Source organism: Actinomyces oris, assembly GCF_006546825.1.
Taxonomy (GTDB): domain Bacteria; phylum Actinomycetota; class Actinomycetes; order Actinomycetales; family Actinomycetaceae; genus Actinomyces; species Actinomyces oris.
On the sequence record NZ_VICC01000004.1, the window covers coordinates 170,264 to 227,934 of the forward strand.

The following is a 57,671-nucleotide window of genomic DNA, read 5'->3' on the forward strand; positions in this document are numbered from 1 at the left end:
CAATGACGAGGTCACCCACGTCGATGCGGTCGTCGTCGGTCTCGTCCACGACCGGGACGTGGGCGCGCAGCAGCCGCAGCCGGGCCGACAGCTCGGCGGGCTTGGCGCCGGCCATGACGAAGTCGGCGGCGCCCCAGTCGATCTGCACCGCGGCGGCGCCGCCCTCCTCCACGATGAGGATGATGGGCGGGCAGTCCATGGGGCCGGTGAAGAGCTGGCACAGGGCACGGGCACGGGTCAGGTCCCCGCGGGCGTCGATCATGACGACATCGGCGCTGTCCACCTCCGCGTAGGAGGAAGGCATCGGGGGGAGGCACTCCACCGGGGAGTCGAGGAAGGCAGTCGCCGGCAGGACATCAGTGGCGTCACTCTCACGAGTGAACATGATGATCCGCATGGCTGCTCCTTCCGTGGCTTGCGACCAGGAACCGCCGGCGCAGTCGAGCTGAGCAGCGGCGATACTGTTGGGACAAGTCAACCACACCTGGTCGCAGGCGGAATCTCCTGGGGCAACGACTGTCCGGATAGTGACCGTCCGCGAGGAGTGCGGGGCGGGGCCGCAGTGAGGTCGCAGTGGGCCCTGCGGCCGCCCGGGTGTGGGACGATGCGTGCTGTGACTACCCACCACCGACGAGCCCAACCGGCCGCGCGCACCCGCAGAGCCTCCCGCGGCTCGCGCCATGACTCCCATGCCGCAGCCGTTCCGACGGCCGCCGGTGGCGCGTCGGACTGGGCCAGCGTCATCGGCGCGGGCGACTCCCACGCCTCGGCCGGGCCCACCGGGTCGGAGGCAGCCGCGGCCTTGGCCGGCTCGGGTGCCGTTGATGAGCCGGCCGGCTCCTCCGCCGCTCCAGAGGCGGCCCGCTCGGCGGACTCAGGTGACACTGCCGACCTCGCCGAGGACCTGGGCTACGCCACCCGTCGCGCCTCCAACCGCCCCAAGGAGCCGGGCCTGGTGGACCCGGCCTGGACCCGGCTCGCCTTCGCGGGCGTGGTGCCGCTGCTGCTGGCGGTCGGCTCAGTGCTGCCCGGCTGGGTGAGGCTGGCCCTCGTGGCCGTCCTGGTGCCGGCCGCCGCACAGGGGTGGCCCGCGCTCGTGCGCGCCCGGCACGACCTGGGCGGCACGATCGTCATGACGATCAGCGGACTGTCGGCCGCCGTCAGCGTCTACCTCCTCGACGACATGGGGGTGGCCGGCCTGGTCATGGCCTTCTCGATCCTGCTGGCCTTCGTCGGCCAGATGCTGCGCCGCGACGGCCGGCACAACCTGGTCGAGGACCTGTCCTCAACGGTGGCCGGCTGCCTCGTGGCGGTCTCCGGCTCGGCCTGGTGCGCCCTGGAACCGGGACTGGCCGACCCGGCCATCGTCGTGCCCACCTGCCTGGCGCTGTTCGTCGGCGCCGTCCTGACCGTCCTCAACGTGCGCGCCCGGATGTTGGAGGCCCTCACCGTCACGGTGCCGGCCCTGTTCGCCGGGGCTGCCGGCTACGTGCTGGCCTCGGCCGGCTTCTTCGGGTTGTCCCACATCAGTGCGACCGCGGCCCTGCAGAGCGCCGTGGCCTGCGTGGCCGTCGGCTTCGTGGCGGGGGTTCTCATGGCCTCGGGCAACCGCGTCCTGTGGACCCACCGGTGGGTGCCCGGTGGGCGGGCGGCGGTGGCCTCGGCGCTCGTGCCGATCCTGTCGGTCGGCGTACCGGTCTACGCCATCGCCCGCCTCCTGGGCGGCTTCATCGCCGGCTGAGGGCGGCCGACCGGCCCCGCGAGGCCCCGAGAACGCCGTGTCACGGCGGCCGGATGTCCAAATCGGATACAAAGAGACTCCGAGGCCCAGCGGTCACGCGAAGGAGGCGCAGAATCATGCGGTTTCGTCTGGCGCACTCAGTGCTCCTCACCGCCTTTGTGTCCGATTTGGACACGACAGTGCCGATCCTGCCCGGATCTGCGGCTCCAGATCGCCCCGGAGGCTCAGGGGCCGGCGGATCCGCGCGGTCGGGACGGGCCGGCGCGCGTGATGCGGCCCGGGGGACGTCGTAGGCTGCGGGCATGGCATTCACGCTTCCTGACGACCTGGCACCCGAGCTCTACCCGCTGGCCTGGCTGGCCGGCACCTGGCGCGGCTACGGCATCCTCACCTACGGCGAGACCGTGCCCGAGCAGGCCGTCTACCAGGAGATGACCTTCGACCACGACGGCGGCCCCTACCTGCGCCAGACCACCACCATCTGGACGGTCGACGCCACCCGCTCCAAGAACCTCGATTTCGAGATGCCGGGCCTCCAGGGCGCCTCCCTCCTGGCCCCCGCCCAGATCTGGTCCACCGAGACCACCTACTGGCGGCCCGTCGGCCAGGAGCAGCCCGACGGCGCCGAGACCACTGAGCCCGCCGAGGACGACGCCGACACCAAGGGCTCCGGCGGGCCGCTCGTCCCCGTCACTCAGCTCGAGCTCGTCTCGGCCGACCCCGCCGGCCACGTCGCCGTCTGGGAGGGCTGGATCCAGGGGCCGCGCGCCCAGGTCGGCACCCAGGCCGTGGGCCGGGCCCGGACCGCTGTCCCCGTGGAGGAGATGACCCGCATGTTCGGGCTCGTGGGCGGCGACCTCATGTGGACCCAGGACATGGCCGCCTTCGGCCAGAGCGAGGTGACCACTTACGCCTCCGGCCGCCTCGGCCGCGTCGACGACTTAGATGACCCCGCCGCCCAGCCTGGCTCCGCCCTCGACCCGGCTGAGCCGGAGGGCGAGTCCTCCACCTCCTCCTCTCCCGCCTCCGACGACGCCGAGCCGACCGCCTGATGCGCACCTCCCCACTGCTGAACCGCCCCGGCGCCGTCGCCTCCGCACCTGACGACCCCGACCAGGCCGTCCCGGCCCACCTCGGCGACCCCGGCCGCGAGCAGGCCGCCCTGGCCGAGGGGCGCGCGGTCTGCGCCCTGGCGCGCGACGTCGTCACCGTCGCCGGGCCGGACCGCCTGAGCTGGCTGACCACGCTGTCCAGCCAGGTGCTCACCGGCCTGGAACCCGGTGACGGCGGCGCGGAGACGCTGCTCCTCGACGCCCAGGGCCACATCACCCACGCGCTCGCGGCCCTCGACGACGGTCACACGCTCTGGCTCGTCACGGAAGCCGGCAGTGGCGAGGCGCTGGCGACCTTCCTGGACTCCATGCGCTTCATGCTGCGCGTCGAGGTGACTGAGCGCCCCGACGTCATGGTGCTGGGCGCCCTGGGGGAGGGCCTCGAGGCCCTGGCCGAGGCGGCGCGCGACACCGTGCCGGACGCCCTCGATTCACCTGAGGTGCAGGCCGACGCCGCCCCGACCGCCGTCGAGCCTCAGGGCTCACTCATCGGACTGTGGCGCGACCCGTGGCCGGGCGTCGTCGAAGGCGGCACGAGCTACGACGTCGGAGCGGACCGGCCCCATCCCGGCGAGACCTACCGGGGCGGTTTTGTCCTCGTGCCCGCACAGAGCGTGAATGCTGTGGTGAGTACCTTCCTCGCCGCCGGGGAGGGGCGACGCCTGGCCGGAGCCCTGGCCTGGGAGGCGCTGCGCATTGAGGCGGGCCGCCCCCGCTGGGCCCGCGAGGCTGACGCCCGCGCGATCCCGCACGAGCTGGACTGGCTGCGCACGGCCGTGCACCTGACGAAGGGCTGCTACCCGGGCCAGGAGACGATCGCGCGCACCCTCAACCTGGGCCGGCCTCCGCGCCGCCTCACCGTGCTCCAGCTCGACGGCCTCGTCGGCGACCTGCCCCAGCCGGGGGCGAGCGTGCGCATGGGGGAGCGGGCCGTGGGCGCCGTGACCTCCGTGGCGCGCCACCACGAGCTTGGCCCCATCGCCCTGGCCCTGCTGCGCCGCGCCGTGCCCGCGGGCGAGCAGCTGACCGTGGAGATCACCGAGGTCGATGAGGCCACCGGTGAAACCGTCCCCGTCGGGAGGGTCGACGCCGCCCAGGAGGTGCTGGTCTCCCCCGAGGGGCGCGCCCAGGCCAGTCCGGCCGAGCGTCCCGGCGCCGAGCTGCGCAAGGGCCTGCGACTCTGAGCCGTCCGCGCCCGACTGGTTCCTGATGCCCCGAGCCTGGCTGCTCTGGGACCTGAGCCCGACGTCTACTCGGTGACGGTCCGGGCTGCTGTCACCCGCTGTGGCCAGTCTCTGGCGGCCCGTGGCTGATGGAACGACTGCCGGCCGCCGTGTGAGGCCACCACTTTTCTCGCTGGGCGTGGCCGCCTCTCTGGGATCGGTGACCGGCGACCGGTAACCTGGGGCGCGTGAGCGTCCTTTATGCGGTGTCATTCTTTCTCTCCGAGGCGGTCAGGTGGAGCTGGATCGCCGCCCAGGCCGTCTCCTTCGTCATGGGGGTCTGGGCGCTGATCGACTCCCTGATGCGGCCCGCGGAGCACTACGCGGCGGCCGGCAAGAACACCAAGCGATTCTGGAACGTGGTCAACGCGGTCGGCACGGCGGTGGTCGGCCTGCTCGGGGCAGCCTCGATGTTCGGTCTGCTGGGCGTCGTGGCCAGCGCCGTCTACCTGGTGGACGTGCGTCCCGCCTTGCAGGCACTGGCGCCGGTGCGGGTGCGCTCCTCGATCCGCATCCCGGGGCGGGCCTCGCAGCGTCGGCCGGGGCGCGATGGGCGCGGCTGGAGCGCTGGTCGCTGATGCGCGCCGTCATTCAGCGGGTCAACCGCGCGGCGGTCCGGGTCGACGGCGAGGTGGTCGGCGAGATCACCCGCCCTGGCCTCATGGTCCTCGTGGGGGCCACGCACGATGACGGCCCCACCCAGGTGGCCACGGTGGCCCGCAAGATCGCGGACCTGCGGCTCCTGGAGGGCGAGCTCTCGGTGACCGACGCCGGAGCGCCGGTGCTCGTCGTCTCCCAGTTCACGCTGTACGCCGACACCCGCAAGGGCCGGCGCCCCACCTGGAACAAGGCGGCCCCCGGCGAGGTGGCCGAGCCCCTGGTGGAGGCTGTGGCCGAGGACCTGCGCGGGCGCGGCCTGGAGGTGTCCACAGGCCGCTTCGGCGCCGACATGAAGATCGACATGGAGGCCGACGGCCCGGTGACGATCCTGATCGAGGCCGAGTAGGCCGAGTAAGCCGAGGACGCCGCAGAAGGAGCCGCTGAGATGACGGGGCGCTCGCGGGCGGTGGTGGTCACCATGATGCTGTGGTGGGCCGTCTTCGGCTGTATCAGCGTGTCCTGGGCGCTGGGTTCCCCGTGGTTGGTCGACACGGTTCTTCAGGGTGAGGGGCTGCGGCTCGCCCAGGAGCGGCCCACCTGGTTCGTCGTGGTCGTCCTCGTCTCCGGGCTGGTGAAGCTGGGGTTCGTCGTCTTCGGCTTCGCGCTCCTGCGCCCGGATGTCATCAGGGTGCCGCGCTGGACGCGCCTGGCCTTCGGCTGGGTCTCGGGAGTCCTGCTCATGGCCTACGGGGTGGCTGGCTCGGTGCCGGCGATCCCGACGATCATGTCCGGAGAGCCACTCTCTCGATACGGTTGGTGGCGCCTGGTTCTGTGGATGCCTCACTTCTGGGTGGGCGGGATCCTGGTGCTGGCCGCGACGGTCGCCTACCTGCGCTGGAGCCGGCCCGCGGCGGCTGCCTCCGCCGTGCATGCAGGACCCGCTGGGCGCTGACTCCCGCGACGGCGCGCCCCGGTCGGGCGGTCGGCGCCGCCGGGGCAGAGGAGAGGGCCGGGTATGCGCCCCCGACTGCGCTCCCCGGCCCTCGACCGAGTGTCGCCCGATTCTCCGCATCGGCTCAACGGGGAGTGGTCCCCAACCGGCCGTCAGGTATGGATTGGCCGGCTTCAGCAGTTAAGGGTCGCGTCGGTGCCGACGGCGGCTCTTGCGGAGATGCCGGCGGAGATGCCGGCGAGCTCGTGGTCGTCGGTGTTGCCGCCGGTGCAGACGATCGCGCAGTGGCCCTGGCGGGTGGGGTCGGCCATGAGCCCGGCCAGGCTCGCAGCCCCGGCGCCCTCGGCCAGGGTGTGGGCGTGGGTCGCCAGGAGGCCGACGGCGCCCTGGACCGCGTCGTCGTCGACTAGGATGAAGTCGTTGAGGCTGCGGCCCAGCACCGACTGGGTGAGGGCGAAGCTCGCCCCGATGGCCAGCCCCGCCACGCGCGTGCGGCTGTGGACGGTGGCCGGCTCCCTGGAGGTCCAGGCGCGGTGCGCGGCCGGCGCGGCGCTGGACTGGACGCCGATGACCCGGCAGCCGGGGGCCAGGGCGTCGCGCACGAGGCAGGCGCCGGCGGCACCGGAGCCCGAGCCGACCGGTGCGTAGACGGACTCCAGGCCCGGGTGACGGCGGAAGAGCTCGAGGTAGACGGTGGCGTGCCCGAGCACGATGGCGGGCTCGTCCCCGGGGGAGACCATGCGCATCCCCTCGCTCAGGGCGAGGGCCTCGGCGTGGGCCAGCGACTCGCACATCGTCTCCCCCTCGACGACGACCCGAGCCCCCAGCGCGCGCACCGCGGCCACCTTGCGGGCCGGTGCGCCCGCCGGGACGATGACGGTCACGGGGACCTCGCTGCGGGCGCCGGCCCAGGCCAAGGACTGTGCGTGGTTGCCGGTGGAGGCGGTCACGACACCGCGGCGCCGCTCCTCGGGGCTGAGCGCCGCCATGAGCGCCACCCCGCCGCGGACCTTGAAGGCGCCGGTGGGCTGGACGTTCTCGTGCTTGACCGTGACCTCCACCCCGGCCTCGGCGTTGAGCAGCGGGTAGGACCAGGCGGGAGTCTCGGGCAGAACCCGTGAGACGGCCTCGTAGGTGCGCAGGACGGCGTCGAAGTCGAGGCCGGACTGGGTGGTGGCGGGAGCCTGGGGCAGGGTGTCGGTGGCGGTCATGGCTTCATGATGCGGGCGGCCGGAGTATCGGTTTAATGAATCTTTTGACGGATACCCATCGATACAAGACATACTTGGTGGCGTGATCGATGTGCAGCAGCTGCGGGCCCTCGTGGAGCTCTCCCGCCTCGGCACCGTCTCGGCCGCCGCCGAGTCCCTGGGCTTCAGCCAGTCCACCGTCTCCCACCAGCTCGCCGCCCTGTCGCGCGCGACCGGCGCGGTCCTGCTGACGCGGGCCGGACGCGGCGTGCGGCTCACCGAGGAGGGCTGGGCGCTGGCGGTGCGGGGCCAGGAGGTCCTCGACCTGCTGGAGCGCACCGAGCGCGAGGTCGTCTCCATGGCCCGCGCCGAGGCGGGGCGCGTGCGCCTGGCCGCCTTCCCCTCCGCAGTGGCCTCCCTGGTGCCGGGGGTGCTCGACGTCGTCGGCCGGCAGTACCCGGGCCTGGAGGTCGAGCTCGTCGACGCCGAGCCGCCCGAAGCCCTCGACGCGCTGCGGCGCGGGCGGGTGGACGCGGCCCTGTCCTTCTCCTACGTCGACGACGACGCCGGCGAGGGCCTTCAGGCCGAGCACCTGCTCGACGACGTCCTCTACCTCGTCACCCACCCCGGCGGCATCAGGCGCATCGCCGACGGCGCCCAGTGCCGGTGGGTGACCGGCTGTGCGCGCTGCCGTGAGGAGCTCCTCGCCGTGGGGCGGGCCAATGGGTTCACGCCCGAGACCGCCTACGCCTCCGACGACTACGTGGCCGTGCAGGCGCTCGTCGCCGCCGGGGTGGGGGCGGCCCTGCTGCCCGGGATGGCGCTGAGCGCCTACCGGCACGAGGGGGTTCAGGTGCGGCCGCTTGCCCGCGAGCAGCGGCGCGTCGAGGTGGTCACTCGCGCCGAGCAGCCCCGCCCGCTGGCCATCGACGTCCTGGTGGAGGCCTGCCAGGCGGCGGCCCGCCGCACGAGCCTGCGCCGCCCTGCGGTCAGGACCGGTAGGAGTGCTGCCTCACGGTGAGGTGTGGTGTGATGGGACATGCGTCCGCGCTGCATCACAGAGAGGAACGGACATGGGAGCTGGTGTGCGAGCTGTTTTGGGTGACGTATCCGGCGAGGTCGCCGTCTTCGGGTCCCTCAATGCCGACCTGACGGTCCGAACGGAGCGCTTTCCCAAGCCCGGTGAGACGATCAGCGGGGAGGACCTGGTGATCCTGCCGGGAGGCAAGTCCGCGAACCAGGCGGTTCAGGCCGGTCTTCTCGGCGCTCACGTGAGGATGATCGGGGCAGTCGGTGCGGACGGTCACGGCGACCTGCTCATCGAGTCCCTCCAGCACGCCGGCGTGGACACCTCCGCGGTTCAGCGCGAGGACGTGGCCACCGGCACCGCCATCATCACCGTGGACTCCGCGGGGGACAACACCATCGTGGTGTCTCCCGGTGCGAACGGGACAGTGGATGTCTCGACGGCGCAGCGGCACCAGGCTGTCATTGGCGGGGCCCGTGTGCTGGGGCTGTGCATGGAGGTCAGCCCCGACGCGGTGGAGGCCGCGGCCCGTATCGCGCACGACGCTGGCACCCGTGTGGTCTTCAACAACTCTCCGTTCCACCCGGTGCTGTCTGCCGGGCTCCTGGAGGCCATTGACGTCCTGGTCGTCAACGAGCATGAGCTCGCCGACATGCTGAAGCCGGGTACGAGCGATGCTGCGGCCGAGCCGGAGTGCGGGCGGGCCGACGACGCCACGGACTGGGGCGATTGCGCGAGGCGGTTGGCCGCCATGGGCATCCCGTCGGCGGTGGTGACCCTGGGGGGCCGCGGGTCGATAGTGATCGAGGGGGAGGAGATCACCCCGGTCGATCCCTTCCCGGCTGACGTCGTGGACACCACCGGTGCCGGCGACTCCTTCCTGGGCACGCTCCTGGCGGCGCTCGCCGCAGGCGCCGGGCTCAAGGAGGCGGCAGGTGCGGCCTCGGCCGTCTCCGCCTTCGCGACGACCTCCGTGGGGGCGCAGGCATCCTACGGGGACATTGCCGCAGTCGAGCAGCACTTCGGATAAGCACGGTGTGATGAGCGGGCGAGAGCCGAGGCGACTCGCGGCGGCCGAGGAGACCTGTGAGCCTTGGGGAAGCGGCGGCAGGAGACTGCCCCGCCGGCCCGCCGGGCCGCGCTTCATTCGTCCTTGAACTGCTCGAGGTTCTCGGTGTGCGGGTGGCCGTCATCGGTTGAGCTGAGCCAAAACGCGGGCTTGGACTCCGTCGAGCCGTTCCCGGTGGGGACCTCCTGCTTGACGAGCAGTCCGGGGCCAGTTGGTACGCCGCGTTCGAAGGTGTTCTTCCCCGTGATGTCGATTGTCTTCGTAATGCTCGGATTGACGAGTTGCTGCTCAAGTGTCTCCCAGGAGGAACTGATGGCCTTCCTCTCCTCCTCTGACGCTGCCTTTGAGTGTAGGTGAAGGGCGCTGGCTGCCTTGGGATCGGCGAACCTATGGATCCACCCGCCGGGGTGAACGGCAGTCACTCCGGAGACGCTTTTGGTTATAGTCCCGTCGGTACTGACGAGGGAAACAGTCGTAAGTGAGCATCCGTAGACACAATCGTCCGGGAGACGATTGGGTGCGAGTACGAGGTTCTCCCGAGTGGCGCCCACCAGCCACTTGTCGGTAGGGAAGGAGGAGGGCCGAGCGCTTGTCTCTGTCAGGGAGAAGGTGGTGACGGTTCCCTTCCCGGAGCCGGCCGGGAAGTAGTTCAGAGCGGTCTCGACGGTGAGGGCACTGTTGGTGACTGCCTGCCCCAGGATGACCCCGGAGACTGTGGCGTCCCTGACCGTCTTGCCGGTTGTGGTGTCAAGGACGACGATATGTGTGCGCAGATCAGCTGCCGTCTCTCCCGACTGCTGCTCGGCTGGAAGGAGAATCAGCGACAGGTACCGTCCGTCAGGACTGATGACGGCGCTTCCTGTCGACGAACGCCCCACGTTTTCCCTCATCGCACTTTGGGCGTTGTCTGCGTACGTGATCCTCTCTTGGTCGGTGACTGCGGGCTTGATGGAGAGTGCCCACTGGAACTTGTCAGTGGAACGCTCCCGACTCACGACGGTGGTCGCCATTTCTTTGGTAGTGGAGCCAGTGCCTCCAACTACGTATGATGTGCTCATGGTGACGACGCCACTGACAGTCGACAACGGTTGGTTGTCCATGTCGCTGATTGAATCCTGCGGCTTGGCCGCATCTGCTTCCTGTGCGGTGAGGGAGGTGATGGTGAGGCTTTGAGTGCCCTCCCTGAGGCTGCATGAGCTGATGGTGAGCGCAAGTGTCACAACTGTGAGCGCCGACAGTCTCCGAAGCGTGCAGGACATGGGGAGGTGCAGGGGATGTGTGGTTCTCATTTCTGTCCTCCTGTGACGCCGAAGATCTGATAGGCTTCTCGGCATCTCTGGCTGTCATTCTGTGGTCCGACACTGCAATGAACGTAACCTAATTCAGTTACGTTGAGTGTGGCAATGACGGCGCCAGGAGTCCTCATAACTGTTGCTGGTCTCTCGAGCTCGCTGTTCCGAGAGAAGAGTGGTTGGGCGGGTGTGCCGTTGTCGTCTGCCAACTCTTGGGGCGATCGAAATGTGGAACCGGGTGTGATGGGGATGGTGGTGCCGGGCGAGCCGTCACCGGGGCGAATGACCAGTGCCGCGGCGGTGGAGCCGTCGTCGGCCGGTATCTCAACGATACCGGTGCGAGCAGCGGCGAGGCTCCGATCCTGTGACGCGGGGGTGACTGTGTTAGTGGAGGGGTCGAAGACTGTCGCAGCGCGCCCATTCGCGAGGGGGTGCTTGGAAGCTGCGTCCGCAGTGATAACGGGATAAGTGACGATGCTATCCGAGAGATAGGATGCCTCCGTATTGATTCCCGAGGTCGCCCCTAAGGGAAAGGTTGCGGCATCGGCGCCGTTGACCTTGGCCAGTGCGTCCAGACTGATCGCTTCAGCCATGGGGTTACCCGAGGAATCAACCTCGCCGGTGTAGCGGGCGACCCGTCCTTCGATGAAGGAACTGAAATCATTGACGGTCCCGTCCTCAAAAGTAAATTCTGACAGGATCTGCTGAACCTCGACCTCGGCGGCGGGATTGTTCTGAGGGAATACCGTGATGGATACTGCGGCCTTCTCCACTCCGGACGGGGTAATGTTGGTGGTGTGGTCCTCGCTGTAGCACTGGATGAATGAGGAGTGTCCGGCCGGACCGGAGTAGTACACGTAGGAGCCCTCCGGGAGAGACCACATCTGGGACCCGTCGGTCAGGGAGAATGCGGTGTCGTCGTCGAGGATCGCGGAGTCGGTCAGCTGAAGCGTGCCGCCGTTACCTTGACGTTCGAAGACGATCCTGCCGGTCAGGGCGTCGAAGACCAGGGTGATGGCGGCGTCGCTCGCTGGAGGAGATGCGACGAATTTGTGTTGCCGGATTCGGGTGGCCACGTACTTGCCGTCAGGGCTGGTGATGAGCCTACGGTTGTTGGGGGTGGAACTGGAGGCGGGAACGAATGTGGCGTGCTTGCGCTCATAGCTCCACAGGACGCTGCCGTCCTTGGGGTTGAGCGCCATGATGCCCTCGTCGGTCAGGAGGATGGGGCCGCCGGTGCCTGCGACGGTGGTCAGCTCGGTGGAGGAGATCTCCTTGGTCCACGTGGCCGCTGGTGCCAGCGACGTGGGAGGAGCCAGTGAGTTGTCAGCGGGGCTTGTGGCCGTGACATGGTGGACCGGGTTGACCAGTGCCCACGTTCCCAGGATGGCGGAACCAAGCGTCAGTGCAGGGGCAATGACCAAGGCCGCGAGGTACCTGCGCGTACGCCTGGGCACCCGAACGCGCTCGTAACGGGGGAGTCCCTTGTCGGTCTTCTCTGCGGTCTTGCGCCGGAGGCGGCCCCAGCGGCTCGGGCTATCGGGATCACTGGCGCTCGCCATAGTGCTGCGCAGGTGGTGCAGCAGTGGGGTGACGCTCAGCGGGATGGTGATCGCGAGGTTCGTCGCGGCCAAGATCAGGAGGGACAGGACGGAGAACCCGGTGGTCTGGTAGGTGTTCCACCACTCCAGAGTCACCAATGCCGATGCCGTCATCCCCAAGGCCGCCATGATGGTGGTCAGGATCGTCACCAGGACGGGGCGCTTCTTATCCATCATCCTGAGGAACAGCCAGACCAGAGTCCCTCCGACAAGGAGGGGACCGGTCGTGAGGATGACCATTATGGGTGCGGGACTGCCGACGTCAGGGAGTCCGAGAGGCAGCACTAGTGTGGTCACTGCGAACATGACGGTGCCGATGAGTCCGCCCCAGCGCAGGGCGCGCAGGGTGAGGGCGCCGCGTGGTGGGAAGGGTTCGCCCTCGGCCTCAGCTGTATCGCGGCCGGGCCCTCCCTCGGCTTCCCTTGTGTCCGGCGCCGTCGAGGCATCGTCGCCGGAGTCGGCAGTGCCTGGCTGGGTGCCGGGATCGGTGTCAGGCTGATCGGTGCTGTTTTCGGTGGCGTCGGGCGTGGGAGGCATGAGCCTATTGTGGTGACCCATCCGTGACTATGTCAGGCGTTTGTAAGGCCATCACTCGGTTGAATGGGCAAGGGAAAGCGCCCCAAGAAGCGGTCTAACGCTGCTTCGGGCGCTCCCAATGCTTCAGGTCGGGTGCGGTGACGCCCTCAATGATGCCGAGCTTTCGTCCCCGGGTATCGACGCGGGTGAGCGTCACCGACATGTCGTCGTGCCGTCCGGTGGCCAGCGACTGAGGGGACAGGAGCAGGGCGCCGTCGTCGATCCCGGTGAGCCACTGGTCGGTGGCGAAGGATGCTGGAGCGGCGGACGTGTCGGTCAGGGAGTAGACGGTGACCGTCCCCTTCCCGTCCCCGGCCGGGTAGTAGGTCCGGGCTGTCTCCACGGCCAGGGCGTCGTTGGTCAGCACCTGTCCCAGGACGAGCCCCGAGACCTCCACGGTGCGGACCGTCTCCCCGGTGGCGGTGTCGAGGACGAGGACGTGGGTGCGCTGAGCGGCGACGTCGAGCGGGTTGCGGTCCTCATCCGAGTCATGAAGCACGGGCCTCGTCTGCGGTGGACGCAGGACGAGCGAGACATAGCGGCCATCGGGGCTGACGACGGCGTAGCCGGCCGGCCGCCACGCGAGGAGATCGTGGGCAACGTCCTGGGCAGAGCTGCCGTCGTCGTCGAGCCAGTTGAGGACGGCCGGCTTGATCTCACGCGCCCACAGCACCGAGCCGTCTGCGCCGCGGTACCTGGCGACGATGGAGCTGTTCGCCCCTGACCGGTCCTGTCTGCCGCGTTGCGCCTTCTCCTTCTCCGTCAGCTCCGGGGCGGAGACGTGGAGGAAGTCCTCGCCGATGGGTGTGGAGTGGTAGTCGGTGCTGGTGGGAGTCTCCGAGACGCGCTCCTTGACCTGCGAGGCGCTCAGGGCGGTGGACTCCACCTGCGGCAGCTGCGAGGGGCTCGGGCTGCAGGCGCTCATGGCCCCCGCGAACAGGACTGCCGCAGCCAGGGCTGAGCCGATGATGCGCCGGCGACGGAGGTGAGGGCGTGTGCTGGTCATGACGAGGCTCCTGAGATGCCGAAGATGCGGAAGGAGTGGGAGCCCTTGTCCGGGCCGGTGGCCATGATGACGAGGGTCGTGCCCGGCGTGCTCAGGGTGGTGAGCAGCGGATTCGACGACGGCGACGGATCATCGATGGTCCACACGTGCCGAGTCCCGGGCGGGTAGTAGGTGGAGCCTGCGGGCACGTCCACCGTCGTCGGGGTGCGCTCCCCACTGCTGACGCTCAGGACGCCGCCACCACCGGACTCGGCGCGGGCGAGACCGGCGTAGGACAGGATCCCCGCCTCCTGCGCCGAGTGGGAGACGGTCCGGGTCTGCGGGTCGAAGATCGCGGCGACGGCTGTACCGCCCTCGAAGTACTTGGGGGACTGCGGCGCATCGCGTACCGAGTCGCCCTTTGCCCGCCGAGGCAGCGTCGTCAGCGTTCCTGTGGCGCGGGAGGCTGCGCTGTTGGTTCCGGAGGTCAGGCCCAGGTCGTAGGTGGTGGTGTCGGCGCCGGCGACGCCGGCCATGGCGTCCAGGTTGACGGCCTGCGCCGCCCAGCCTGTCGGGGAGGTCTGGAAGTCGATCGGCGTGGGAGTCTGCGTGAAGGCGGCCACCCACCCGTCGTTGATGTCTGGCTTGCCCCAACCGTTGGTGACCAGTGGGGCGCTCTCACGGCGCGTGGCGGGGGAGGTGTCCGACATGAGTGTGTAGGTCGCATACGGTCCGCGCCAGTCTGGTTCTCCCTCGGGACTGCGCGGTACGCCCCCGAGGAGGAAGGTGGAATGACCCGCCGTGCCCCAGTAGGGCCGGATGCCAGGTCCGGTGGAGACCTCCTCCTCGTCGATGGACCACAGTCGGGAGCCATCGGTGAGCGAGTAGCCGGTGGCGCCGTTGAGCAGGACGGAGTCGGTGAGCTGGAGAACGCCTTCCTGCATGAAGCCCTCATAGGTGACGCGCCCGGTCACCGAATCGAGGACCACCACCAGGGGGTCGACGCTCATGCCCTCCGGCTGCTCGCCGTCGGTGGCATCGAGGGTCACCGCGAGGTGACGGCGGTCCGGGCTCGGGTGGCAGCGGATGAAGCGCGCATGCTTGCGCGGATAGGTCCACCGGGTCGAGCCGTCGGCCGGATTGAGGCCGACGACGCCGTCGCTGCTCAGGACGACCGGCCCGGCAGCACCGGCCACCACGTCCATCATGCCGTGGATGTCCTGCGACCAGGCCGCCGTCGAAGCGAAGGACCGGGGCAGTGCCGGAAGCGCAGAGGTGTCGATGCTCGCAGCGGTTGACGGCGTGACCCGGCTCGCGATCAGGTGCGGGACCGTGGCCGCTGTCCCGAGGGCGAGCGGCGGAACGACGATGAGAATGACCGCGCCGAGGACGGAGCGCCACGAGGGCCGGGGCAGCCGAATCCTCCGCAGGCCTCCCAGCCGTCCCCTCAGGTGCTGCTTCTGCGGCGGCGGGAAATAGGTGGCCCGGGTGGCACGAACCAGGAGATCGGTCGCCGCCAGCAGGCCCAGGCCCAGCGCCCCCACCGCCAGCGTCAGCAGCTGGTCGATACTGACCGAGGTACTGCGCAGCTGGGCGTGCCACAGGCGCAGAAGGACGACGGTGAAGCCACCCGAGAACACCAGCAAGCACAGCGGTTGGAAGAGGACCGTCTTCCTGACGAGCGCTCGCGGTGAGGCGGGATAGCTCTTCAAGGCAAAACGCGCGGTCTCTTTCCACTTGAAGTAGCCGGCGATCCATATGAGCACGGCCAGGCCGCCAATAAAGCCTCCGACCGACTTCATCGCGTCACCGGGATCCCCCATCCCGCTCTGGTAGACGAGGAACAGCACGACCATCGCCCCGACGGCTAGGAGCCAGCCGAGGCGCAGGGCCCGCAGAGCCCGCAGCATCGTGAGGACGCGTCGCGGAGGATCGGGCGCCGGCCTGTCTGAGGCGCCAACGGAGTCAGTGGCCTCCGCGGTCTCGGCGGCCTCCGCGGACTCGGCCGAGCCGGCGGGTGCAGGGGACTCGTTGTCCTGGGACTGGTCACTGTGCTGATCGGTCATCGTGCTGTCTTCCGTGCCGCTACTTGCTGGTGAACTGCTCGAGGTTCTCGGTGTGGGGGTGCCCGTCGTCGTCGGCGCTGAGCCAGAAGACCGGGGTGGAGGTCGTCTCCCCGCTCGCGTCAGTGCTCGTCCGGCTGACCACCAGCCCGGGTCCGGTCGGGACTCCCAGGTCTTCGACGATCGTTCCGGTGACATCCACGCTGCTTCCCGTGGAGACATTGACGACCTGCCGCGTCAGGCCCTGCAGGGCGGCGTTGAGAGAGGCCGGTTTCTCCTTCTTGCCCGTCGCCGCGTGGTTGACCGAAGCATTGACGGCCGCCGGGTCACTGACCTGCGTGACCCAGCCGCCCGGGTGCACGGCCTCAACACCCTTGATGGTTGAGCGGACCTTCCCGGAGGTATCCACCTGGGTGACGGTCGATGCGCCGGAGTTGCTTTCCGGCCCGTACGGGGAAGGCGGCTGCGGTGACAGCAGCAGCGAGTCGGTCCCGGCCCCCGCCAGCCACTGATCGGTGGCGAATGACGAGGGTGGGGAGGACGGGTCATCCAGCCCGAAGACATGGACCTGGCCTTCCCCCGTACCGCCGGGGAAGTAGTCGTTGGCGGTCTCCACGGCCAGAGAGCCGTTCGTCAGACCCTGCCCCAGGATCACTCCGTTGAGCTCCTCAGTGCGCACCACGGCGCCGCTGGTGGCGTCCAGGACGACGACGTAGGACTCCTGCTCGGCGAGCCTCTCCTCGAGTTGCTCGTGATGCGGGGTGAGGATGAGGGAGACACGGCGCCCGTCGGGGCTGACGACGATCTCTCCGCTGGTATGGGACGTCATCAGATCTGAGACGTTGTGCTGCGGGGCGTCTGCATTCTCCAGCGCATTGAGCGAGGCACCCGGCGGCGTGATCGTCACCGCCCACTTCAGGGCGCCGTCTGATCGGTTCCGGCTGACGAGGGTGGTTCCCACGGGCTTGCGATGGTTCTTCTCCCAGTTGATGAGCACCGTGATCGTGCTGTTGTGAGCGGGAAGCGTTGGGAACTCGATGTCCGGGCCCGTGGTGGCGTCGGCCTCCATGCTCGTGACCTGCTCGGCGCTGAGTGCAGTGGCCTTGACGGTGACCTCGTGTGTGGCCTGGTTCGGGGCTGAGGTCAGCTGACCGGCGCAGGCGCTCAACGGGAGGGACAGCAGTGCTGCGGCAAGGAGCAGCCGGGGGGATCGACGTCGACGGTGCCCAGGCGCCGCGGACGTGCGATGGGGGTGCCGGGCGGCTTGCTGGCTCATGACGAGGCTCCTACCAGTGGCTCTGTCAACTTCGATTGGCCCCATGGTGACGGTCTGTTCTGGCCCCATGTCTACCCGGAGACCGGCTTGACCGAATCTTCACATTCCCTTGCCCCGACCTTGGTGTGGGGCTTCGAGGCTTGTGGCCATGACCTCGAACGAGAACTCTTCCCGTACCGTGCCGCTGGTTGCCCTGGGTGTCGGCACCATCGCAGCTGCCGCCCTGGCCCTGGCCGCCCCTGACCTGACCTCCGGGTCGGGGATGGAGGGCATGCCGATGACCCACTACATGGGGCTGTTGGCCGTGCGTCAGCCGTGGAACCTGCTGTTGTTCATGGCGCTTCCGGTCGTGCTGGCCGAGACGCTCGCGATCACCGAGTTGGTGATGCTGTTGGCTCGTCGGGGTGAGCGTCCGGCGCCGGGATGGGTTACGAAGGTGGGCCACTGGGCCGGGTTGCTGGCCGGGCCGGTGTGGGTGTTCATCGGCCTGCACCTGCTTATCACTGCCGTGGTTCCGCTGACGGTCAATGGTGGCTGGCGTGGCCCCGCGGACGTGATCGCTGTCCTGTCGTACCTGGCCGGTGGCGTGCCGATGATGGTGATCAGCCTGCTGGAGGCCGAGCTCTTGGGCCGCGACGAGACCGGGCGCCTGCGCCTGCACGTGGCGATGGTGGCGGTGTTCCTGGTGGTGGCCCACGTCGCGATGATCTTCGGCATGCTCGATCCTGCCGTCATGGGCTATTCGCCGAAGGCGCCGGCCTCGGTGCAGCACGACATGGGCAGCATGTCCGGCATGAACCACGACATGGGTGGCATGACGGACATGGACCACTCGACGATGATGCCCAGCTCCGCCCCGTCGAATTGATCCCCGGCCGGGTCCGTGGTGAGGTGGTGTCATGAACAGCGCTTCTGTTGCGGTTGTACCGAGTGTTCTGGTCGTCGACGACGAGCCGGTGCTGTCGGGCACGGTGAAGAACTACCTTGAGCGGGCCGGCATGTCGGCCCAGACCTGCGGGGACGGGCTGGCCGCGCTTGACCTTGTCCGGGCCACGGCCCCCGACGTGGTGGTGCTGGACCTGGGCCTGCCGGGCATGGACGGGGTGGAGGTGTGCCGCCAGCTGCGCACCTTCAGCGATTGCTACGTGTTGATGCTCACGGCCCGCGCCGACGAGGTCGACAAGCTGATCGGGTTGTCGGTTGGCGCGGACGACTACATGACCAAACCGTTCAGCCCGCGTGAGCTGGTGGCTCGCATCCAGGTGCTGCTGAGACGCCCCCGCGCCGGAAGTACGGGCGCCACGGCCGCGGTGGTGCACCGCATCGGCGCCCTCACCCTGGACCCGTCGTCGCGTCGGGTGGAGCTCGACGCGTCACCGGTGGAGCTGACCCGTACCGAGTTCGACCTGTTGCAGGCCCTGGCGGAACACCCCGGTTGGGTGCTGAACCGCCGCCAGCTCACCGACGCCGTGTGGGGCGAGGACTGGGTCGGCGACGACCACCTGGTCGACGTGCACATCGCGCACCTGCGCAAGAAGCTCGGTGACGACCCCTCCCAGCCCCGGTTCGTGCAGACGGTGCGCGGCGTCGGCTACCGGATGGGCCAAGGGCAGTGATGCCGCGCAACCCGCGCGGCAGTTGGGGACGCCGACTGCTGTGGACCCAGATGGCCGTGGTGGCGGCGATGGCCGCCACTACGGTGCTGACGGCACTGCTGGTCGGCCCGGCATGGTTCCGGATGCACATGCTCGAAGCCGGCCATGCCCAGCCCGATGTCGTCGAGCACGCTCAGCAGGCCTTCCACGACGCGGGCCTGGTGTCACTGGCCGTGGGTCTGGGCAGCGCGATGCTCGCCGCCCTCGGGGTCGCCACCGTCCTCAACCGGAACCTGTCGCGCGGGGTCGAAGCCCTCGTGGACGGCGCCCAACATGTCGCCGCCGGACACTACGACCAACCCGTCATGATGACCTCGGCCAGCCCCGAGCTGGCCCAGGTCGCTGACGCCTTTAACCACATGGCCAGCCAGATCGCCTCCACGGAGCAGACCCGACGACGCATGCTCACCGACCTGGGCCATGAGCTGCGCACCCCGCTGGCCGCCACCCAGGTCACCCTCGAAGGACTGCAGGACGGTGTGGTCGACTTCACCCCCGCAAACGTCGAGATCCTGCTAAGGCAGAACCAGCGGCTGGCCGCCCTGGCCGCCGACATCTCTGAGGTCTCCCGCGCCGAGGAAGGCCGCATCCCACTGTCGCTGAGCCACCAGGACCTCGACCAGATCGTGACGGCCAGCGTCGCCGCAGCCCGGCACGCCTACGACGCCGCCGGGGTGACGCTGCACGCCCAGACCGTTCCCGGCCTGCGCGTCGACGTGGATGCCGCTCGCATCGGGCAAGTCCTGGACAACCTGCTGCGCAACGCCCTGCAACACACGGTGGGCGGCAACCGGGTCGAGGTCGCGATGAGACACGAGCACGACCGGGCCGTGGTCCGCGTCACCGACAACGGCGTCGGCATCCCCACCGATGCCCTCACCCACGTCTTCGAACGCTTCTACCGCGTCGAGGACACCCGCACTCGCGACGTCGACGGTGGAACCGGTGTCGGCCTGGCGATCTCCAGCGCCATTGCCCGCGCCCACGGCGGTGACCTGACGGCCCACAGCGACGGCCCCGGCCACGGCGCAACCTTCGCGCTGACCCTGCCCACCGTGACTTCTTGACCAGATCTTGACCAATCCCTGCCGGGGGCTTCATCCGGGCCCGACAGGCTCAAGGACATGAACACACTTTCCCGCCGCCACGTGCTGTTCACCGGTCTCGGCCTGGCCTCGGCAGGGGCCTTGAGCGCCTGCGGCGCCAAGAACACCCCGGCTGCAGCACCCGCCGCGCCGAACTCCCCATTGACGATCCCCAGCCAGACCCCGCTGGTCGCAGCCCCCGGCACGAAGACCGTCAACCACGTCCTCACGCCCCGGCCGGTCACCCTCGATCTGGGCGGCGTCGCGGCCAGGACTTGGGCCTACGACGAGACCCTCGACGCCCCCGTCCTGCGGGCCCGCGCCGGAGACCTGCTGCAGGTCCGCGTCGAGAACAAGCTTCCCACCAGCACCTCCGTCCACTGGCACGGCATCGCGCTGCGCCAGCCAAGCGACGGCGTGCCCGGCGTCACCCAGCAACCCATCGAGGCCGGCAGCAGCTTCACCTACCAGTTCGTCGCCCCCGACCCCGGCACCTACTTCTTCCACCCCCACACCGGGGTGCAGATCGACCGCGGCCTGTACCGGCCGCTGGTCATCGACGACCCCGCTGAACCCGGCCGCTACGACCACGAGTGGATCATCACCCTCGACGACTGGGCCGATGGCGTGGGCACCTCACCCGATGACATCCTCGCCGCGTTCAAGGCCCAGAACGGCACCGTGTCCAGCGGCATGAACCACGACATGGGCGGCATGGACCACGGCATGTCACCCTTGGGTGACGCCGGGGACGTCACCTACCCCCACTACCTCGTCAACGGCCGCGTCCCCGCCGCGCCCCGCACCCTGACCGCCAAGCCCGGGCAGAAGGTACGACTGCGCGTCGTCAACGCCTCCTCCGACACCATCTTCAAGCTCGCCCTGCAGGGCCATCGACTCACCGTCACCCACACCGACGGGTTCCCTGTGACCCCCACCCAGGCCAGCGCCGTCTACCTCGCGATGGGAGAACGACTGGATGCGACCATCACCCTCGGCGACGGCGTGTTCGTGCTGCAGGCCGCGCCCGAGGGCAAGAAGGGCACCCCGGCCCGCGCCATCGTGCGCACCGGCTCCGGCAACGTCCCGGCCCCGGACACCCGCATCGCAGAACTCGACGGCAAGGCCCTGCTGACCACCCAGCTCAAGCCCGCCGACAGCGCCCGACTGCCCGACCGCAAGCCCGACACCACCCTCGACGTGGCACTCAACGGCCAGATGAAGCTCTACGCGTGGGGCCTCAACGGCAAACGCTTCGGCGAGGACACCCCACTGGCGCTCAGCCGCGGCCAGCGCGTGCGGCTGCAGATGACGAACATGACGATGATGGCCCACCCCATGCACATCCACGGCCACACTTGGGCCCTGCCCGGCAGCGACGGGCTGCGCAAGGACACCGTCCTGATCCGCCCCATGGAGACCGTCGAGGCCGACCTGCAGGCCGACAACCCCGGCACCTGGATGCTGCACTGCCACAACATCTACCACGCCGAACTCGGCATGATGACGACCCTGCGCTACTGACATCTCCCGGCCGATGTCGGCCACCCACGCCTGCCCTGATGGCGCGGCTGCCCCCTTGCGGCAGCCTCACCATCGCCGTCTGCAGAGCTTGACCAGACCTTCATCAAACCTCGCGAGCTCATTGACCTCGCCCCGTCACCGTGGAAGTGGAAGGAAAACCCCTTCCCCGAGCAGACAAGGACACGCCATGTACACGAGCCCCGACCAGGCCCCCCGCTCCTTCGGCGAGGCCCCCCGCCAGCCCCTGACCGGCCCAATGACCGACCAGGACCCCACCAGCACCACCCACCAGCACGGCAAGTCCCACCACTGGATGCACCTGCTGATGTGCGCACCGATGCTGCTCGTGGTCGCCGGCTACCTGTGGGCCGGACGTGCCAGCCTCGCCGCCGGCGGTGTCCTGGCCGCCCTCGTGCCCGCCATCAGCTGCATGCTCATGATGTGGCTGATGATGCGCATGATGGACCACGGATCCCAGCACTGACCACCGCCCGCCATCCACCGGCAGCACCGTCTCGAGGAGCAACCCATGAACCACCCGGCAGCCACCGCCACCCACGACCACACCACCCGCTACACGTGCCCGATGCACCCCGAGGTGACCAGCGACCAGCCCGGCCGCTGCCCCGAGTGCGGCATGTTCCTCGTCGATGCCGACGCTGCACCCGCCACCCACCAGCACGGACACGGCCGCCAGAACGGACATGCCCAGCAGCACGACACCCACGACAAGGGCACGTGGCTCTGCCCGATGCACCCCGAGGTGACCAGCGACCACCCGGGACGCTGCCCCAAGTGCGGGATGTTCCTGCAACCCGCCGACGGTGGGGACGCGCCGGCCGCACAGCACCACGACCACCAGCACCCCACCGGCGAGCCGGCGGTGGTGGCCGGTGCGGTCGCTGCAGGGGACTGGACCTGCCCGATGCACCCCGAGGTCCGCAGCGACGGCCCCGGTGACTGCCCGATCTGTGGCATGGCGCTGGAGCGGGTCTCGGCCGGGCTCGACGACGGCCCGAACCAGGAGCTCGTCGACATGCGTCGCCGGTTCTGGGTGGCGGCGGTGCTGAGCGTGCCGCTGGTGGCGATGGTGATGGTTCCCATGGTGCTGGGGCGTGCGCTGCCCGGCAGCGTCGCGCCGTGGCTCGAGCTGGCCCTGTCGACGCCGGTGGTGTGGTGGGCTGGGTGGCCGTTCTTCGTGCGCGGCGCGAAGTCGGTGGTCAGCCGTCACCTGAACATGTTCACCCTGGTGTCGTTGGGTGTCGGTGCCGCGTGGCTGTACAGCGTGGTCGCGGTGCTGGCGCCGGGGTTGTTCCCGTCCGGGATGCGGGCGATGGACGGCCGGGTCGGCACCTACTTCGAGGCCGCGGCAGTCATCATCACCCTGGTGCTGCTCGGCCAGGTCCTCGAGCTGCGGGCCCGCGACCAGACCTCCGGTGCGATCCGCACCCTGCTCGACCTGTCACCGGCCACCGCGCACCGCATCGGGGCCGACGGCACCGAGACCGACGTGCCGGCCGCCGAGCTGCAGCTGGGCGATCGGTGCCGGGTGCGGCCGGGCGAGAAGGTGCCGGCCGACGGCACCGTGGTCGATGGTCACGCGTATGTGGACGAGTCGATGATCACCGGCGAGCCGGTTCCGGTCGACAAGAGCCCCGGTGACCGGGTCATCGGCGGCACGATCATCCAGGGCGGCAGCCTGGTGGTGGAGGCCACTGGCCTGGGCGCCGACTCGACCCTGGCCCGGATCGTCGACCTGGTCTCCCAGGCGCAGCGGTCCCGTGCTCCGATCCAGGGACTGGTCGACAAGATCTCGGCGGTGTTCGTGCCGGTCGTGATCGCCGTCGCCCTGGCCACCTTCGGGTTGTGGCTGGCGATCGGGCCGCAGCCGCGGCTGCCGTTCGCGATCGTGGCCGCCGTCAGCGTGCTGATCATCGCCTGCCCGTGTGCGCTGGGTCTGGCCACGCCAATGTCGATCATGGTCGGGGTCGGGCGCGGCGCCAGCGAGGGCGTGCTGGTCAAGAACGCCGAGGCCCTCGAACGACTGCAGAAGGTCGACACCGTCGTCGTCGACAAGACCGGTACCCTCACCCAGGGCCGCCCCAGCCTGGTCGACCAGCAGGGCGTCGACGGCCACGAGGACGCCCGGACACTGCTGCTCGCCGCGGCTGTGGAGGCCGGCTCCGAACACCCCCTCGCCAGGGCGGTGGTCGATGCTGCCCGCCAGACGGGACGCACGGTGCCGGCGGCCAGCGATTTCGCCGCCCACCCGGGTGGCGGTGTCAGCGCCACCGTCGACGGTCAGCACGTGCTCGTCGGCAGCCCCGCCTTCCTGGGCAGCCAGCACGTCGACACCCATGCCCTGGACGCCGTGGTGGAGGCCTACCGTCGCCGTGGCGCGACCGCGATCGTCGTGGCCGTCGACGGCAGGCCCGCCAGTGTGCTGGCCATCGCCGACCCGCTCAAGGCGACCACCGCCGGCGCGATCGAGGACCTGCGTCGGCGCGGGATGAAGGTCGTCATGCTCACCGGCGACAATGCCACCACCGCCCGGGCCATCGCCGACGAGCTGCGCATCGACCAGGTCGTCGCCGACGTCCTGCCCGACCAGAAGCACGGCCACGTGCAGGCCCTGCAGGCCCAGGGCCACACGGTCGTTATGGCCGGCGACGGCGTCAACGACGCCCCCGCCCTCGCCGTGGCCGACGTGGGTGTGGCCATGGGCACCGGCACCGACGTGGCCATCGAGAGCGCCGACGTGACCCTGCTCGGCGGTGACCTGGCCGCCCTGGTCAAGGCCCGCGACCTGTCGGTCGACACGATACGCAACATCCGCCAGAACCTGGTCTTCGCGTTCGTGTACAACGTGTTCGGTATCCCGCTGGCCGCCGGCGCCCTCTACCCGGCCTTTGGCTGGCTGCTGTCGCCCGTCATCGCGGCCGCCGCCATGGCCCTCAGCTCGGTCAGCGTGATCACCAACTCGCTGCGGTTGCGCCGTCACCGCTGACCCCAAGAGCCCAGCCGGTCGTTGTTCACCCCATCACAGATGCCCGGGCTCGGGTATGGGCGAGGCGGTAGGAGTTTGTGCCGGTTTCGATGATGGTGGCGTTGTAGGTGAGGCGGTCGACGATTGCTGCGCACAGGCGGGGGTCGGTGAAGGTGTCGGTCCAGGCGGAGAAGGACTGGTTGGAGGCGATCGCGATGGCGTTCTTCTCCTCTCGTTCGGTGAGGACCTGGAACAGCAGTTCGGCGCCTCGCCGGTCGAGTTCCAGGTAGCCGAGCTCGTCAATCACGAGGAGGTCGACGCGGCCGTAGCGGTTGATGGTCTTGGTGAGTTGTTTCTCGTCGGCGGCTTCGACGAGCTCGTTCACGAGCCGGGTGGCGAGGGTGTATCGGACGCGGTAGCCCTGCTCGGCGGCGGTGCCGAGCGCGATGAGCAGGTGAGACTTGCCGGTGCCGGAGCCCCCGATCAGGCACAGCGGGTCGCCGCGGCGGATCCAGTCGCCGGTGGCGAGCTCGTTGATGGTGGCCGGGTTGATGTTGGGGTTCGCGGTGAAGTCGAAGTCGGCGAGCCATTTCTCGCGGGGGAAGCCGGCGCTCTTGATGCGACGCAGGGTGGAGCGGCGGTCGCGGTCGTCGACCTCGGCCAGGAGGAGTTCGGCGAGGAAGCCCTGGTAGGTGAGTTGTTCCTTGGTGGCGGCCGTCACGGCGTCGTCGACGACGGCGCGGATCGTGGGCAGCCGAAGCTGGCGGCAGGCTTGGTCGATCGCGGCCTGCGCGGCTTGCTCGGTGAGGCCCTGACGACGGCGAAGGCTCTCGGGACGGCTGGTGCTGGTGGTGGTCATGGGGTTCCTGTCGGGGTGTGGTGGTGAGTCTCGGCGGGGGCCGGGGCGGGATCGGGCTGGCGTCGGCACAGGAGTTCGTCGTAGGCGGTGACGGTGGGCAGGGGCCGGGTGTCTTCGGGCAGGTGCGCGATGACCTGGTGCGGGGTGGTGGGGCGTCGGGGTGGCAGGTTCACGACCGTCCCGCCCCTGGTCTGGCTGGCTGGGGCGGGTGTGTGGGTGGTGGCATGGCGGCGGGCTTCGACGGCGATGACGTCGGGGCTGATCGCGCCCACCGACAGGGCCGCGGTGAATGCTCCGGCGGCGCGGGCCTGCGCGAGGGCGGTGGAGCCGGGGAACGCGCCGGGCTTGTGCCGCAGCACTTCGAGGTAGTGGTCCAGCTCGACCCGGGTCACGCGCCGGGTGCCGAGGCGAGGGTGGGTGGCGAGGACGGTGCGGCCCTCGAACACGAGCACGCACGAGGCCCGCAGGGACACGCGGACGCGTTGGCCGATGAGGTGCGCGGGGACGGAGTACTTGACCATGCGGACGGTGATCAGGGCGGAGCGGTCGACGCGGGGGTGGAGGATCAGGCCGGGGTCGAAGTCGTCGGCCGGCAACGGTGCCAGGTGGGGCAGCTCGGCGTGGTGGTCCTGCCCGATCGTGTTGGCGTGGCCGGTGATGCGGCGGGTGTTGTCGTCGTGCTCCCAGGCGCGGATCTTGTCGTTGAGTTCGTCCAGGGTGGCGACTTCGGGCATGGGGGTGAGGTGGTTGCGGCGGAACCATCCGACCTCACCCTCGACGCCGCCTTTCTCGTGGGCGCCGTCGATGCCGGGCTGGCAGTAGAACGCGTCGAAGCCGTAGTGGGAGCGGAACAGCACTCAGCGTTCGTTCTCGTCGCGTAGCCGGTCGCCGCCGTGGATGACCTGGACGACGGCGGAGGTGAGGTTGTCGTAGCGGATGTGGCGGGTGGGGATGCCGCCCAGGGCGTGGAAGGCCTCGATGTGTCCTTCGAGGAAGGCCTCCTGTCCGCCGGTCGGGTAGACGCGGTGGATGGCCTTGCCGGAGTGGGACAGGCGGTAGACGAACATGTGGCACTTGGTCTTGACGCCGTCCAGGATGACGTAGACCTCGCCGAAGTCGACCTCGGCCTCCGCGCCGGGGGCGTGGTCCTGCGGCACCATCGCCTCCACCCGGCGCCCGGCCTCCAGATCGATCTGCGCGCGCCTGACCCGGACGTAGTCCCGCACCATGGAGTAGGACAGGTCGGTGGCGCCGTGCTCGTCGCGCAGCCGGGCCAGGATCCTGGTCGCGGTATGGCGCTGCTTGCGCGGCGCGGTCAGGTCATAGGTGAGCATCTCGTCGATCGCCGGCTTGTACGGGTCCAGGCGCGGTGCTGTGCGGACCGGTTTCTTGCGGGGTGGGGGTTCGGCTGCGGCGAGTGCCTGGCGGACGGTGCGGCGGTGGACTCCGTGTTTGCGGGCGAGCTCGCGGATGGACAGGCCATCGACTCGCGCGTCGTGGCGGATGTCGGCGTACAGCTGCACTCGTGATCCCATCTTGGCTCCCTTGCCCTCGCGACTGGTTCCCAGTGATGGGGACCAGCGTGAAGGGGTGGGGCCAGTTCAGACCGTCAACACCCCGGCAAGTCGCACGCGGGGCCAGATCAGGCCGTCACAACGGGGCCGAACCAAGCTGTCACAACCATGCCAGTCCGTAGAGACGAATGCGCGTACCGGTGGTCTGACTCTCGTAGGTGGGGCGCAGAAGGACGACGGTGACACCCGGCGCGCTGAGTGCGCTGATGCCGTCGTTGCCTCCTAGCATATTGACGGGGAAGTCCTGAACGCCGCCGTTGCGGCCGCGTGCTCCTGGAACGAAGGGGACTGTGCCGTTCTCCAGGGGGATGGAGGTGGCTTTCGACTTGTCTCCCGACTGAAGGCTGATGCGTCCCTGTCCGTCGTCGGCGCGGGTGACCCCGACGGCGGTGACGAGCCCCGGATCCTGGGGGGCTGCCAGCACAGCACGAGTCCTGGGGTTGAAGGTGGTGGCGACCGTGGACTGGTCCTTCCACCCATCTGGGCCGGGGGTTGCGTTCGGTTCGACCGGGGTGGGCGTGGCGGCCGGTAGGACGGCCAGCCTCCCGGAGAGAAAGGACGCCATTGGGGCGATGCCGAGGGTCTGGCCCAGGTCGTAGGTATGGGTGTCGGCGCCGGGCACCTTCGCCAGGGTGTCAAGGGAGACGGCCTGGGCGCGGTGAGCCTTCGAGTAGTTCCAATCGACATCGTTGAACTCATCCTGGGTGGCCTCGGGGTAGGTGACTGTCCAGCCCTCGACGATGAGCAGCTCCCGATTGGCGTAGGCGGCCGGAACGTCCCTGACGACACCGCGGGGGTTGGTATCCGGGACGAGTGTGAAAAGGCCGATCCCGTTGGGGCTACCGGGGATTTTCTCCGCGCGAATGAGGCTGGCGTGCCCTGCTGTGCCTGTGTATGGGGAGCCCTCCTCGGAGAGATCGAGGTCGACGTCGCTCAGCCGCCACAGGATGGAGTCGTCAGCCAGCGAGTAGATGGTGCTGCCGGCCAGGAGCACGGAGTCGGTGAGCTGGACGGCCTTGCCGTCGTGGAGGTGCTCGTTGGTGACCCGTCCGGTCACGGTGTCCAGGACGATGGTGAGGGACTGCTCCCGACCGAGATCGCCGTCAGAGCGCATGCGCTGGGACTCCAGCTCCCCGAGCGTCAGGGCGACGTGGCGCCTGTCCGGGCTGGTGATGAGATACGGGCGCTCACCAAGGACGCCGTTGACACGTCCCCCGTACTGGGCGAACTTCTTGCCTTGACGGTCGTAGTCCCAGCGGATCTTCCCGGTGGAGGGATCCAGGCTGATGAGGCTGTCATCGGTGAGGACGAGGGGGCCTGCAGCCCCTGCGGTTGCGTCCAGCGCGGCGGGGATGTCGTGGGTCCAGGTTGCCTGAGACGGGAAGGAGGTCGGGTAGGTGGGCAAGGTGGCGGGGGCGGCCACAGGGATCGGGCGGGGCCGGTCCCAGTTGTGGGCGAGGTAGGCGCTTGCGCTGAGCACGAGGGACGGGGCCAGGAGGATCACCACCAGAACGATGCGCGGCCCCCAGGAGCCGGCGCTCCGGAGGTGGGCGGGCAGAAGGCGTGAGAGACCAGCAGACCTGTCACGCAGCCGTGAACGGAGCGAGGAGGCCTGTGCGAGCTCGGGGAAGAAGGAGCGGGTGACGCGTTGGAGGAGGTCGAAGGTGAAGAAGGCACCCAGCCCCAGGGCCGCCATCGTGAAGGCGAGCAGCTCGCCGGCGCTGGCGTCCAGCGTCATGAAGATGCCGTGCCACAGGCGCAACGCTTCTCCGGCACTGAGTAGGCCGCAGACGGCCACCCCGGCAACGGGCAGGAGCCGCTTGATGATGCGCCAGCAGGTCCTCGCCCGATGCTGCCAGTCGACCCAGTACTCGGCCGGCTCCTCCCAGGCGAGAATGCCGATCCCCCACAGGACGAGCGCCGTGACCAGCGGTGCGAGGCCGAGGTAGAGGAGCACCCACCGCATCGTCAGATCAGCGCGCCACGCCAGGTAGAGGCCGGCCGCTACGAGGACGGTGAGCATGGCGCCGACCTTCAGCGCCCAGAAGAGGCGCTCGAACCGCCGCGACCAGACCTGACGGCGCTCCTGAGGCGTGCGGGGACGCCGACGGCGGGCAAGAGCTGACAGCGAGGAGTAGGGATTCTCTGAGGTGAGGGGAGTGGGAGCCGCGAGAGGCTCCACGTCCTCTCCGGGGCGTTGATCGGTCATCGTGCTGTCTTCCGGGCCGCTACTTGCTGGTGAACTGCTCGAGGTTCTCGGTGTGGGGATGGCCGTCGTCGGCGGCGCTGAGCCAGAAGACCGGGGTGGAGGTCGTCTCACCGCTCGCGTCAGTGCTCGTCCGGCTGACCACCAGCCCGGGTCCGGTGGGGACACCGACCGATTCGGCCTTTCCTCCCGTGAGGTCGTGCGTGCTTCCGGAGTTCAGGTCGACGATCTGGGTGGACAGGGCGTCCCAGGCTGCTCGCGTCTGGTCATCGTCCTTCCCTGCGGTGCTGGCGGCGAGTGTGGCCGCGGCGGCAGGATCGCTGAAGCGTTGAAGCCATCCGCCGGGGTAGACCCGATTGACACCGGTGATGGTTCTGCGCACTGTGCCGTCCGTACCCATCTGGGTCACCGTGAACGGGCGGAACCGGGTGCTCCAGTCGTTGCCGGTGGTGGGGGAGTACGGGGACAGGAGGAGTGAGTCCCGGGAGGCGCCGATGAGCCAGTGGTCACAGGGGATGGTGGACGGTTTACCCGCAAGGTTGCTCAGCGGGTAGACGGAGATGACTCCCTGACCCTCGGCTCCCGGGTAGTAGTTCTGGGCGGTCTGGATGGCCAGGCTGTCGTTGGTGAGGACCCGCCCCAGGATCAGTCCGGAGACCTCCACCGAGCCTTCGAGCTTCCCCGTCTCGGCGCTGAGGACGACGACGTAGGCGCGCTGGGCTGAGAAGTCGTCGTCCTGAGCCGTCCGGTGCGGTTGGAGAATGAGTGAGATGTGCTTCCCGTCGGGACTGACGACGCCCACGCCGGAGGATTCCTGTTCGAGAAGACGGAACGTGTTCTTTTGAGTGGTTGACCAGTCATCACTGCTGTCCTGGTACTCGTGATCGAATACCGCAGGTTCGATGCGGCTGGCCCACTGCATGCCCTTGATATCCGGTTTGTACCCCGTGCTACCCGGTTTGTAGCTGGTGACGACTCCTGCGCGTTCCAACTTGGCACCGGATGAGACCTGCGAGTTGTCCACCCTGACGGTCCCATAGCGGGTAGGCAGGTCGCCAACGTCAATGACGTGGAAGTGCTTCCGTTCGGACTCCACCTGATCTGCACTGAGCGAGGTGACGGAGACTCCCGCCGACGGCGTGGTCGCCGCGGTCTTCGGGGCTGAGGAGCCGCAGCCGGACAGTGGCAGTGAGATCAGGAGCGCTGCCACCAGGGCGCGGGCGGCGCGGCTCGCCACCGAACCGGTGCGGTGACGGCGCATCGAGGGCATGGGGGCGGGCATAGGGTTGGGCTTCGTCGCGTGTGTCGTGTGGCGCATCATCGGGCTTCTCCTCCCACGGCGTAGATGCGAGAGGTGCCGGAATACCGCGTGCCTGTCCGAACCATGATGATGGTGGCGCCGGGAGTACTGATGGCGCTCGCTAGATTCTCTTCCGGCCTCACGTCGGCCAGTGCCAGATCCTTGAGCTGAGGGTTGTAGAGCTTGTCTCCCGGCGGAGCGAATGTTGTCCCCGGTGCCAGAGGGATTGATACGCCCGATGACCCGTCTGCGGGCTTGACGGTGATCCGTCCCTCGACGGCTTCACCCACGGCGGCCTGGGTGATGCCGACGGAGGCGGCGGCGAGTCCCGGCGTCTGTGCCGCCGTCGTCACCGCCAGGGTCCGAGGGTTGAAGACGGAGCCGACAGTGCCGAAGGCCTCCCACAGGTGAAGCTCTAAGTCCACGTCATCCTTTGGCTTCTCCGCTGGGAGGGGCGGGAAGGTCACGAGAGTCTGCGATTTCCTGGAGGCGACCGAGTTGACCTCGGAGGTCATGCCGAGATCGTAGGCCCGAGTATCTGCTCCGGGGACATCGGCCAGGCCGTCGAGGCTGACGGCTTGGACCTCCCTATCCTGTAGGCCCTTCTCGGACCATGACGGCTTGACCTGTTTCCCGCCGGGTTTGTCGACGACTGCCCAGCCGTCGATGACGACGGGGCCGTGGTCGACGTTGGACCCGCGGGTGGTCTGAGGGGATGACCGGGGGGTGAGGTCAGGAAGCTCATGCGTGGTGGTGGGATCCTTCTGGGATACGACGACGTCGTGGTCCCCCGAGGGGAGACTGAGGACGAAGGCCGAGTGACCGGCTGCGCCGGAGTAGGCGGCCTGGGCGGACTGAGAGCCTGAGGCGCCGTCAATGGTGAGCTTTCGAAGGTCCCACATGGTCGACCGGTCCTTCAGCGAGTAGGCGGTGGTGCCGTAGAGGACTGCCGAGTCGGTCATCTGGAGGGTACTGTCGCCGCGCCAGTCGAAGACCGTGGCTCCGGTGATGGTGTCCAGGACGACGGTGGCCTTCGGCGTCGAGGAGTCGAGTTCTCCGTCAGTGTTGGTCAAGGATGTGTAGACGACCGGATCATCGAATCTCAACGCCATGTAGCGGCCATCGGGACTGCGGATGACTTTTCCCGCTGTTGAGCCCTTGCGCTGGTAGCTCCAGCGGTTCGAGCCGTCACGGGGGTCGAGTCCGGTGGCTCCGTCGGACGTGAGAATGATGGGGCCGGCGGCTCCGGCGATCACGTCCTGTCCGCTCGCCAGGTTCTTGGTCCACGTCTCCTGCGAGGCGAAGCCGGTGGGGTATGCCGGCAGCTGGTCGGCGTTCACCGACGGGCCCGTGGCCTGGGTGATGGTGGGCCGGCCGGACGCCGTCGGGTGGCCGCGGTATGGGACGGCGAAGGAGGCGACGAGCGCTACGACGGGAACAAGGGCGAGCAGGGCGCGAGGGCCCAGAGCCCGGAGGGAGGAGCGCCACGGTCGCCGCAGCTGAGCGCGCAGGTCGTGTATCCGCGCCGAGATCGGCTGGGGCTCGTACAGCGATTTGTCGGCATAGGGCTCGAACAGAGCGCGCGAGGCCCGCAGAAGAATGTCTGTGGACAGCAAGAGGGCGAAGGCGGCGACACCCATGGAGTAGGCCAGGGCCTCGCCGAGGCTGACCGCGTAGGTGGAGAACACGAACCTCCAGAGACTGACGATCGGGAGGACGGCGTACACGGCAGCGGCCGGGACCAGGACGGCGGGTAGGAGCATGAGCGCTGAGCGGGCCGCGGTCAGGACCCTGTTGCGCGTGCTGCGGCTGTCATGGCGAGGCTCGGGCCAGAGGACGACCCCGCACGCCCACAGGAACACGGTCAGCGCCAGCCCCTTCCAGGACAGCAGGGGGAGCTTGAGCAGCACCTTGGCGATCCCGCTGCCGTAGATGACGCAGAGGGCGGCCGCGGCCACCATGCCGAGGAAGCAGCCGAAACGCAGCGACGTCAAGGCAGCGATGATGCGCTGATGGCGGCGTCTGCGCCGGTTGAGGGCCGCATCGGCCTGGTTGGCGCTGTGGCCGGAAGTGGAGGGGGACTCGTCGATGGGGTGGTCGACGTCGGCGGCGCGTGGCATGGCGTGGGGGTCCTTCGTTGTGGGCCGGCTTGGGCGTCACTTGGTGGAGAACTGCTCGAGGTTCTCGGTGTGGGGGTGGCCGTCGTCGGCGGGAGAAGGCTCGGGAGGCATGACCCCCATTGTGATGGGCGGAACCGAATCGTGCGGCAGAATTCGTGAGGCAGCTCGTCCTGTGCCGCGTGAAAACACCGATGCCGTCTCTGCTGCCGCGGTCGTGCCTTATGCCGCGCGGTCGAGGGTTCAGGGGGCGACCGCGAGACCTAACCTACGACCGCGGCCGGTGGGGTGGGGCGCTAGGGGTGGGGCGCCAGGCGGCCGGTGGCGTGGGGCGGCAGAGGTGGGGCGCCAGGCGTGGAATGCCGGGTGCGGGCGCCAGGAGGAGGAGACCGCCCTCGTGACTCCTCATCTTGAGCCGACCCGGCTCAAGGCTTACTCACGCCTACCGCGAACAGGGGCATGGCCCGGGCGTCGGCCTGGTTAGCCTTGTCAGCACGTGCTCTCAGCGCCATCTCTCCGCGGCGCTGCGACATCCCTCGCCACCACCGGACGAGCGGTCCCGCACTGAGCGCGTGCCGAGGAGGAATTACTGATGTTTGAACGCTTTACCGACCGCGCCCGACGCGTCGTCGTGCTCGCGCAGGACGAGGCGCGGGCCCTGAACCACAACTACATCGGCACCGAGCACCTCCTTCTCGGCCTCATCCACGAGGGCGAGGGAGTGGCCGCCAAGGCCCTGGAGTCCATGGACATCTCCCTGGACGCCGTGCGCAGCCAGGTCATCGAGATCATCGGCGAGGGACAGTCCGCCCCCACCGGCCACATCCCCTTCACGCCGCGCGGCAAGAAGGTCTTCGAGCTCTCCATGCGCGAGGCCCTCCAGCTCGGCCACAACTACATCGGCACCGAGCACCTGCTCCTCGGCCTCCTGCGCGAGGGCGAGGGCGTGGCCGCCCAGGTCCTGACCAACCTCGGCGGGGACCTGTCCAGCGTGCGCCAGACCGTCATGCAGATGCTCTCGGGCTACGAGGGCAAGGAGACCGTCAACGCCGGCGGCCCCTCCAAGGAGGGCACGCCCTCGGGCAGTGCCATCCTGGACCAGTTCGGCCGCAACCTCACCGCCGCCGCCCGCGAGGGCAAGCTGGACCCGGTCATCGGCCGCAAGAAGGAGATGGAGAGGGTCATGCAGGTCCTCTCCCGGCGCACCAAGAACAACCCCGTCCTCATCGGGGAGCCGGGCGTGGGCAAGACCGCCGTCGTCGAGGGCCTGAGCCAGGCCATCGTCCACGGCGACGTCCCCGAGACCCTGCGCGACAAGCAGCTCTACTCCCTGGACATGGGCTCGCTCGTGGCCGGCTCGCGCTACCGCGGCGACTTCGAGGAGCGCCTCAAGAAGGTCCTCAAGGAGGTGCGCACTCGCGGCGACATCGTCCTGTTCATCGACGAGATCCACACCCTCGTCGGTGCCGGCGCCGCCGAGGGTGCCGTCGACGCCGCCTCCATCCTCAAGCCCATGCTGGCCCGCGGTGAGCTCCAGACCATCGGGGCCACCACCCTGGACGAGTACCGCAAGATCGAGAAGGACGCCGCCCTGGAGCGCCGCTTCCAGCCGGTGACCGTCGACCAGCCCAGCATCGAGGAGACCATCGGGATCCTCACCGGCCTGCGCGACCGCTACGAGGCCTTCCACCGCATCGTCATCACCGACGAGGCCATTGAGGCCGCCGCCAAGCTCGCCGACCGCTACATCAACGACCGCTTCCTGCCGGACAAGGCCATCGACCTGGTCGACGAGGCCGGTGCCCGCCTGCGCATCCGCCGCATGACGGCTCCGCCCGAGCTGCGCGAGATCGATGAGCAGATCGCCCAGGTCAAGCGGGAGAAGGAGTCGGCCATCGACGACCAGGACTTCGAGCGCGCCGCCTCCCTGCGCGACGACGAGCGCCGCCTGGCCGACGAGCGCGCCGCCAAGGAGAAGGCCTGGAAGTCCGGCGACCTCGACCAGGTCGCCGAGGTCGACGAGGCGCTCATCGCCGAGGTCCTGGCCATGTCCACCGGCATCCCGGTGGTCAAGCTGACCGAGGCCGAGTCCGCCAAGCTCCTCAACATGGAGGCCGAGCTCCACAAGCGCATCATCGGCCAGAACAAGGCCATCGAGGCCCTGTCGAAGTCGATCCGCCGCACCCGTGCCGGCCTGAAGGACCCCAAGCGCCCCGGCGGCTCCTTCATCTTCGCCGGCCCCACCGGCGTCGGAAAGACCGAGCTGGCCAAGGCCCTGGCGGAGTTCCTGTTCGACGACGAGGACGCCCTCATCCAGCTCGACATGTCCGAGTTCGCCGAGAAGCACACGGTCTCGCGGCTCTTCGGCGCCCCTCCCGGCTACGTCGGCTACGACGAGGGCGGCCAGCTCACCGAGAAGGTGCGCCGTCGGCCCTTCTCCGTGGTCCTGTTCGACGAGGTCGAGAAGGCCCACCCGGACATCTTCAACTCCCTGCTGCAGATCCTGGAAGACGGGCACCTCTCCGACGCCCAGGGCCGCGTGGTCGACTTCAAGAACACCGTCATCATCATGACCACCAACCTCGGCTCCAAGGACATCGGCAAGTCAGTGGCCACCGGCTTCCAGTCCACCGAGTCCGGCGCCATGGACTACGAGGAGATGAAGGCCCACGTCAACCGCGAGCTCAAGCAGCAGTTCCGGCCCGAGTTCCTCAACCGCGTCGACGACCTCATCGTCTTCCCGCAGCTGACCAAGGAGGAGGTGCGCCAGATCGTCGACCTCATGATCGTGCGCCTCGACAAGCGCCTGGCCGAGCAGCAGATGACCATCGAGCTGACCGAGGCCGCCAAGGACCTCCTGGCCGAGCGCGGCTTCGACCCGGTGCTCGGCGCCCGTCCGCTGCGCCGCGCCATCCAGCGCGACATCGAGGACGCCCTGAGCGAGAAGATCCTCTTCGGCGAGCTCGAGCGGGGGCAGAAGGTCATCGTCGACGCCGAGGGCGAGTCCATCCTGGGTGAGTTCATCTTCCGCGGTGAGCCCTGGGAGCAGGGCGAGGCCGAGGTCGCCGCACTGCGTGAGGCCGAGGACGCCGCGGCCGGTGGTGGGGGTGGGGCCTCCAGCCCGCTGCGCATCTCCACTCCGCCGATCAGTCGTGGCGGCGGCGCCTCGCCGGCCGCCGAGCCCGGGCGCTGACCTCGCCGGGCCCCGCCCGGTCCAGTTCCCTTATCAGTTCCATACGATGGGCCGCAACCCCACTGGGGTTGCGGCCCATCGTCGTCGCTGCGCGTCGGGGCCCTCAGGCTGCAAGGCGCGTTGGCGCGAACCGCGGGGAGGCGGTGGGGCCGCCTTGCCCCCGTGCTCATTTTTCCAGGTGGCGACCATGATCGTGGACGCAGGAGTGTGCGGGGTGCAGTTCACGGCTGCGAATATGCACGGGCCTCATAGTCGCCTGAACTGCGAAGCAAGCACATGAAAAGTGAATGACGCCTGAATGCACTAAGAGAACATTCTGAGAGTTTGGCTTGACCGTCTCATGTCAGTCCTCTGCCCGATACAGTGGAGTGACGATCCGTCGAAAGTCGTCCCTCGGACATGGTCGATCGGTGTCGTCACCCCGCCCCGCGCGGGGCCATCTCAACCGCTATCGCCCCTACTCGTCCTCACTGTCCGTACCTGTCCGCCCTCATTCAGACTGCCGCGACACCCCTCGGTCGCGGCGCCGGAATGTCCGGCTCGGATCGCCCGTGCGTGCTCACGCATTCTTGGTGCCGCTACTCCCATGACCCAACTCAGATACGAACCGCGACATTTCCACCAGCACCGTTTTCCGCGCCTGCGGACCGCTAACGCTGCTGCGACCCTGAGCGTCCTCGGCGTGGTGGCGGCGGTGCTGCCCTGGGTCGGCTGGCCGAAGCAGGTCACCGTCGGCGTTCTGGTCCTCACGGTCCTCATCGGCCTGGGGCTGGTCACAGCGCCGCCCACCCGTGCGCTCAAGCGCGGCGGCATCGCCCCGGGGGCCCGCTGGCACTGGGGTGCGGCAATGCTCCTGGGCATGTCCCCGGCGATCCTGCTGGGCCTGAGCTTCCCCGTCGTGTCCCAGAAGATGGCCGCCAGCACGGTGAGCGGCATCGGCCTGCCGGTCATCGTCCTGAGCGTGTCAGTGGCCGTGCCCTGGCTCAGCCAGATCATCGGCACCCCCGTCTACCGGCTCCTGGGCGACTCCATCGGCCGCGGCCCGCGGGCGGTCCTGGAGCGCTACTGCTCCATCTGGCCGGCGCTGTTCCTGTGGGCACTCCTGCCCACGGCGCTGGAGATCCTCGTCGTGGCCGCCGTGACCGGCTGGAACCTGCACGTCCTGGGCATCCACACCGCCCTGCTCCTCCTGCACGTCGTCTTCGTCCAGTCGCTCATCGTCGCCGACGTCGCCGGACGCCGCCGCCTGTGGTCGGTGGGCTGGCTCTGCTACGCCGTCGCACTCGTCGCCGAGCCGACCTGGTGGTACCTGCCCCCGCTGGTGGGAGCCCTCAGCCAGCTCCTGTCCATGGGGCGCTCTCTGGGAAAGATCCTGCGGCCCCGCGGGGTCGCCACCGGCATCCTCGTGCAGGACATGCTGCGCGGTGCGATCCTGGGAGGAGTGCTGTGGTCGGACAAGTTCTTCCTCTTCCTGGGCGCCGGTCGTGACTTCGACGTGGCGCTGGTCTACCTGTGCCTCCAGCCCGCCGTCGTCGCCTACTGCTACTACTTCGCGGTCACCGCACCCCGGGTCAACACCGAGATCGCCCTGTTCCAGACGGTTCTCAAGCGTGAGGGCATGGCCAGTCTGCGCGAGCGCGGACGCACACTGCGTCGGCTGCTGGACGCCAGCCTCATCCGCGCCTGCATCGTGGGGGTCGCCGGCGTCATCATCGTCGTGTGCTCCATGGCGCTCATGTCCATCGAGCAGGTCCCGCTGGTCCTCGAGGTGTGCCTCGCCTCGACCCTGTTCACGGTGCTGACGCTCCTGAGCTACGAGATCGACCACATCGGCGACTCGACCACCGCCCTGCTCCTGTCCGGCATCCACGTGGCGATCGCCGCGGCTCTGCTGCTCAAGGTGGCCGACGCCGCCGCCTACCTGCCGCTGGCCGGCGTCGACCTGCTGCTGTGCGCGCTGGGGCTGCTGCTCTACCGCAAGCGGTGGGCCGCACCCGAGTACTCGTTCTTCTGGGGAAAGGCCATGTCCTGGTGAGCTCGTCATCCTCCTTCCGCGCCCGCCTGGAGAGCCTTCCGCTGCGCTACTCGGCTCCCGCCGGCGGCTACGCCCCGATGCCCAGTCCCGACGACGCCCCCGGCATCGGCGACCGGGGCGAGGAGACCGGCCCCAGGATCAAGGTCGGCCCCGACGGATACGGCGTCGTCGTCACCACCGGCGGCGCCCTGAGCGGACCCTCGGCCGCCACCCCCTCCGCAGGCTCGCCCGCCGCCCCTTCGACTGACCCGCCCGTCACCGAACCGGTCGCCGAGCCGGCCGCAGCCTCGGCCTCCACTCCTGAGATCCCGGCTCCTGAGATCCCGGCCGTGCCGATCTACGGCGTCGTCCAGACCCCGGCGCCGGCCGGCTACGGAGTGGTCCAGCCCCGACCCAAGAGTCCGGAGCCGACCTCCCCGCAGAGCCCCGACGTCCTCGACTCCCCGATCTTCGGCGCGGTGAGCTCGGCCGCGCCGGCTGCCTCGGGCGCCTCGGCCTCCTCACCAGTGGAGCCGGCCGCCCCCCGCTCCACCGCGTCGGAGCCACTTGTTGACGCCGAAGCCCCTGCCGTCCCTGCTGCCCCCGCCACCTTGGCCTCCGACGCCGCTGCAGCCGGAGCGCCCTCTGAGCCCTCCGTGCCCCCGGTGCACGGCGATTCCTCGGTCCCCGCCGAGCCTGCCCCGCAGGAGGCGGACCGGCCGAAGCCCTCGGCCCCCGCCGAGCCTGCCCCGCAGGAGTCCGTCCTCCCACAGCTCGACCAGCCCGAGGCCCAGCAGCCCCAGCAGCCCCCCGCACCCACCGCCATCGCCTGGGAGTCCGTGGCCTCGGCCGCCTCCCACGCCGCCGCCATCCCCCTGTCCCAGCAGCAGGCCGCCCAGGAGGAGGCCGAGGACGAGGAGGCCTCCGCCGGCGCGGCCGAGCTGCTCCCGCCCCCCGAGGAGCCGGAGCCCGAGGCCGATGAGCAGGTCCTGCCTGACGGCGTCCCCGAGGACGGCGTGTACGTGGACGTCGACGTCGCCATCGTCATGGAGTCCACCTACCCCTACCTCAAGGGCGGGGTATCGGCGGTGGTCCACGACATCATCACCGGCAACCCGGACCTCACCTTCGGGATCATCCACATCACCTGGGACTCCCACTCGCCCTTCAAGGATCTGTACGGCATGCCGGACAACGTCGCCTGGGTGAAGGTCCTCTACCTGTCCATGGAGGAGCACCAGGAGGACTTCCTGCGCGCCCGCCCGCGCGACCTGCGCATGAACCGCCGCCAGCGCCGCGAACTGTCCCGGCGCATCCTGGGGGCCCTGCTCGCCCTGGCCCAGGACGGTCAGACCGAGCCGCTGTGGGACCTCATCAGCGAGGGCCTGAGCGCCTCGCGCCGCTACCCGGTCTGGGCGATCCTGGGCACGCGCGAGTTCATGGAGGCTTACCACGACATGATGCCGGACCTGGGGATGTCGATGACCGACATCTTCTGGTGCCTGCGCGACTTCTTCTCCCTGGCCTACGCGGTCCTGGCCGAACCGGTCCCGCGCGCCCAGGTCTACCACGCCCACACCACCGGCTACGCCATGCTGCTGGGCGTCAACGCCGCCCGCGAGCACGGCACCAAGGTGCTGCTGACCGAGCACAACCTCTACGTGCGCGACACCGTCAACACCCTCCTGGAACGCCGGCTGGACCTCAACGTCAGGCTCACCGACTACCGCACCTTCGACGTCACCGGCCGCGAGCGCATGTGGATGGCCTGGTGGCTGGAGATGGGGCGCCTGTGCTACCCCTACGCCTACGCCTCCACCTACCTCTACCCTCGGGCCATCACCGAGGCCAATGAGCTCGGCGGTGACTCCGGGCGAGCCATCGTCATCCCCAACGGCATCGTCACCTCGGAGTTCGACGCCTCCTACGCCGAGCGCCTGGCCGCCATCGAGGAGATCAAGAAGGAGGGCGCGGACAAGCACCTGTGGAAGCTGGTGTACATCGCCCGCGTCGTACCCATCAAGGGGCTGCTGGACATGATCGACTCGGTGCGCCTCATGGTGGACCGGGGCCTGAACATCCACCTGGACGTGTGCGGGCCCACCGAGCACATGCCCTCCTACTTCGAGCAGTGCCTGACCCGCATCGTCGAGCAGGGCCTGGAGAGCGTCATCACCATCCGCGGGACCGTCAAGGTCCGTGAGCTCCTGCCTGAGTTCGACCTGTTCGTCCTGCCCAGCTACAACGAGGGCCTGCCGGTCGTCTCCCTGGAGACCATGGGGGCCGGCATCCCCACGGTGAGCACCGACGTCGGCGCCGTGCGCTCCGTCGTCGAGGACATGATCGTCACCGAAGAGGGGGAGACCTGGGACCCCTGCGGCATCATCATCGAGCCCGGTGACCCCGCCGTCATGGCGGACAAGGTCCAGGAGGTCATCAGCGACGTCGATCTCTACGAGCGCCTGAGCCTCAACGCCCGCGGCCGCGTGGAGGCAGCCTACGACCTGGTCAAGGTCAACGCCTCCTACAACAAGATCTACCGTCAGGGCGGTGCCGGCGAGCAGACCGGCGCCCGCGCCGACCGAGGAGGAGCATGAGGAGCAGCACCGGCGGCGTCGGCGCCTGGATCCGTTACGGAAACCCGCTCGAGCCCGGGGAGCTGGACTTCGCGATCGCCCACTACCGGGCCGCGATCCTCCAGCCCTGGGAGACCGAGGCAGCAGCCCGCCTCAAGGAGGCGCGACCGGACATGACGGTCCTGGCCTACCGGTGCCTGTCCTCCACGCGAGACTTCGAGCCGGACTCCATGCGCGCCTCCGGGCTGTCCTACCGCGAGGCCCTCCGCCGCGGTTGGCTCGCCAGGCGTGACAACGGCGACCTGGTCGAGTGGAACACCTACCCCGGCCACTTCCAGGCCCGTGTGTGGGACCCCGACTACCGCGCCCGCTGGGTGGAGGAGGTCTGCCAGGCCACCGCTGAGACCGCCTTCGACGGCGTCATGGCGGACAACGACGTCTTCGACGACTACTACGGCCTGGACCTCCCCCTGGACGGAATCGCCGACACCGCCGCCCTGCGCGCCGAGCTGAACATCTTCGTGGACCAGGCCGGTGCCGGCCTCAACGGCGTCGGCAAGATCCTCATCCCCAACGTGGCCGAGGCCCGCCGGGAACCCGGCCGCTGGGAGCGCCACTCGGCCTGGGGTGGTGGCTTCGACGAGTGCTGGCTGGGCTGGGGGGACCATCACCTCTTCGATGAGGCCACGGCCCTGGCCCAGATTCACGAGCTGCGAGGGCCGGGCCTGTCCATCGTGCGCACGCCCGACGGCGGGGGCGGCGGCTCCATGTCCGGTGCCCGCACGTCCCCCGGCCTCTACGGGCTGGCGGCCTTCTGGGTCTTCGGGGGAGGGGAGGGCGCCTACACGGCCACCGGTCACGACGACTACTCCCGCACTGCCTGGTTCCCCGCCCTCGACGCCGACCTGGGGCGCCCGCTGGGACGGCCCCGGAGGACCTCGGGCGCCTGGGTGCGCGAGTTCGAGGGCGGAGTGGCCGCCGTCGCGCTCGGCGAGGAGGGAGGCGGCACCGTGCGTCTCCCGGCGGGCCTCAGGTCACCGGGGCCCACCGGGGACCCGGACGGTGAGGCGCTGGCTCTGGAGGTGCCCCTCAGCGCGCATTGTGGGATGATTGCCCTGCGTGCATGAGTCATGACCCGGTCCGGCTCGTGCGAGATCCGATAAGGGGACTAAAGACCTGTCAAACGTTAGTCATGTTGGGTGGATCATTGACCTGCTTGACTTCCTGAGATCCCCGCCGTCCCGTACAGCGTTCTCTCGGGCAGGAAGTGCGGCGTCCGTCTCGGGCGGCGTCGACAGAGTTCCACAGGACCCAGGACAAGGATGACCTATGGCACAGACTTCCCAGAATAGCGCGGCGGACATCGCGCACAAGCCCATGATGAGCACTGCTCAGATCCTGCTGATGAACGTCGGATTCTTCGGCATCCAGTACTCCTTCGGCATGCAGCAGAACGCCATGTCGCCCATTTACCAGTTCCTCGGGGCTTCCGCTGACGAGATCCCCATCCTCAATCTGGCCGGACCCGTCACCGGCCTGCTCGTCCAACCGCTCATCGGGGCGCTCTCGGACCGGACCTGGAGCGAGAAGTGGGGACGCCGTAAGCCCTTCTTCCTGATCGGGGCCGTCGGCTGCTCCGTGTTCCTGTTCCTCATGCCCTTCGTCACCGCCGTGTGGATGGCGGTGCTGTGCCTGTGGCTGCTGGACGTCTCGAACAACACGGCCATGGAGCCCTACCGGGCCTTCATCGGCGACCGCCTGCCCTCCAAGCAGCTCGCCAAGGGCTTCCTCGCCCAGTCCCTGTTCATCGGCGCCGGCTCGGCCCTGGCCGCCGGGACCCTCGTCGTTCTGGAGAAGACCCTGGCGGGCGCCACCGCCGCCGGCATCCCCTACTGGGTCTTCGGCGCCTTCATGGTGGGCTCGGTGTGCTCCATCGGCTCGGTGCTCATCTCGGTGCTCTCCACCAAGGAGCTGCCGCCCACGCCGGAGGGCTTGGTCGAGCTCGAGCGCAAGAAGCGGGAGGAGGGCCCCTTCGGCTTCGTCAAGGACATCGGCGTCGCCATCGTCGAGATGCCCCGCGGCCTGAAGAAGATGGCCCTGGTCTACCTCTTCCAGTGGTACGCCATGAACGTCTTCTGGCAGTACCTGGGCCTCATGTGCGCCGTCACCTACTTCGGCGTGAACCTGTCCGACCCGGGGTACGCCAAGACCGAGGCCTTCAACAACGCCTCCGGCTTCGCCACCGGGCTCATGGTCGTCTACTACGTCTCCTGCACGGTCGTCGCCCTCTTCCTGGCGCGACTGGCCAACCGCATCGGCCCCAAGCACGTCCACACCGCGGCGCTGTGCCTCGCCGCCGTCTGCCTGGTCCTGCTCACCCGCATCGGCAGCCCCGGCCACACCGCGGTCCTCTACCTGCCCATGATCGGCATTGGTGTGGCCTGGGCTTCTATTACGGGCGTACCCTACATCATGGCCATTGAGATGATCCGCAAGGAGCGCCGAGGCGTCTACATGGGCGTTATCAATATGATGATCGTCATCCCCCAGTTCCTCCAGACCCTCACCTTCGGTCCCATTTACAAGCACCTGCTCGGCGATCACCCGGTCAACGCCATGCTCTTCGTCGCAGTCTTCCTCGTCATCGCCAGTCTGCTCATCGAGTGGATCGACACCGTCAAGGACGCGGACCCGCGGGTGCGCGCCGCCGCCGTGTCCGCCACTGAGACTGCCGTGGCCTGACCGGGTGCCCCACGAAAGGATGTCATCCGTGACCTATACCACCATTGTCGCCGGAGTCGGCGATGTCGAGGCGAACACCCACGTCATCGATCGCGCCTGCGAGATGGCTCGCCTGTGCGGCGCCGCTCTTCTCCTCGTCGCCGGCTTCGACCCCGTCTCGGCGCGGGACAAGGCTCGCATCAACGAGTCCGCCCCCGTCGCCGATGTGCGGGTCGGGCTCACCGAGGACCAGGCCTACGCCGTCGTCGAGAAGGCGCGTGATACCGCCGTTGAGCGCGGCGTCGCCCTCGCCCAGGGCGTCGTCGTCGAGGGCACGGCGGTCAATGCCGTCACCCTCGTCACCTTGGAGACCGAGGCGGACCTCGTCATCGTCGGATCCAAAGGCGTCGATTCGCTGTTCGGCCGTATCTTCGGAGCCGTCTCCGTCCAGGTGCTCCGCAAGTCGAAGTGCGACGTCCTCGTCGTCGTTCCCTAGTCGCCGGATAGACGTCGGACGCACGCGTCGGATCCTGCGCGATCGGACCGGCGGCGGATGCCCGCCACGCGGAAGTGTGGCGGGCATCCGCCGCTATGTTTTGAGGTTCTTCGTGTGTGAGGGCGTGGTCGGGGTGAGCGGGTGCCGGTGGTTCGGCGTCTCGGGGTCCTGCGCGGTCGTACTCGGCGTCGCGTGGTCGTACCCGGCGGCGCGCGGTCGTACCTTAGAGGGGCTCTAAGGTACGACCGCGCGGTTTTACGTACGACCGCGTGCGCTGGGGGTACGACCACGCGGTTTTACGTACGACCGGGTGGGATCGCGTACGACCACGTACCCCGAGACCCCGACGAGGAAAGCCCCGCACAACCCCATCCCCACGACACGAAGAACCCGTTTTGAGCAGTTGTCGTAACTCCTGTGATACGTGGGGCCGGGCTGGGCGCATGGTGGCGCTGCGTCTGCCCGGGTGGCCCCGCGCCCCGACCCGCTCCGGGACGCGGCGCTCGGCGTTCCCTGAATCTCCTCCCCTCGACGTCGGCCGCCCATGCCGCCGAGCCCCGCGGCGTCGGCGGGCGCGCCGGGAGGAGGCGCGCTGGAGTCGGCGTGTTTGGTCTAGGACTGAAGTCACACTAGAGTCATATCGTGAACGACGCGTCGCCGCGTCACGCCTGCATCAGGACGATCTGAGGCAGACCCGAGAACGACCCGAATCAGAAAGGGGCATCGATGCCCAGGTACGTGTACCGCTTCAGCGAGGGTGACAAGGACCAGAAGGATCTCCTGGGAGGCAAGGGAGCCAACCTGGCGGAGATGACCCGGCTGGATCTCCCTGTTCCCCCCGGCTTCACCATCACCACCGACGCCTGCCGCGCCTACCTGGCCAGTGGCGAGGTCCCCGAGGAGCTCTCGGTCCAGGTCACTACCGCCCTGCGCGGCGTGGAGGAGGAGCTGGGGCGCGAGCTCGGCGCCGCCGAGGACCCCCTGCTCGTCTCAGTGCGAAGCGGCGCCAAGTTCTCCATGCCCGGCATGATGGAGACCGTCCTCAACATCGGCCTCAACGACGTCTCCGTCAAGGGCCTGGCCGCCGCCAGCTCCGATGAGCGCTTCGCCTGGGACTCCTACCGCCGCCTCATCCAGATGTTCGGCAAGACCGTCCTGGACATCGACGGCGACCACTTCTCCGACGCCCTGGACGCCAAGAAGGACGCGCGGGGCGTCTCCATGGACTACGAGCTCCCCGTGGACGCCCTCCAGGAGCTGGTGGAGGAGTACAAGGCCATCGTCAAGGAGCACGCGGGCATCGACTTCCCGCAGGACCCCCGCTCCCAGCTGGACATGGCCACCGAGGCCGTCTTCCGCTCCTGGAACACCGAGCGCGCCCACATCTACCGCCGCCGCGAGAAGATCCCGCACGACCTGGGCACCGCGGTCAACGTGTGCACCATGGTGTTCGGCAACATGGGGGAGACCTCCGGCACCGGCGTGTGCTTCACCCGCGACCCCTCCACCGGGCGCACCGGCGTCTACGGCGACTACCTCGTCAACGCCCAGGGCGAGGACGTCGTCGCCGGCATCCGCAACACCCTGTCCCTGGCCGACCTCGAGCGCCTGGACAAGGCCTCCTACGACGAGCTGCGCTCCATCATGCGCCGCCTGGAGACCCACTACCGCGACCTGTGCGACATCGAGTTCACCATCGAGCGCGGCAAGCTGTGGATGCTCCAGACCCGCGTGGGCAAGCGCACCGCCGCGGCCGCCTTCCGCGTGGCCACCCAGCTCGTGGACGAAAAGCTCATCACCATGGATGAGGCCCTCACGCGCGTCTCCGGCGAGCAGCTCACCCAGCTGATGTTCCCCCAGTTCGACGACGACTCCAGCCGCGACCTGCTCACCCGCGCCATGGCCGCCTCCCCGGGTGCCGCCGTGGGCTACATTGCCTTCGACAACGATGAGGCCGTCTCCCGCGCCGAGAAGGGTGACTCCGTCATCCTCGTGCGCCGTGAGACCAACCCCGACGACCTTCCCGGCATGGTCGCGGCCGCCGGCGTGCTCACGGCCCGCGGCGGCAAGACCAGCCACGCCGCCGTCGTCGCCCGCGGCATGGGCAAGACCTGCGTGTGCGGTGCCGAGGCCCTCGAGGTCGACTCCGCCGGCAAGACCCTGCGCATCGCGGGGCGCGATGATGTCCTCACCAGTGAGGACATCATCGCCATCGACGGCACCACCGGTGAGGTCTTCCTCGGTGAGGTCGGCGTCGTCGACTCCCCGGTCATGACCTACCTGCGCCGCGGCCTGGACGAGGCGCTCAAGGCGGCCGGCGACGACGACACCCGCGAGCTCGTCACCGCCGTGGACCGCCTCATGCGCCACGCCGATGCGGTCCGCCGCCTCGAGGTGCGCGCCAACGCCGACACCCCCGACGACGCCCGCCACGCCATCCACCGCGGCGCCCAGGGCGTGGGGCTGTGCCGCACCGAGCACATGTTCCTGGGCGAGCGCAAGCAGTTCGTCCAGAACCTCATCCTGGCCTCCTCCGACGCCGAGCGCGAGGCCGCCCTGGCCGCCCTCCTGCCGCTGCAGAAGGGCGACTTCATCCAGATGTTCGAGACGATGAACGGCAAGCCCATGACGGTGCGCCTCATCGACCCGCCGCTGCACGAGTTCCTGCCGGACCTGACCGAGCTGAGCGTCAAGGTGGCCGTCGACCGCGAGCGCGGCGAGCTGGACCCGGCCGACGAGGAGCTCCTGGCCGTGGTGCGCAAGAGCCACGAGGCCAACCCGATGCTCGGCCTGCGCGGGGTCCGCCTGCTGCTGACCATGCCGGGCCTCATCGAGCTCCAGGTGCGCGCCATCGCCGAGGCCGCCGTCGAGCGCCTCAAGGCCGGCGGCGACCCGCACCCCGAGATCATGATCCCGCTCATCGGGTCGGTGCGTGAGCTCCAGCTGGCGCGCGAGCGCGTGGAGCACGTGCTGCAGGAGGTCTCCCAGGCCTCCGGCTACGCCCTCGACTTCCCGGTGGGCTGCATGATCGAGCTGCCGCGCGCTGCCGTCACCGCCGCCCACGTCGCCGAGGAGGCCGACTTCTTCTCCTTCGGCACCAACGACCTGACCCAGACCACCTGGGGCTTCTCGCGTGACGACGTCGAGGGCTCCTTCGTGGGCCGCTACATCGACGACGGCATCTTCGGGGTCTCCCCCTTCGAGACCATCGACGCCGACGGCGTGGGCGGCATGGTGCGCCTGGGCGTCGAGGGCGGCCGCTCCACCAAGCCGACGATGAAGATGGGCGTGTGCGGTGAGCACGGCGGGGACCCTGAGTCCATCGGCTTCTTCCACCGGGTGGGTCTGGACTACGTCTCCTGCTCGCCCTTCCGGGTGCCGGTGGCCCGCCTGGAGGCCGGGCGCGCGGCCGTCGCGGACAAGGCTGAGTAGCCGAGTAACCGGGTAACCGAGTAGCGAGGTCCGCAGACCAGCAGTGTCGTGGGGCCGGGCTGGGATCAGGAGACCGGCGACGGCGAGGCGATACCGAGTCGCCCGCCCAGCCAGTCGACCTGGTCGGCCAGCGCCGGCCCCCACACGGCCCAGGTGTGGGCGCCGTCGTACTGGCGGGTGCTCACGGTCATTCCGGCATTCGTGGCGGCCTCGGCCAGGACGGGCACGGCCCCGCGGTAGCTGGTGTCCTGGCGGCCCACCGACACGATGCCGGCGATGCCGTCGTAGCGGCCGGGTGGGGCGGTGGACATCAGGGAGATCGGATCGTTGGCCTCGTAGGCGGCACGGTCTCCGCCGAAGCCCTCGGAGATGGTGCGCTCCACACTGCCCAGCGTGGGGTGCTCCTCGGCACTGATAGCCAGGAAGGTGCGGTAGACGCCCGGTGAGCGGGTGACGACCTGCATCGCGCAGGTGCCCCCGTTGGACAGGCCGGCCACCGCCCAGTGGGCGGGGTCGTCGTCGACCTGCAGGTTCGCCCTGATCCAGGCCGGGACGTCCTTGTCCAGGTAGGTGGCCACCTTGCCGCCGGCCTCGGTGTCGGAGCACAGGGGATTGGCGTACGGGCTGCCCAGGAGGTCGGCGACGACGACCACCGGGGCCAGGCCGTGGTGGTTGGCCGCGTAGGCGTCCATCGTGTCCTTCAGGTTCCCCAGCTCGAACCAGTCCGACGGGCTTCCCGGCTGCCCGGTGAGCAGGACGAGGACCGGCAGGGCCGGGCGCTGTGAGCTCAGGTAGGCCGGCGGCAGGTAGATGAAGGCCCCTCGCGGCGTGAAGCCCTTCGTCCCGGACTGGTCGCCGGCCGGGATGTCGGCGGTGACCGCCTGGCCGCGGGCGGGCATGTCCGACGGCGGCCTCCAGGTCTCCTCCAGCGTCCCGTGGCCGCGCACGGGTGCCGGCGACTGGGCCGCGGCGCCCTGCAGACGGTTGAGTGGTGTGGTCGCCACCCCGTAGCCCAGGACCGATGCCAGGGTCGGGTAGGAGGCGAAGAAGGTGTTGATGGCCAGCAGCGAGGAGGCCACCACGGCCACGAGGCTGGAGGCGGACTCCGTGGCGCGTACCAGGCGGCGGTTGCGTGAATGCACCGCCTGGTGGCGCCCCTCGGTGCGGTTGCCGGTGACCAGCTGGGCGATGACGAGACCGATGACTCCCACCCAGGTCCACACGAACCAGCCGACGCCGTCGGCGATGGGATGCCAGATGACGTCCACGACTAGCCAGGAGGTCACCGCGCTGGCCGCTGCGGCGCCGGGTACGACGAGCTGGCGAGACCAGGGCAGGTAGCGGGTGCGCCGCCACCACAGCCAGGCGATGACTACCGCGGCAACGACCGCGCAGGCCGTCCCGAGCCAGGGCTGGAGGATGTGGACGGCCTTGAGAGCGTCCACGACGCCGCCCGAGGCCTGCACGTCGGCGGTGCTGCCGGCAGTGTTGACGGCAGTGGCGGCGTCGGCGGTGGGCGCACCAGCACCGCCGACCTCAGTCACGGTTCATCAGCACCTGGGCGAAGCGCGCCGTCTGAGAGGGCTTGAGACCGGGCAGGTAGGCCCGGGCGATGGCGATGCCCACGGTGGGCAGGTCCACCAGATCGGGAACCGCCAGGTACATGGGCACGGAGCGCGGCTTGAACTTGCGCTTGTAGGCGTGCAGGGAGCTGAATCCGTAGGCCGGCTCCAGCACGGAGGCCAGCAGGTTCAGGAGCGGGTCGAAGCGTGAGGAGGCATCGCCGTCGGCCGGTGCGGAGCGGGACAGCGGCGCCCCGGACAGGGACAGGATCTCCAGGCCCTCGGCCTGAGCGTCCTGGGCGGCGCGCCCGATGAGGTACTCCATGACGGGGCGGAAACCGCCCTCGCGGCGTCGCATGAAGTCCAGGGTCAGGCCGATGACGCGCCCGTCGCGGTAGACCGGCAGCCAGGAGGTGACGCCCTGGACGGTGCCGTCGGCGTCAATGGCCAGCAGCAGGCGAGTCTCGGCGTCGTCGAGCTCGGCCAGGCCGCCCAGGGTGAAGCCCATCTCCGGCAACGGCTTGTCACTGGCCCAGGCCTGGGAGATGGCCCGGATCTGGTCGCGCCGGCCGGCCGGGCAGTCGCGGAAGGTGGTCCACACCGCCTCAACGCCCTCCTTTTTGGCGTGGTTGAAGGCGGTGCGCACGTCCTGGTAGGCCTTGCCGCGGAAGGCCAGGTCCGGCAGGTCCAGGACGGCCTCCTCGGCCACCTGCAGGATCGTCCAGCCCATGGCGCGAGCGGCCTCCATCGCCGGGGCGTGTACCGTGTACAGGGCCGGGATGAGTCCGGCGTCGGTGGCGAAGTCGGCGAAGTCGCGCACCGCCTGGGCCACGTCGGCGTCGGCGGCGGCGGGGTCCCCGACCGTCAGGGCGACGTCGCGGCTGGGCCGGTAGGAGAAACCGGCCGTGCCCGCCTCGTTGACCCAGGCCTCGTTGCCCTGCCAGGTGAGCATCCACCCCAGGGTCCCGGCGCCGCGGCTGCGCACCAGGTCGACGAGCTCCTCGCGGTCGGAGACCCGGGTGCGGGCGGGAGCGGACTGGGCCAGCCACACCCACAGGATCGTCAGGAGCCACACCAGGACCGGCACCCACGCGGTGAGCAGGTAGGCCAGGGGCGTCAGGGGCGCGACGATCAGGCTCATGATGCCGCCGGTGCTGATGGGCAGCAGGTAGGACACGTAGGTCTCCAGCAGGGCGGGCCAGGTCGCGTAGGGGGAGAAGTCATGAGACATGAGCAGGCCCCCGGCGACGGTCAGGACCGCCCCACCCAGGAGGGTCAGGACCCAGGCGACGACGGCGCGGTGGATGACGCCCGGGCGCGACCCCAGAGTGAAGCGCCTCCTGGTCCACACCACCAGGCTGATGACCACGATGTTGAGCAGCAGCGGCACCAGCAGGTGCCCCGAGCGCAGCCAGCTGTGCAGGAGCCGGGCCGTGGTGGGACCGGACTCGGGCAGCTGCTCGCCGATCTTCTCCACCAGGGCGAACAGGGCCGCGCACACCCCCAGGAAGAACTGCAGGGCGATGGTGCCGTAGGCCGCTGATCGACGCCCGCGGCGCAGGCCATCGGCCAGGACCAGCTGCAGGAGCGCCGGCATGCACATCAGGAGCTGCTCGACGGGGTAGATGACGGCGTCCTTGGGCAGGATGGCGGGGGTCAGCCCGTAGCGGGCGTCAGCCAGGGGGCCGGCGGCGTTACTCACCACCGCCAGGGCGCAGCTCACGGCCCAGCAGGCCACCAGGAAGGCCACGAGCTCGCGCTCCACGCGCCGGGGCAGCTCCTGGGAGGGGGCCGACTGCTGCCCGCGTTCCAGGACGATTCCCATGATGAGGCCGATGACGCCGGCTCCCAGACGGGCCAGCGCGCCCACGGTCCCGGTCACGGCGGCCGAGACGATGAGAACGGCGAAGGTCGCCAGGCGCGTGCGCCGTCGCCAGGACGGGCGCATGACGCTGGTGGAGGCCGCCACCAGGCCGGCGGTGGGCAGGCTGATGCCCTGGATCGGGGGGTGGACGAGGTAGGGGGACCAGGCCTCCCACACGCGGCCGATAAGGGGGTAGAGCGCCTGGGCCAGGACGATGCCGCCGGCGCAGGAGACGGCGGCGGTGGCCAGCCACCGTCGCGTGCCCAGGAGCCGCTCCAGCAGCACGCCGACGGACAGCAGCATGAGGCTTCCGGTCACTGGCAGCAGGTGGCCGGGGACCGCCCAGGCGGTCAGCAGGGTCCACACCCGCTGGGGCTGGTCGATGTAGGCGGACAGGGCGATCTGCCCCCGGGGCCCCCAGGGCAGCAGGGCGATGCTGATGACCAGGGTCAGCACGGCGCAGGTGGTCGCGGCCGGCGCCGAGGCCAGCCAGGTGCGCGTGGCCCGCCAGGCTCGGTGCGCGTAGGCGCTCAGGTGCGAGGGCCGCGATGCGGGGGCCGCAGGCGAGGACGACGGTGATGGGGCGGAGGAGGGCGCCGGGGAGGGCGCGAGCTCGGGTGCGTCCGGGGGAGTCGTGGTGGACGAGTCCGACGGCATGAACGCTCCTCAGGCGGTAGGTGATGGGAGGCTAGTGGTGCGAAAGGGGTGGAGGGGCTCCTCGTCGGGAGCCGACCAGCCGACATTCTTATCCACTTCCCGGCCATCCTCATCCACCTCGAGGCGGATGCGACCATGAGACCGGTCTCTCCAAGATTCAGGAACAACCCTAGGAGATAACCTCGATCTAGGTGTGCTGTCGCAGTTTTCTCACTGTGCGCGGACTGATGTGATGGGGTGGCGGCCCACTGCTCGTTGCCGTCATGAGATAGTCTGCCGTGTGCTGGCGGTCGTGACAGGATGGCTGGGCACTGTGTTCGTGGGTGACTCGACTGTGAGCCGTTCACGTGCGTGCTCACCTGTGCTGGGGGCCATCGCGGAGCAGGACGACGAGGAAAGGCGGCCCCATCCATGGCCATGTACGAGCTCGACGGCAACCACCTCCTGCCCGTGCGCCTGGGTCGCTCCGCTGACGCCATCACCCTGTCTCACAGTCTGGTCGCCATCCAGCGTCAGATCGTCGACGTCCTGCGCCGTCCGCTCTTCCCTTTGTCCTGGGAGGAGCTCGAGACCGGAGCGAGCCTGACCGCCCTGGACGCCACCGGGCAGGTCGTCGTCGTCGAGGTCCTGGAGAGAATCGACTCCACGGGGCTGCTGGCCGCCATGTCGCGCCTGACCCAGGCGGCCACCGCGGGCCGCCGCGAGATCGCCAGCAGGTACGCCGGCGGGCTGGGGGCCTTCAGCCAGGACTGGAACGAGTTCCGCGAGGCGATGCCCGCCCAGGCCGAGGCCGGACCGCGGCTGACGATCCTCAGCGCCTCCCTGGAGCCCGACGTCGTCGGAGGGCTGGGAGTACTGGCCTCCTCCGGGCTGGAGATCCACGAGGTGGACGTGCGCATCGTGGACGAGTCGCGCATCGTCGTCGTGGTGGAGAAGATCTCCGGGCTGGATGTGGCCGCCGGGGGACCGCTGCTCGTGGCCCGTGCGCCCCGCCCGGCCCTGGCCGGTTCTGCCTCCGCCGGTTCGAGTGGCTCGCGGGCCGTTGACGCCACTGAGCAGGCCGAGCACATGAGCCCGGTCACCGGTCCCATCGAGATCGTCATCCCCACCGAGCCGGCGCACGCCCCCGACGCTGAGGGCGCTGATGACACCGGCGCCGCCATTCCGGCGGGAGCCTTCGCCGCAACGGGTGCCGCCGACGCGCTCTCCGAGCTGTTCGAGCCGGTGGCCGTCACCGCCGAGCAGCCCCAGGTACATGCCCTCTCCAACCAGGGCGGGGACGAGGCCCCGCCTGAGGACCCCGAGGAGGCCGGCGGCGCCCAACCTGCCGGGCAGGCCGTGCCCGAACCGGATGAGGGGGCTGCCGACGTCGCCGACGGTCCCGTCGACGACGTCACTAGTGACGGCGCTGCCGATGATGGACCCGCGACCGATGCCGAGCACGAGGCTGAGCACAGTGCCGAAGCTGAGCACAGTGCCGAGGCTGAGCCGGAGGCCCCGCAGAGCCGTCCCGAGCCGGGACCGGAGAGCTCCGACGGCGCCCCGCAGGCGCCTGCCGCCGAGCCCGCAGACGGCCCCGGCGACTTCAACCACGAGGTCGTAGACCGCGACCCCGCTGCCGGTGACCACGACGCGGCCGGCAACGCCGGCAGCGTCGGTCAGGACCTGGCCGACATCCTCAGCGGTGACACCGTGACCGTTCCTGCCGTCGTCGACCTGGGCGAGGAGCCCGTCGCCGACGACGCCGGCCATGGGGGCCGCTCCGACTCCACCGATGACTCCAGTGCCGAGGAGCGGGCCGTCGCCGCTCTGGCCGGAGGCGTGGACATCCTCGGCGGGAGCAGCCTGTCCGGGGGGAGTGGCTCAGCCGCCTCGGCCGGCGAAGCCCCGAGCCCGGCCGGCTCGCGCACCCGCATGGGACGGCGCTCGCGGGCGGCGCACTCTCAGCCTGAGGCCTCCTCGGCTGCGCCCGCCGCGCAGGCCTGGTCCACGGTGGCTCCCAACGAGTCCCGCACGGAGGCGCCCACCGGTGCTGTGCCGCTCGTCTCCTGGGAGCCGCTGCGCGGCTCGGCCGACGCACTTGACCCGGTGGCCGAGGCGCTGGGCGGGGACCCCTCCAAGTCCCTCCTGGTCCAGGAGACCGCGGAGCTCGCGGCCGTGGCGGCCTCGCTGGGCAAACCGACCCAGATCATCTGGCAGCGGCTGCGCCGAGGCATCTACCACGAGGCGATCCTGTCGGTGGAGGGGGTCATCACCCTGTCCGACGGGCGCTCCTTCACCGATCCGACGTCGGCCGCCAACGCCGCCCAGGCCGTCACCGACGCCGATGGCTGGCGCGTGTGGCGCGTGGGGGTGCACGGCGCCCACCTGGGTGACCTGCGCGACGACCTGGCCGACCGCGGCCTCTAAAGCCCCCTGGCCCTGAGCCGCCGGCCGTCGTCGGAGCGGATCAGCGCAGCACGTAGGCGGCCATCCAGCGGCGCAGGGCGGAGAAGACCTGCTCGCGCACGGGAGGCTCGGACAGGGTGAGGTCGTGGACGCCGCCGGGGAAGCGGGCGATGGTCACCAGCTTGCCGAGCATGACGGCGCGACGGGCGGTGGCGTCGGCGTCGATGATCGTGTCCGCGCTGCGCGACTCCGGCGTCCAGGTCACCCCGAGCCGGGTGGAGGCCGCGCCCATGGACAGCACCGGGCAGCGGATGTCCAGGCCCTGGGCGACGCGGTTGTGGCCCTCCATGACGGCCTGGAGCCAGCCCACGCGCACGGGTGCGGAGGGCTTGATCGACCAGGTCGGGTTGATGTCCCAGCCGGTCACGTAGGGGTCGTCGGCCCAGGCGGGGTCGGGCAGCTCGCCGTCGCGCTCGGGGACCCAGCCGTCGGCGATGGAGAAGACGCGCGCCGGGTCGACCCAGCCGTCGAGGATCGACATGCGCGGGTCGCGCAGCGCCAGGGTGCGCAGGACCGGGTCGCCGACGGTTCGCACGAGTTCGGAGCCCTGGAGCGAGAGCCAGGCGGAGTTCAGGACCAGGGCGCGCAGGGCCCCCGGGTGGCGGTCCGCCCACAGGGAGGCGATGAGTCCGCCCGTGGAGTGACCCGACAGGACGAGCTCGGCCTCCCAGCCCTGCTCGGCGCGGATGGCCGACAGGGCCCGCCCCAGGTCCTCGTCGTACTCGGCCAGCGAGGTGCACCAGCCCAGCATCTGGCCCTCGCGCCAGGAGCGGCCGTAGCGGCGCAGGTCCAGGGCGTAGAAGGCCCCGCCCAGGCGGGAGATCTCGCGCGCCAGGTGGGTCTGGAAGAAGTAGTCGTTCCAGCCGTGCAGGTAGAGGTAGATGAAGGTGGGGGAGGAGGGGGTGCCCGGCAGGGCGCCGGGGTCGAGGGCCGGCAGGTGGCGCACCAGGGTGGCGACGGCGCCGTCGTCCTCGTCGTCGGGCAGCAGCTCCAGGGTGCGGGCCTCGAAGCCCGGGCCCAGGAAATCCGGCCCCCAGGCGTCCACCGGCGCGTGCTCGGTCGTTGCGTTCACGACCCCATGATGGCACCGCTCGCTGGAAGGGGCGCCGCGACCGAATTTTCACTCACCAACCAAAACTTCAGAAACGACCCGGAGCCGCGTCGTTTCTGAGGTTTCTGTCGAAGTGAGGCGTGGGCGCGTGAGGCGTGGGGCAGGCGGTGGGCAGCAGCGAACCCACAGAAGTGAACTGGGTCACTAATGTGGCTGTCTAATGCCCGCCGTGACGGACGGAAATCGCACCGACCTATAGTCTTTCCGCCATCGGACATCAGATGTCAACGACGACATCGGCCGTGGCGCATGTCAACGAAGAAGGTGCACCACCCCATGACCACCACAGCTTCCCCGGGCCGCAAGGTCTCCTCCTCGGGCAAGCAGCCCAGCCCGCAGGCCCGTGCCGCCGCCCGGCGCTATGCCACGGTTCTGGCCCTCATCGCCACCCTCGGCCCGTTCTTCTACGGCTTCGAGGGCATGGTCCTCAACGGCGCCATCAAGGCCGTCGGCAGCGAGTTCCACCTCGGTGAGCTCGCCAAGGGCGTCGCCGGCAGTGCCGGCATCATCGGCGGCCTCATCGGCGCGGTCCTGGCCGGCCGCATCTCGGACAAGATCGGCCGCAGGACCACCCTCATGTGGGTCGGGCCCTTCCTCGCCTTCGAGGCCGTCTGCGGCGTCTTCAGCCCCATGCTCGGCTCCTACGGCTACCCCTTCCTGCTCCTGTGCCGCGTCGTCGGCGGGATCGGCTTCGGCGCCGCCACCACGGTCGCCCCCGGCTACGTCGCCGAGATCGCCCCGGCCGATATCCGCGGCCGCCTCATCGGCTTCCGTCAGCTGTCCATCATCCTGGGCCTGTTCTTCGCCGGCCTCATCAACGTGGCCGTCACCAGTGCCGCCGGCGGCGCCGGCAAGGAGCTGGCCCTGGGGCTGCAGGCGTGGCAGTGGATGTTCGCCTGTCTCATCATCCCGGCCGTCTTCTACATCGTCTTCACCACCTTCATCCCCGAGTCGCCCCGCTACCTGGTCTCGGTGGGCCGCCGCGAGGAGGCCGAGAAGATCCTCGTCAAGGTGACCGCCGACCCCGACCCCGCCGCCCGCGTCAAGGCCATCGCCGCCACCATGGGCGCCGACGGCACCGCGAAGATGAGCGTCGGCCAGATCTGGGCCTCCCAGTGGCGCGGCCTGGTCCTGGTCGGTATGGCCATCGCCGCCTTCCAGCAGCTCACCGGCATCAACGGCGTCTTCTTCTACTCCAACACCCTCTTCGGCGCCGTCGGCTTCACCGAGGCCATGGCCCTCCAGCAGACCCTCATCATTACCGCCTTCAAGATCGTCGGCGTCGTCAGCGGCATCCTCCTGGTGGACAAGGTGGGCCGCAAGCGCATGCTCATCTACGGCGGGACCATCATCTTCCTGTCCCTGGCCGTCGTCGCCACCGTCTTCACCGTCGCCCCGATCGTCAACGGCAAGCCCGACATCTCCTCCACCCCCGCCCTCGGCTTCGTCGCCGTGGCCGCCCTGTGCACCTTCATCTTCGGCTTCACCTCCTCGTGGGGCCCGATCTTCTCCATCGTCATGGGCGAGATGTTCCCCAACCAGATCCGCGGCGGCGCCATGTCGCTGGCCTCGGGGGCCGACTTCCTGGTCAACTTCCTCGTCGTCCTGTTCTTCCCCTACCTCATCGCCTGGTCGCCGGCCGGCACCTACTGGATCTACTGCGCCTTCGGCGTCCTGGCCGTCATCTTCACCGCCCGCTACCTCCACGAGACCACCGGCACCCAGCTCGAGGACGTCGACAAGGTCGTCTCCCAGTGACCCGCGCGGTCACGTACACAGAAAGGCAAGATTCATGACGACGACGTCGCACCCCGCCTCCCCTGAGCCGACCCCGGCCGCGCAGCCGGACCGCCCCGCCCGGGACATCCCCGACAACGTCCGCAACGTCCTGGTCATCATGACCGACCAGCACCGCACCGACACCATCGGCTGCCTGGGCAACCCGCACGCCCGTACCCCGGTCATCGACGCCATGGGCGAGACCGGCTTCGCCTTCACCAACTGCTTCACCCCCACCGCCATCTGCACCCCGGCCCGCGCTTCCCTGCTGACCGGCAAGGTCCCGCGCAAGCACCAGGTCCTGGCCAACCCGGAGTGGAACATCGCCTACCAGACCGCCATCCCGCTGGGCACCTGGACCTACACCCAGGCCCTGCGCGACCACGGGTACAACGTCGGCATCGTCGGCAAGTACCACTGCGGCCCCAACCTGCCCGACCAGTTCGGCATGGACGACGACTCCTACTGGGGCGCCGAGAACCCCGTCGGCAACGAGAAGTATGTGGCCTGGCTGGAGAAGAACAACCTCCCGCCGGTCAAGGCCCACGACCTGTGGCGCGGCAAGCTCCCCGGCAACCGCGATGGGCACATCATCGCCGCCCGCCTCGACCAGCCCGAGGAGGCCACCTTCGAGCGCTTCCTGGCCGACCGCGCCATCGAGAAGCTGCGCGAGTACGCCGCCGACTGGAAGAAGGACTCCAAGCCCTTCAGCCTCGACGTGCACTTCTTCGGACCGCACCTGCCCTACTTCCTGCCCGACGAGTGGTTCGACCTCATCGACCCCGAGACCGTCACCCTGCCGGAGAACTTCGGGGACTCCCTCATCGGCAAGCCCCCGATCCAGCAGAACTACGCCACCTACTGGTCGACGTCGTCCTTCACCAACGAGCAGTGGAAGAAGCTCATCGCCGTCTACTGGGGCTACGTGGCCATGATCGACTTCGAGATCGGCCGCATCATGGACGTGGCCCGCGAGCTCGGCGTCCTGGACGACACGGCCGTCTTCTTCTGCGCCGACCACGGCGAGTTCACCGGCTCCCACCGGATGAACGACAAGGGCCCGGCCATGTACGACGACATCTACAACGTCCCCTTCATCGCCCACATCCCCGGCGTGTCCACGGTGGGGCGCTCAGACGCCTTCACCTCGCTCATCGACCTGCCGGCCACCGTCCTGGACATCGCCGGACTGGACCCCTCCCTGGTGGAGGACGGCCGCTCGATCGTCGACCTCACCCGGGGACGGGAGGTGCCCGGCTGGCGCGAGAACATCGTCTGCGAGTTCCACGGCCACCACTTCCCCCTCCAGCAGCGCATGCTGCGCACCCGGGACTTCAAGCTCGTGGTCAACCACGAGTCCATCAACGAGCTCTACGACCTGCGCGTGGACCCCGCCGAGATGAACAACGTCTACACGGTGCCCGTTTACGACCAGATCCGCCGCGAGCTGGCCACCGAGCTCTACCGGCAGCTGCGCGAACGCGGCGACCACTCCTTCGCCAAGTGGATGGCGGCGATGACCGACTTCGACATCCCGCTGGTCAACACCGCGCGAAGCGACCTGGACAAGGTGCTCAGCGACTGACTCCCTGCCCGACGACGTCTCCCGGTGGGTCCCGCTCCCCTGCACAGGCCCACCGGGAGGCCCCCGCCCGGCGGACCGAGGCGGCCGGCCCGACGGCGCGTCCTCCCATGACCGCCCGCTACACCTACGAACTCAAAGGAGGAGAGGACATGGACTATCTGGCCACCCTGGCCCCCTCCACCCTGGAGGAGCGGATCGTCCAGGTCCTCGCCTCCGGCCC

39 protein-coding genes and 1 pseudogene (2 of these 40 running past the window's edge) are annotated in these 57,671 nt (G+C 69.4%); 25 read left to right on the forward strand and 15 right to left on the reverse strand.

The features are described from left to right. Nucleotides 1–397, reverse strand: the 5' portion of a protein-coding gene (locus FK267_RS05035; protein WP_075374805.1) for a winged helix-turn-helix domain-containing protein. 275 nt of this gene lie to the left of the window's left edge; only the first 397 of its 672 coding nucleotides appear in the window; the start codon lies at nt 395–397; its stop codon lies off the left edge, out of view. 207 nt (nt 398–604) lie between these two features. Here FK267_RS05035 and FK267_RS05040 point away from each other — a divergent pair, with 207 nt between their 5' ends. From FK267_RS05040 to FK267_RS05065, 6 genes are all read left to right on the forward strand, one after another. Then, nucleotides 605–1,741 carry a hypothetical protein gene (locus FK267_RS05040; protein WP_075378692.1) on the forward strand — a complete coding sequence of 379 codons (1,137 nt, stop codon included), beginning with the start codon at nt 605–607 and terminating at the stop codon, nt 1,739–1,741. 302 nt (nt 1,742–2,043) lie between these two features. Beyond that, nucleotides 2,044–2,793 carry a heme-binding beta-barrel domain-containing protein gene (locus tag FK267_RS05045; RefSeq protein ID WP_060957315.1) on the forward strand — a complete coding sequence of 250 codons (750 nt, stop codon included), beginning with the start codon at nt 2,044–2,046 and terminating at the stop codon, nt 2,791–2,793. After that, entirely contained in the window at nt 2,793–4,037 is a 1,245-nt protein-coding gene (gene ygfZ / locus FK267_RS05050; RefSeq protein ID WP_141406515.1) for a CAF17-like 4Fe-4S cluster assembly/insertion protein YgfZ, read from the forward strand. Before FK267_RS05045 ends, ygfZ begins: the two co-directional genes overlap by 1 nt. A 227-nt stretch (nt 4,038–4,264) precedes the next feature. Continuing rightward, the gene (locus tag FK267_RS05055; RefSeq protein WP_075414079.1) at nt 4,265–4,654 is read left to right on the forward strand and encodes a DUF2516 family protein; all 390 of its coding nucleotides are present in this window, start codon (nt 4,265–4,267) and stop codon (nt 4,652–4,654) included. After that, entirely contained in the window at nt 4,654–5,082 is a 429-nt protein-coding gene (gene dtd / locus FK267_RS05060) for a D-aminoacyl-tRNA deacylase (RefSeq protein WP_075378689.1), read from the forward strand. The genes FK267_RS05055 and dtd overlap by 1 nt, the downstream gene beginning before the upstream one ends. A 39-nt stretch (nt 5,083–5,121) precedes the next feature. Continuing rightward, nucleotides 5,122–5,628, forward strand: coding sequence for a DUF3995 domain-containing protein (locus FK267_RS05065; protein WP_075378688.1), 507 nt, complete (start codon nt 5,122–5,124; stop codon nt 5,626–5,628). A gap of 173 nt (nt 5,629–5,801) precedes the next feature. On the opposite strand, the gene FK267_RS05070 is transcribed toward FK267_RS05065, so the two are convergent. Further along, the gene (locus FK267_RS05070) at nt 5,802–6,839 is read right to left on the reverse strand and encodes a threonine ammonia-lyase (RefSeq protein ID WP_141406516.1); all 1,038 of its coding nucleotides are present in this window, start codon (nt 6,837–6,839) and stop codon (nt 5,802–5,804) included. 82 nt (nt 6,840–6,921) lie between these two features. On the opposite strand from FK267_RS05070, the gene FK267_RS05075 reads away from it, so the two are divergent. Together FK267_RS05075 and FK267_RS05080 are read left to right on the forward strand one after the other, a co-directional pair. Next, entirely contained in the window at nt 6,922–7,839 is a 918-nt protein-coding gene (locus tag FK267_RS05075; RefSeq protein WP_141406517.1) for a LysR family transcriptional regulator, read from the forward strand. A gap of 52 nt (nt 7,840–7,891) precedes the next feature. Then, the gene (locus FK267_RS05080) at nt 7,892–8,875 is read left to right on the forward strand and encodes a ribokinase (RefSeq protein WP_141406518.1); all 984 of its coding nucleotides are present in this window, start codon (nt 7,892–7,894) and stop codon (nt 8,873–8,875) included. A gap of 113 nt (nt 8,876–8,988) precedes the next feature. On the opposite strand, the gene FK267_RS05085 is transcribed toward FK267_RS05080, so the two are convergent. The 5 genes from FK267_RS05085 to FK267_RS05105 form a co-directional block, all read right to left on the reverse strand. Further along, nucleotides 8,989–10,203, reverse strand: coding sequence for a hypothetical protein (locus FK267_RS05085; RefSeq protein ID WP_232622513.1), 1,215 nt, complete (start codon nt 10,201–10,203; stop codon nt 8,989–8,991). After that, nucleotides 10,200–12,344: a PQQ-binding-like beta-propeller repeat protein gene (locus FK267_RS05090; RefSeq protein WP_232622514.1), complete on the reverse strand. Its 2,145-nt coding sequence runs from the start codon at nt 12,342–12,344 to the stop codon at nt 10,200–10,202. Before FK267_RS05090 ends, FK267_RS05085 begins: the two co-directional genes overlap by 4 nt. A gap of 94 nt (nt 12,345–12,438) precedes the next feature. Then, a complete protein-coding gene (locus tag FK267_RS05095; RefSeq protein ID WP_141406520.1) occupies nt 12,439–13,389 on the reverse strand; it encodes a YncE family protein in 951 nt (316 codons plus the stop codon). Continuing rightward, entirely contained in the window at nt 13,386–15,434 is a 2,049-nt protein-coding gene (locus FK267_RS05100) for a hypothetical protein (RefSeq protein ID WP_141406521.1), read from the reverse strand. The genes FK267_RS05095 and FK267_RS05100 overlap by 4 nt, the downstream gene beginning before the upstream one ends. 19 nt (nt 15,435–15,453) lie before the next feature. Next, nucleotides 15,454–16,707, reverse strand: coding sequence for a hypothetical protein (locus FK267_RS05105; protein ID WP_232622515.1), 1,254 nt, complete (start codon nt 16,705–16,707; stop codon nt 15,454–15,456). Nucleotides 16,708–16,855: 148 nt separating this feature from the next. On the opposite strand from FK267_RS05105, the gene FK267_RS05110 reads away from it, so the two are divergent. The 6 genes from FK267_RS05110 (at nt 16,856) to FK267_RS05135 (ending at nt 23,978) form a co-directional block, all read left to right on the forward strand. Then, nucleotides 16,856–17,575 (forward strand): DUF6803 family protein, encoded by a 720-nt coding sequence (locus FK267_RS05110; protein WP_141406523.1) that lies wholly within the window; start codon nt 16,856–16,858, stop codon nt 17,573–17,575. A gap of 31 nt (nt 17,576–17,606) precedes the next feature. Beyond that, nucleotides 17,607–18,323 carry a response regulator transcription factor gene (locus FK267_RS05115; protein WP_003780993.1) on the forward strand — a complete coding sequence of 239 codons (717 nt, stop codon included), beginning with the start codon at nt 17,607–17,609 and terminating at the stop codon, nt 18,321–18,323. Nucleotides 18,324–18,373: 50 nt separating this feature from the next. Further along, nucleotides 18,374–19,429, forward strand: a complete 1,056-nt coding sequence (locus FK267_RS05120) for a sensor histidine kinase (protein WP_141406661.1) — start codon at nt 18,374–18,376, stop codon at nt 19,427–19,429. A gap of 57 nt (nt 19,430–19,486) precedes the next feature. Continuing rightward, a complete protein-coding gene (locus FK267_RS05125; RefSeq protein WP_141406524.1) occupies nt 19,487–20,971 on the forward strand; it encodes a multicopper oxidase family protein in 1,485 nt (494 codons plus the stop codon). 187 nt (nt 20,972–21,158) lie between these two features. After that, on the forward strand, nt 21,159–21,455 hold the full coding sequence (locus FK267_RS05130; RefSeq protein ID WP_009400031.1) for a hypothetical protein: 297 nt from the start codon (nt 21,159–21,161) through the stop codon (nt 21,453–21,455). A gap of 45 nt (nt 21,456–21,500) precedes the next feature. Beyond that, nucleotides 21,501–23,978 (forward strand): copper-transporting P-type ATPase, encoded by a 2,478-nt coding sequence (locus FK267_RS05135; protein ID WP_141406525.1) that lies wholly within the window; start codon nt 21,501–21,503, stop codon nt 23,976–23,978. Between the two features lie 25 nt (nt 23,979–24,003). Here FK267_RS05135 and istB read toward each other — a convergent pair whose 3' ends face one another. From istB to FK267_RS05160, 5 genes and pseudogenes are all read right to left on the reverse strand, one after another. After that, nucleotides 24,004–24,816 (reverse strand): IS21-like element helper ATPase IstB, encoded by an 813-nt coding sequence (istB, locus tag FK267_RS05140; protein ID WP_141406526.1) that lies wholly within the window; start codon nt 24,814–24,816, stop codon nt 24,004–24,006. Next, nucleotides 24,813–26,351 (reverse strand): annotated as a pseudogene (gene istA / locus FK267_RS05145) (IS21 family transposase). Before istA ends, istB begins: the two are co-directional and overlap by 4 nt. A gap of 139 nt (nt 26,352–26,490) precedes the next feature. Beyond that, nucleotides 26,491–28,599, reverse strand: a complete 2,109-nt coding sequence (locus FK267_RS13745; protein WP_141406527.1) for a hypothetical protein — start codon at nt 28,597–28,599, stop codon at nt 26,491–26,493. A 19-nt stretch (nt 28,600–28,618) separates the two neighbouring features. After that, nucleotides 28,619–29,914 carry a hypothetical protein gene (locus FK267_RS05155; protein WP_232622517.1) on the reverse strand — a complete coding sequence of 432 codons (1,296 nt, stop codon included), beginning with the start codon at nt 29,912–29,914 and terminating at the stop codon, nt 28,619–28,621. After that, nucleotides 29,914–32,016, reverse strand: coding sequence for a hypothetical protein (locus FK267_RS05160; protein WP_141406529.1), 2,103 nt, complete (start codon nt 32,014–32,016; stop codon nt 29,914–29,916). The genes FK267_RS05155 and FK267_RS05160 overlap by 1 nt, the downstream gene beginning before the upstream one ends. A 589-nt stretch (nt 32,017–32,605) precedes the next feature. On the opposite strand from FK267_RS05160, the gene FK267_RS05165 reads away from it, so the two are divergent. From FK267_RS05165 to ppdK, 7 genes are all read left to right on the forward strand, one after another. Further along, complete coding sequence (locus FK267_RS05165) at nt 32,606–35,206, forward strand: ATP-dependent Clp protease ATP-binding subunit (RefSeq protein WP_003787373.1); 2,601 nt, start codon at nt 32,606–32,608, stop codon at nt 35,204–35,206. A 586-nt stretch (nt 35,207–35,792) separates the two neighbouring features. Continuing rightward, a complete protein-coding gene (locus FK267_RS05170; RefSeq protein ID WP_141406530.1) occupies nt 35,793–37,241 on the forward strand; it encodes a hypothetical protein in 1,449 nt (482 codons plus the stop codon). Continuing rightward, on the forward strand, nt 37,238–39,817 hold the full coding sequence (gene pelF, locus FK267_RS05175) for a GT4 family glycosyltransferase PelF (protein WP_141406531.1): 2,580 nt from the start codon (nt 37,238–37,240) through the stop codon (nt 39,815–39,817). Before FK267_RS05170 ends, pelF begins: the two co-directional genes overlap by 4 nt. After that, nucleotides 39,814–40,923 carry a putative glycoside hydrolase gene (locus FK267_RS05180; protein WP_009407206.1) on the forward strand — a complete coding sequence of 370 codons (1,110 nt, stop codon included), beginning with the start codon at nt 39,814–39,816 and terminating at the stop codon, nt 40,921–40,923. Before pelF ends, FK267_RS05180 begins: the two co-directional genes overlap by 4 nt. 202 nt (nt 40,924–41,125) lie before the next feature. After that, nucleotides 41,126–42,538 carry an MFS transporter gene (locus tag FK267_RS05190; RefSeq protein WP_075378676.1) on the forward strand — a complete coding sequence of 471 codons (1,413 nt, stop codon included), beginning with the start codon at nt 41,126–41,128 and terminating at the stop codon, nt 42,536–42,538. 28 nt (nt 42,539–42,566) lie between these two features. Further along, nucleotides 42,567–43,013: a universal stress protein gene (locus FK267_RS05195; protein ID WP_075375602.1), complete on the forward strand. Its 447-nt coding sequence runs from the start codon at nt 42,567–42,569 to the stop codon at nt 43,011–43,013. A gap of 726 nt (nt 43,014–43,739) precedes the next feature. Continuing rightward, a complete protein-coding gene (gene ppdK / locus FK267_RS05200; protein ID WP_075378675.1) occupies nt 43,740–46,445 on the forward strand; it encodes a pyruvate, phosphate dikinase in 2,706 nt (901 codons plus the stop codon). Between the two features lie 65 nt (nt 46,446–46,510). Here the strand turns inward: ppdK and FK267_RS05205 are convergent, their stop codons facing one another. Together FK267_RS05205 and FK267_RS05210 are read right to left on the reverse strand one after the other, a co-directional pair. Further along, entirely contained in the window at nt 46,511–47,989 is a 1,479-nt protein-coding gene (locus tag FK267_RS05205; RefSeq protein WP_141406532.1) for an alpha/beta hydrolase, read from the reverse strand. Continuing rightward, nucleotides 47,982–50,528, reverse strand: coding sequence for a bifunctional lysylphosphatidylglycerol flippase/synthetase MprF (locus FK267_RS05210; RefSeq protein WP_075378673.1), 2,547 nt, complete (start codon nt 50,526–50,528; stop codon nt 47,982–47,984). The genes FK267_RS05205 and FK267_RS05210 overlap by 8 nt, the downstream gene beginning before the upstream one ends. Before the next feature lie 411 nt (nt 50,529–50,939). On the opposite strand from FK267_RS05210, the gene FK267_RS05215 reads away from it, so the two are divergent. Beyond that, nucleotides 50,940–52,937, forward strand: coding sequence for a restriction system modified-DNA reader domain-containing protein (locus FK267_RS05215; protein WP_075378672.1), 1,998 nt, complete (start codon nt 50,940–50,942; stop codon nt 52,935–52,937). Between the two features lie 40 nt (nt 52,938–52,977). Here FK267_RS05215 and FK267_RS05220 read toward each other — a convergent pair whose 3' ends face one another. Continuing rightward, nucleotides 52,978–54,048, reverse strand: coding sequence for an alpha/beta hydrolase (locus tag FK267_RS05220; protein WP_141406533.1), 1,071 nt, complete (start codon nt 54,046–54,048; stop codon nt 52,978–52,980). A 315-nt stretch (nt 54,049–54,363) separates the two neighbouring features. On the opposite strand from FK267_RS05220, the gene FK267_RS05225 reads away from it, so the two are divergent. The 3 genes from FK267_RS05225 to FK267_RS05235 all read left to right on the forward strand — a co-directional run. Further along, entirely contained in the window at nt 54,364–55,845 is a 1,482-nt protein-coding gene (locus tag FK267_RS05225) for a sugar porter family MFS transporter (protein WP_141406534.1), read from the forward strand. Nucleotides 55,846–55,879: 34 nt separating this feature from the next. Further along, nucleotides 55,880–57,451: a sulfatase family protein gene (locus tag FK267_RS05230; protein WP_198498134.1), complete on the forward strand. Its 1,572-nt coding sequence runs from the start codon at nt 55,880–55,882 to the stop codon at nt 57,449–57,451. A 107-nt stretch (nt 57,452–57,558) separates the two neighbouring features. Beyond that, nucleotides 57,559–57,671, forward strand: partial view of an ROK family transcriptional regulator gene (locus FK267_RS05235; RefSeq protein ID WP_141406535.1) — the beginning only. Its footprint extends 1,096 nt past the window's final position; the window shows 113 of its 1,209 coding nt (coding positions 1–113); its start codon is at nt 57,559–57,561; its stop codon lies off the right edge, out of view.

Bases quoted from the DNA above. Each gene is read 5' to 3' on its own strand.
- ppdK (WP_075378675.1), top strand. From the start codon at position 43,740: ATGCCCAGGTACGTGTACCGCTTCAGCGAGGGTGACAAGGACCAGAAG.
- FK267_RS05065 (WP_075378688.1), top strand. From the start codon at position 5,122: ATGACGGGGCGCTCGCGGGCGGTGGTGGTCACCATGATGCTGTGGTGG.
- FK267_RS05070 (WP_141406516.1), bottom strand. From the start codon at position 6,839: ATGACCGCCACCGACACCCTGCCCCAGGCTCCCGCCACCACCCAGTCC.
- FK267_RS05125 (WP_141406524.1), top strand. From the start codon at position 19,487: ATGAACACACTTTCCCGCCGCCACGTGCTGTTCACCGGTCTCGGCCTG.
- FK267_RS05080 (WP_141406518.1), top strand. From the start codon at position 7,892: ATGGGAGCTGGTGTGCGAGCTGTTTTGGGTGACGTATCCGGCGAGGTC.
- FK267_RS05225 (WP_141406534.1), top strand. From the start codon at position 54,364: ATGACCACCACAGCTTCCCCGGGCCGCAAGGTCTCCTCCTCGGGCAAG.
- FK267_RS05155 (WP_232622517.1), bottom strand. From the start codon at position 29,914: ATGCGCCACACGACACACGCGACGAAGCCCAACCCTATGCCCGCCCCC.
- FK267_RS05135 (WP_141406525.1), top strand. From the start codon at position 21,501: ATGAACCACCCGGCAGCCACCGCCACCCACGACCACACCACCCGCTAC.
- FK267_RS05040 (WP_075378692.1), top strand. From the start codon at position 605: ATGCGTGCTGTGACTACCCACCACCGACGAGCCCAACCGGCCGCGCGC.
- FK267_RS05095 (WP_141406520.1), bottom strand. From the start codon at position 13,389: ATGACCAGCACACGCCCTCACCTCCGTCGCCGGCGCATCATCGGCTCA.
- FK267_RS05085 (WP_232622513.1), bottom strand. From the start codon at position 10,203: ATGAGAACCACACATCCCCTGCACCTCCCCATGTCCTGCACGCTTCGG.
- FK267_RS05105 (WP_232622515.1), bottom strand. From the start codon at position 16,707: ATGAGCCAGCAAGCCGCCCGGCACCCCCATCGCACGTCCGCGGCGCCT.
- istB (WP_141406526.1), bottom strand. From the start codon at position 24,816: ATGACCACCACCAGCACCAGCCGTCCCGAGAGCCTTCGCCGTCGTCAG.
- FK267_RS05090 (WP_232622514.1), bottom strand. From the start codon at position 12,344: ATGCCTCCCACGCCCGACGCCACCGAAAACAGCACCGATCAGCCTGAC.
- FK267_RS05110 (WP_141406523.1), top strand. From the start codon at position 16,856: ATGACCTCGAACGAGAACTCTTCCCGTACCGTGCCGCTGGTTGCCCTG.
- FK267_RS05210 (WP_075378673.1), bottom strand. From the start codon at position 50,528: ATGCCGTCGGACTCGTCCACCACGACTCCCCCGGACGCACCCGAGCTC.
- FK267_RS13745 (WP_141406527.1), bottom strand. From the start codon at position 28,599: ATGACCGATCAACGCCCCGGAGAGGACGTGGAGCCTCTCGCGGCTCCC.
- FK267_RS05100 (WP_141406521.1), bottom strand. From the start codon at position 15,434: ATGACCGATCAGCACAGTGACCAGTCCCAGGACAACGAGTCCCCTGCA.
- FK267_RS05115 (WP_003780993.1), top strand. From the start codon at position 17,607: ATGAACAGCGCTTCTGTTGCGGTTGTACCGAGTGTTCTGGTCGTCGAC.
- FK267_RS05170 (WP_141406530.1), top strand. From the start codon at position 35,793: ATGACCCAACTCAGATACGAACCGCGACATTTCCACCAGCACCGTTTT.
- FK267_RS05215 (WP_075378672.1), top strand. From the start codon at position 50,940: ATGGCCATGTACGAGCTCGACGGCAACCACCTCCTGCCCGTGCGCCTG.
- ygfZ (WP_141406515.1), top strand. From the start codon at position 2,793: ATGCGCACCTCCCCACTGCTGAACCGCCCCGGCGCCGTCGCCTCCGCA.
- FK267_RS05180 (WP_009407206.1), top strand. From the start codon at position 39,814: ATGAGGAGCAGCACCGGCGGCGTCGGCGCCTGGATCCGTTACGGAAAC.
- FK267_RS05120 (WP_141406661.1), top strand. From the start codon at position 18,374: ATGGCCGTGGTGGCGGCGATGGCCGCCACTACGGTGCTGACGGCACTG.
- FK267_RS05190 (WP_075378676.1), top strand. From the start codon at position 41,126: ATGGCACAGACTTCCCAGAATAGCGCGGCGGACATCGCGCACAAGCCC.
- FK267_RS05160 (WP_141406529.1), bottom strand. From the start codon at position 32,016: ATGCCACGCGCCGCCGACGTCGACCACCCCATCGACGAGTCCCCCTCC.
- dtd (WP_075378689.1), top strand. From the start codon at position 4,654: ATGCGCGCCGTCATTCAGCGGGTCAACCGCGCGGCGGTCCGGGTCGAC.
- FK267_RS05165 (WP_003787373.1), top strand. From the start codon at position 32,606: ATGTTTGAACGCTTTACCGACCGCGCCCGACGCGTCGTCGTGCTCGCG.
- FK267_RS05045 (WP_060957315.1), top strand. From the start codon at position 2,044: ATGGCATTCACGCTTCCTGACGACCTGGCACCCGAGCTCTACCCGCTG.
- FK267_RS05230 (WP_198498134.1), top strand. From the start codon at position 55,880: ATGACGACGACGTCGCACCCCGCCTCCCCTGAGCCGACCCCGGCCGCG.
- FK267_RS05130 (WP_009400031.1), top strand. From the start codon at position 21,159: ATGTACACGAGCCCCGACCAGGCCCCCCGCTCCTTCGGCGAGGCCCCC.